Source organism: Cesiribacter andamanensis AMV16, assembly GCF_000348925.1.
In the GTDB taxonomy this organism is placed as follows: domain Bacteria; phylum Bacteroidota; class Bacteroidia; order Cytophagales; family Cyclobacteriaceae; genus Cesiribacter; species Cesiribacter andamanensis.
The window spans coordinates 1-55,525 of sequence record NZ_AODQ01000006.1 but is presented as its reverse complement, the minus strand read 5'-3'; the positions used below and the strand labels follow the sequence as shown (position 1 = coordinate 55,525).

Sequence of the window (55,525 nt, the reverse complement as noted above, 5' to 3'; positions counted from 1 at the left end):
CTGGGTTTGTCCATAGCCTTTGGCTTTCAGGCGGCCAGCCGGTATGCCCTGATCGGCCAGCCACTGGTACACCGCCTGGGCTCTTTTCTCGGATAATTGTTGATTATAGGCAGCATTTCCTACATCATCGGTATGTCCGCTGATCTCGATGCGTAGGTCAGGATTCTGCCTCAAAAAATCAGCAACGCGCTGCAGCTCAGTTTCGCTGCGGGCCTGTATGGCATACTTGTCGGTTTCAAAAAATATATTGTTAAGCCGGGTGATCATGCCCGCCCGGATGGGATCAAGGTACACATCCAATGTTACAGGATTGAAATTCTGCCCCCGGCCAAAATCAAACGACAGGCTCTTGAACAGATAGCCCTGCCGGTTTACGTAGAGGGCATACGGAGCCCCCTCGGTCAGTACCATATAATAGAGGCCCGTCTCCGGATCGGCTGATACCTCCTGCTCCATTTTCTGACTGGCAAGGTTGTAGAGCTGTACGGTAGCTCCAAGGGGCTTTTTGGTTTGGGCATCAAAAATACGACCTGTTACATAGCTGCTGCGGTTGCGCACCCGGGCACTTTCGGGCAGGCCAAACTGGTACAGCGTGCTGCTCTGGAGCTGGCCACCCCGCATTACCTCCTGCGAATAAAAGCCCTGACTGCCATCGGCCGTTACAAAGAGCGATACCTGGTCTTCATGGGTGTTGATGGGGTAGCCCAGGTTGCGGGGCTGCTGCCAGCTACCATCCTGCTGCTGCTCGCTCAAAAACAGGTCGTAGCCGCCCATGCCCACATGCCCGTTGGAGGAAAAATAGAGCGTTTGCCCGTTGGCATGAATCTGGGGCGAGATCTCTTCCCCGGGGGTATTGATGGGAGCACCCAGGTTGCGAGCCTCGCTCCACTCCCCCTGCTCGTTGCGGCTGCTGACCCAGATATCCCGCGATCCCTGGCCACCTGGGCGGTCAGAGACAAAATAAAGGGTGCGTCCATCTGCAGAAAGGGAGGGCTGGCTTTCCCAGTGCCGGGTATTGATGGCGGATCCTATGTTGCGGGGCTCACTCCAGCTGGCGCCTGTCTTTTGGGAAATGTACAGATCGCAGCGCCCGTAGCTGCGGCGCCCCTGGCAGGAGGTAAAGATCAGGGTGCGCCCATCGGCCGAGATGGTCGCCGTGCCCTCGTTATAAGCGGTGTTGATCACATCGGATAGCGACTCAGGCGCCGACCACTCTCCCCCCTCCCCCTTCCGGCTTATGTAGAGGTCTTCCATATCCTGCGTGCTGCTGCTTTCCCGGGCGGTAAAGATCAGGGTGCGGGCATCTACGGTCAGAACCGGGAAATACTGCTGCGGAAATTTATTGACCTGCTGCGGCATGGGCTTCGGGTCAAAGGGCAGCGGGTTCTGCAGCTGCTTCAGCGCAAACTCGGTTCCGGCCAGCATTTGGTGGGTTGCGGCAAGGAGGGGCTTCTGCCGGGGATTGGTGGCCTGGTAGGCCTGCAGCTTTTCCTGCGCCTGCTGGTAGCGGCCGGTTTGCCAGTACAGTTCACCAAGGGCAAAGAGGGCTTCGGGGGCAGCCGCTCCCTTTTTTGGGTTGGCAGCAGCTTCCAGCTGCGCAATGGCCGCATCCTGCATGCCAACCGTGCGGTAGGCCGTTGCCAGGCGCACCCGTGCCTCTACAAACTCACCATCGCGCTTAACGGCTTCTTCCAGCAAGCTGATCACCTCCCGCCACTGGCGGCGCATCATGTAGTTTTCAGAGGCCTCATAGGCTTTAATGGCCTTTTTGTTAGAGGTAGAGTAGGTAGCCGGGCGCTGTGCCAGGGCACTTCCGGCCGTAGCCAGCCAGATAAGGGTTACGAGCAGGTAGAGGAGTTTGTGCATGGAATGCCGTTGGAGTATATTTAAATGTAAGAAAGCCTGCTGACAATTACCAGCAGGCCCCCGGATTAGCCCAATCGTACAGGCTCAGGAATAAACGTATTTAGCTCAGTTTTTGGTATACTATATATAGTCTGGGATAGTAATCCATCATGATACTCCAGGCATGCTCCCATTGGGTACGCCCCCCTTGGGGAAGAGCCAATGCCTGCCCGGCATCAGTAGACCAACACCCACCAATCAATACTACACCCATCCCCCTCAAAACGCCTTGGCTGGTCTGATCCTCTTACTTACCGTACACAGCTCCTTTGGCTGCCAGCAGGGTATTTTTCAGCAGGGAGGCAATGGTCATGGGCCCAACACCACCCGGCACCGGGGTAATAAAGGCGGCCTTTGGCTTTACTCCTTCAAAGTCCACATCTCCCTTCAGGCTGAAGCCGCTTTTTTTGCTCTCATCCGCCACGCGGGTTATGCCTACGTCAATTACCGTAGCCCCTTCTTTGATCATATCGGCGGTAACGAAGCCGGGAATGCCTACGGCCACAATCAGGATATCGGCCGTACGGGTGTAGTTGGCCAGCCCCTCGGTATAGCGGTGGCAGAGGGTTACGGTGGCATCGCCGGGATAGCCCTCGCGGCTCAGCAGCAGGCTGATGGGGGTACCCACAATCAGGCTACGCCCAATCACCACCACATGCCGCCCACGGGTAGGAATGTTAAAGCGGTTGATCATTTCCACAATGCCGTCGGGCGTGGCGGGCTTGTAGGCGGGCAGGTTGGCCACCATGCGGCCGGTGTTCATGGGATGAAAGCCATCTACATCTTTGGCCGGGCTTATCCGTTCCAGCACTTTATCCACCCGAATGTGCCTGGGCAGGGGCAGCTGCACAATAAAACCGTCAATCTGCGGATCGTTGTTCAGCTCATCAATGGCCTCCAGCAGCTCCTGCTCGGTGGTGGTGTCGGGAAAGCGCCTGAGGGTGCTGGCAAAGCCTACCCGCTCGCAGGCTTTTACCTTGTGGCTTACGTAGGTTTCGCTGGCGCCATCGCTGCCGACCAGTACAGCGGCCAGGTGGGGTACCTTGCGACCCTTTTTCTTCATCTCGTTTACCTGTTCGGCTATCTCTGCCTGAATGGTTTCGCTCAGGGCCTTGCCATCAAGCAAAAAACCGCGTGGATGTGGTGTCATATGGGCTATGGGTGGTATACCTCCTTCTCTCTGCAGACAGAAGGGCTGTGTTTGGTTGAATACTACTATTTATCACCGGTACCCAAGGGGGTATGCCGTAAAAAAAGTGCAGCTCCGGCGGTTAGGCCGAAGCTGCAGGGGGTATTAGTCCAGTTTTAGTACGGCCATAAAGGCCTCTTGTGGTATCTCTACGTTGCCTACCTGGCGCATGCGTTTCTTACCCTTCTTTTGCTTTTCCAATAGCTTGCGCTTGCGGCTGATGTCACCGCCGTAGCACTTGGCCAGTACGTTCTTGCGCAGGGCTTTTACGGTTTCCCGGGCAATTACCTTAGTACCAATCGCCGCCTGTATGGCAATCTCGAATTGCTGGCGCGGCAGCAGTTCCTTGAGCTTTTCGCAGAGGCGCTTGCCCCAGTCATAGGCTTTATCGCGGTGCACAATGGCCGAGAGGGCATCCACCTTTTCGCCATTGAGCATAATGTCCAGCTTTACCATGGTGGATTCGCGGAAGCCCAGCAGCTCATAATCGAGCGAGGCATAGCCGCGGCTAATGGTCTTGAGCTTATCGAAAAAGTCGAACACCATTTCGCTCAGCGGCATATCAAAGGTAAGCTCTACCCGGTCGGAGGTCAGGTACACCTGGTTCTTAAGGATACCCCTTTTCTCCATGCAAAGCGTCATGATGGAGCCCACATATTCCGATTTGGAGATGATCTGCGCCTTGATGAAGGGCTCCTCGATATGGTCTACATAGTTGGGCTCGGGCAACTCGGAGGGGGCGTTTACAATTACCTTTTCGCCGCTTTTGAGGTAGGTATGGAACTGCACGCTGGGTACGGTGGTGATCACCGTCATGTCAAACTCGCGCTCCAGGCGCTCCTGCACGATCTCCATGTGCAGCATGCCCAAAAAGCCGCAGCGGAAGCCGAAGCCAAGGGCAGCCGAGGTTTCGGGCTCCCACACCAGCGAGGCGTCGTTTAGCTGCAATTTTTCCATGCTGTAGCGCAGCTCTTCGTAATCGGTGGTCTCAACCGGATAAATACCGGCAAATACCATCGGCTTTACTTCTTCAAATCCCTTAATGGGCTTGGTGGCCGGCCGGTGCACATGGGTAATGGTGTCACCCACCTTTACCTCTTTGGCCACTTTAATGCCGGAGATCAGGTAGCCTACATCGCCTGCCTTAATCTCTTTCTTGGCTACCTGGGTCATTTTGAGGGTACCAATCTCATCGGCGCCATATTCTTTGCCCGTAGCCAGAAATTTTACCTTATCGCCCTGGCGGATGGTGCCGTTCAGTACCCGGAAGATTACCTCCACGCCCCGGTAGGAGTTGAACTGCGAGTCGAAGATCATGGCCTGCAGGGGCGCCTCGGGGTCGCCGGTGGGGGCAGGTACACGCTCCACAATGGCATCCAGAATATCCTTGATTCCGATCCCCTCCTTGCCGCTGGCCAGAATAATATCTTCCCGATCGCAGCCCAGCAACTCAATGACCTGATCGGCCATTTCTTCGGGCTGGGCACCAGGCAGGTCTATTTTATTCAGTACGGGGATGATCTCCAGGTCCTGGCCCAGGGCCATGTACAGGTTGGAGATGGTCTGGGCTTCTACCCCCTGGGAGGCATCTACGATCAGCAGCGCCCCCTCACAGGCGGCAATGGAGCGCGATACTTCGTAGCTGAAGTCTACGTGGCCCGGGGTATCAATCAGGTTCAGGATGTACTCCTGCCCGTCTTTGGTATAGTTCATCTGGATGGCGTGGCTTTTGATGGTAATGCCACGCTCCCGCTCCAGGTCCATATTATCAAGCAATTGTGCCTTCATGTCCCGGTCACTCACCGTTTGGGTAAACTCCAGCAGGCGATCTGCCAGGGTGCTTTTCCCGTGGTCGATGTGGGCAATGATGCAGAAGTTGCGAATATTTTTCATAGTCTGAAATAGAAGCACAAAAGTAGTAAAAGGGCCGCATTTTCCCTAACAGCGATAAAAGGCCGGAAAGTGCCCCTGACAAAAGCCAAATAGCGCCTTTATTGTAATCCTAGAAGATTATGCACATATTTGAGGATCATTTTTTAACGCCTGCCATGTTAGTAGCCGACAGAAAACGCAAAGAAAATATAGCGGAGTACATCATTCATATGTACCAGACCGAGGATCTTCTACGGGCCTATCATTTTGACATTGAAGATCTTCGCAAAAATGTGATCGATCATTTACCGGCCGAAGACCGGCAGGCTGCCCTGCAGTGGTACAGCGATCTGGCCCGCCACATGCAGGAGCAGGGACTGGAAAAAGGGGGGCATCTGGCCGAAACGCAGGAGCAGGTAAAGAAGCTTTACGGGCTGCATGAGCAGCTGCTCAAATCCGATCAGCAGTACCGCCAGACCTACAGCAAAACAGCCGTACACATCCGCAACAGCATGGATGCTTCCGGAGGTACCATTACCAATCCCGTACAGGCCGCCCTCAATGGGGTATATGGCTACCTACTGCTGAAGCTCAATGGCAAAACCATCGATCAGGAGATCATGCCGGCGGTAAATGCCTTTGGTGACCTGCTCTCTTACCTGAGCTTCCGCTGGCGAGAGCGGGAGCATTAAGGATGGAGCTGGCAGGGCCACCCCTGGCCGGGCCACTCCTGGCGGGGCCACTCCTGGCCGGGCCACTCCTGGCTGGACTGATCCTGGCAGGCCTGGGTCTGCTTGGGCTTGTGCTGGTTGGCGTTCGGAGTACAGCCCCTGCTCCGGGCCTGAAACAAAGCCGGGGTATTTTGCTGGAGGTAATCCGGGGCCGGAAACATGAAAAGAGTAGTGCCACCGTTCGTTATACAGCCGGCCTGAAAACGTATACCAGCACGGCTCCCCTTACCAGTGCCGCCGACTTCTTTCCGGGACAGCAGGTGCTGGTGACCTATGCCGTGAGGCAGCCCCAGCAGATCCTGGAACTCCAGTCGCTTTCCGCCGCTATGGGACGGAGGTTTCTGCTGCTGCTTGTAGCTTCCCTGTTTATTGTGGCCGGCCTGCTGCTGATTCGCCTGGCCTGATCGAAATGTACCCTTTTAGGGCTGCGCTTCGGTCAAGCGGGCCAGGTACTGGTCCTGCTCCGGGCCATAGAGCACATCAAAGTAAAAGCCCATATCACCGGCAATGACCGACATCACCTCGGTATCCAGGTACAGCCAGCTGAACTCTTCGCCCCGCTCCCCTTTGTACTCATACTGGTAGAGAATCTCGCCCCAGTAGCGATCCTGTGGCACGGGCACATCACCCCCATCATAGAGGTAGCGGATATCGGAGCTATCGAAGAGAATCTGACCGCCGGGTGCCAGCAGCCCCCGCAGGTGCTGCAGCAGGCCGGGCAGCTCGGGCAGCGTACCGGCCAGGCCCAGGCCGTTCATCATCAGCAGCAGGGTATCGTACTGTACCCCCTCCAGCTCCCAGAGATCGCCCAGGAGCACGTCCTTCACCCCCCGCAGGCGCATCACCTCGCAGCTGAGGGGAGAATTTTCCAGGGCCGTAACGGCCAGCCCCTGTTCCTGCAACACCAGGGGGAAAGCCCCGGCGCCGGCGCCCACATCCAGCACCCGCCCCCGGCAGTGGCCAAGGGCCTGCCGCTCCAGCTCAGAATACTTGCGCGGATCCCGGAAAAATACCTGAACCGGCATGCGCTCCGGGGGGCCGTAGCTGGTATGCAGCTTCAGTTTCAGCTTTTTGTCTTTGTGCTGCCAATACTCCATCAGGGCCAGGCCCTGCACATCTGCTGCCATAGGTGAATGGGTGTGGGGCTTTTTCCGCTAGGCAGCCTGCTTGTTTTCAGCAGGTTTTAAGTGAAAGCACCCCCTTGTTTGTGCTATTTTCCCGAAATTTGCAGAAAAATACATCAGTACCCAAACCTGATATTTATCATGTTGGCGGGTCAGCAGACTCCTTATCTTTGAAAGATGAAAAATGATATACGCAGTCCGGCAGATGTGAAGTTGATGGTTGATACTTTTTACCTAAAGGTACAGGCCGATGCGCTGCTGGGACCGGTTTTTAACGACATTGCCCAGACTGACTGGGACACGCACCTGCCCATTATGTACACCTTCTGGGAAAACCTGCTGCTGGGCACTGCCCGCTACAACGGACGCCCCTTTCCCAAACACGCCCCCCTGCCTATAGATCCCAACCATTTTATGCAGTGGATCAATCTCTTTGAAGCTACCATCGACGAGCTGTTTGTGGGAGAGAAGGCTGAAGAAGCCAAGGGACGGGCCCGCGCCATTGCGCTGGTGTTTATGGGCAAAATGGGCTTGCTGAAAGACGGGGAATGGGCCGCTCCGGAAAACCGGATTCAATAAAAAGTATTCTCTTCAATAGGCTAAAATGAAGCATGAGTCATCCCAAATTTTATTAAAGGCTAAATCATACTCAGATTCTAGATTTTTAGCCCAAAAACAAAAAGAAACGACGTCATCTCGACCAGCGGGAGAGATCTTGGAAAGTTCTAGACAAGAGCTGTCCTTACCCAGATCTCTCCCGCTGGTCGAGATGACAGCACACCTTATAAAAAAGGCGTCTAATCATCTTTAGAGGCCTTTGTTAGTAGTGTTTCCGCTGAAAATTCGGGATGACTCATGTTTTTATGTGAGAAATAATAGCGCTTAGGAAAACCTGACAGGCCTGCGCGGCCCGGCACCCAAGACCTGTAAAGGTGTAATGACTTCTCCTTACCCCCTGAACGGGCGGGCCAGCAAAAGGGCAAGCTTTTTCTCTTTCTCCCAGAAAAAGCGGAATTGCCCCAGCAGACTGCCATAGGCCAGGATCAGCAGCTGGTAGGCCGGAAACATGAAGAGCACATAGGCCAGGGCCTTCACCCAGAAGGCGGTCTGCTCATCAAAGCCCAGGGCGCCAAAATACCACTGCCGCAGCACCACTACCGAGGATCCGGCCAGTGAAAAGGTTAGCAGTACCAGCAACACCTGCAGGCTGCTTTTGAGTCCCCATTTATGTTTTAGTCGTTCCATATGAGTATTGGGTAGTGAGTAGTTAGTATTGAGAAAGCAGTTTCTTGCGGCTCCAGTTGATATTTTGGTTTACCGTATTTCTGATCCGCTATGGTGCTTTGAGCAGTGTGGCATTGAGCAAGGCATGGGATGAACCAGACGTGCTGTCTCAATACCTATTACTCGATAGGTATATCAAATCGTTTTGCTGAAAATCTGGGTAGTAGGTTTGTTGCGCCACAGGCGGGCATCCAGGGCCATGCAGACGTTGCGCACAAAAGGCTTGGCATGCTCCAGTACCTGTACTGAATCGCCTTCGATGCGGATCAGGCCATCTTCGGCCAGCTCGCTCAGGCGGGCTTTGGCATCCAGCAGGGAAAAGGTCTTTTGCTCGCTACCCTCCCATTTGGTTTGCAGGCGGCACATCAGGTTCAGGATATGCTGGCGCAGCACCAGGTCTTCCCGGTTCAGCAGGTGGCCTTTAAAGATGGGGAAACGCCCCTCTTTTACGGCATCCTGATAGTCCTCTACTTTTTTCAGGTTTTGGCCAAAGGCGGTCCAGGTATCGCTGATGGAGGAGCAGCCCAACCCTACCATTAATCTGGTTTGGGAGGTGCTGTAGCCCATAAAATTGCGGTGCAGGTTGCCCTGGCGGGAGGCGATGCTCAGGGCATCATCGGCCAGCGCAAAGTGGTCCATGCCAATTTCGGTATAGCCCTGCTGCTCAAACATTTCCTTGCCCATTTCATAGAGGCCCCGCTTCACTTCATCTGAAGGCAGGTCGGCTTCGGTATAGCGGCGCTGGCCGGGGCTGGTCCAGGGTACATGCGCATAGCTGTAAAAGGCAATCCGGTCGGGGCGCAGGGTGTTGACCATGGCAATGGTTTTGCCTACGCTTTTGGCCGTTTGCAGGGGCAGTCCGTAGATCAGGTCGTAGTTGATGGAGGTGTAGCCGATGCGGCGTGCCTGCTCGGTTACCCGCAGTACATTCTCATAGGGTTGTATGCGGTTGATGATGGCCTGCACCTGCGGATCGAAATCCTGTATGCCAAAGCTCACCCGCCGAAAACCAAGGTCGTAGAGGGTCTGCAGGTGCTGCTCGGTAGTATTGTTGGGGTGCCCCTCAAAGCTAAACTCGGCCCCTTCGGCTACTGTGGCTCCGGCGGTGATCCCTTTAATGAGGCGCCTGAGGTTATGCGGACTAAAGAAGGTGGGGGTGCCGCCGCCCAGGTGCAGTTCCCGGATCAGGGGTTTCCTGCCAAACAGGGCCAGGTACAGCGCCCACTCCTGCAGCAGGGCGGTGATGTAGGGGTCTTCTACGGTATGATTAATAGTAATGCGCTTGTTGCAGCCGCAGTAGGTACACAGCTTTTCGCAAAAGGGCAGGTGCAGGTACAGGCTGATGCCCTGCTCCTGGCTATCGTCAAATGCGCCTTTTACCTCCCTTTTCCATTCTTCTTCGGTAGGGGGTACCTCATTCCAGTAGGGCACCGTAGGGTAGCTGGTATAGCGCGGACCCGGAACGTTGTATTTACGGATGAGTTGAATATTCATAACGTCTATTTTTATAACACCTAAACCCGGGTGCCGACCATCGTATCGTGTGTACCTCAACTGCGGTTCGTCAACCCTCTAACTTCTATCTTCTAACTTCTAACTTCTTTCTTCTATCTTCTCACTACCCCTTCTACTGCCCGCACATCGGGATTCCCTTTTCTACAAAGGCCAGCACCGGGCTCAGGTAGGGAATGCCCAGCTCAAGGCCCCGTACAATCAGGGTCAGGCCCATGACAAAGGCAGCGGCAGGCGCCAGTTTGCGCAGCTGAAAACCACCTATGGTCTTGATCCAGTTGCCGGCAAATACCACCAGCAGCATGGCCGGCAGGGTGCCTGCCCCAAAGGTGGCCATGTACAGGGCGCCATCCAGCGCAGAACCGGTTACCAGCGCACCCGCCAGCCCCAGATAGACCAGGCCGCAGGGCAGTAGCCCATTAAGCAGGCCCATCAGAAAGCCGGTAAGTCCGTAGCGCCTGCGCAACACCTGGGCCATGGCATTTTTTACCCGCACTACCGGCCGGCCCAGCGGACCCGCCATGCCAACAATTCGCTCGGCCTGTGAGGGGGCCAGTGCCAGCACCAGCAGCAGCAGCCCGCCGCCGATGGATAGTCCTTTTTGCCAGCCGGCCATCATCACTCCCTGGGCCAGCAGCCCCACGATAGCCCCCAGCAGAGCATAGGTAAGGATGCGCCCCCCCTGATAGAGCAGGCGGCTCCTAAACCAGGCGCTTTTTCCTTTGCCCCCGGGTACAGCCAGCGCCAGCGGACCACACATGGCCACACAGTGGAAACTTCCCAGAAAACCAAGCAAGAGGGCAGATATGAGCATCTTAGAAGAGAATGGTGGGCGTATGGGTAAATAAACTGATCATGACTAAGCTACACCCCCTATTTCAGGTGAATGGCTTCTTCGGTGTAGTAGGCGGTAGGGCCCGCTTGCCACTCGATCTTGAGGCGGTACATGCCGGCGGGCAGGCTGCTCAGGTCCAGCTGCTGCTGTCCCTGCGCATTGAGCTGCAGCTCGGCCAGCCGGTCGTGCTGCGAATCAGAGGGGCGGAAAATCTGGATCTGGCCGGTAATGGCTTCTGCCAGACGGGGAAAGTTCAACTGTACCCCTTTGCCGCTTACCTGTACCCGCACGGGCTCGGCCAGCGCCTGGGCATTGCGCATTTTATCCATCTGGGACTGGTAAGCCAGCTCCTGCCGGTAGTAATCGTCCGTTACCAGGTCAATGTTTTCCTGGCTGCTGCGAAAAGCCAGATAGCCCATGAAGCTGATAAAGCAGATGAAGAAAACAATGATGCCGTGTCCCCAGTGAAATTTATGCATGGTAGTTGGTATTGAGTAATGAGTATTGAGACCTGGGGCAAGGTTACGCCTGTCCTCTAGGCTCATTGATACAAATTTCGCCAGGAAAGGGGGGGGTCAGTATGAGGTGAGTCAGGCCAAAAACTGATCTTAGTCAGTTTTTAAAAGAAAGTGCCGACCCAGAGAGCCGGCAATTTGAATATGAATAGGTGTTATGATCGTTAAAAAAAGCTATTTGGAGCCATTGGAGCCGCTAATCGGGCCCATAAATTTGGTCTTGAGGGTTTCCAGCTGCTGATCGCCCTGAAACACCCCGATCTTCAATTTTTGAGAAGCCTTACGTATGTCAGTTTTTGGGATCAGGATAAACAGGGCGCCTTCGGCCGTGCCACCCTCCGGAACCTGTATCTGGCCCTGGTTGCCGATGAGTTTGATCTCCCCCTCACCCTCCAGCAGGCGAAAGGTAACAGGCACCCCCTCATGCGTCTTGTTAATGATCTTATAGTTATAGAGGTTGCTGATAAGCCCCCCCTCCTGCTCCTGGTACAGCATGCCGGGCGTACGCAGCAGGCTGGTCTCTACCTGGCTGCGCATAAAGAGCAGGCCAAAGAAGGCTACCATCAGCACGGCCAGCACGGCTGTATAAGCAATGCTGCGTTTGGTCCAGTGCATGCCGGTGCGGCCGGCCTGCAGGTTGGCTTCCGATTCGTAGCGGATCAGGCCGCGGGGCAGGCCCACATTGTCCATAATGCTATCGCAGGCATCGATGCAGGCGGTGCAGTTGATGCACTCCAGCTGGGTGCCGTTGCGAATATCAATACCGGTGGGGCATACGCTTACGCACAGCTTGCAGTCCACACAATCGCCCTTATCGGCTGCCTTGCGGTCTTCGCCCTTGCGGTACTTGGCCCGGCTTTCGCCTCGTGTGTAATCATAGCTGATCACCACGGAATCCTTGTCCAGCATAACCCCCTGCAGACGTCCGTAAGGGCAAACGGTGGTGCATACCTGCTCCCTGAAGCGGGCAAACACCCAGTAGAATACGGCGGTAAAAATCAGGATGGAAATGAGGCCGGCCAGGTGCTCCTGCGGCGGATCGGTCACAATGTCCAGCAGCTCCTCACTGCCGATGATGTAGGCCAGAAAGGTGTTGGCGATCAGGAAGGAAATGGCAAAGAACACCAGGTGCTTGCTGCTCTTCTTGAGTACTTTTTCCCGGTTCCAGGCCTGCTTGTCCAGCTTTTTCTGGGCGGTATAATCGCCTTCTATCCAGTACTCGATCTTGCGGAATACCCCTTCCATAAAGATGGTCTGCGGGCAGATCCAGCCGCAGAACACCCGGCCATAGACCACGGTAAAGAGTACAATAAAGATCAGCCCGATAAGGGAGGCCAGTACAAAAAGGTAGAAATCCTGCGGCCAGAACACCTGCCCAAAGATGATGAACTTGCGCTCCAGGATATTGAGCAGCAGCAGGGGTTGTCCGCCCACCCGCACAAAGGGCCCGGCAAAGAGTATGGCCAGCAGCGCCAGGCTTACCCAGTTGCGGTAGGTGGTGAATTTTCCCTTTGGTTTCTTGGGATAGACCCACACCCGCTTTCCTTCCCGGTCTACCGTAGAGATGCTGTCCCGGTAGCTTTCCGGCTGAAGGCCTCTTCCTTTATATACCCAGGTTTCATGTTCCATTTTAAAGGATGATGGCAGGATGGGATCAACAGCTCCCATCCTGCCGTCATTTATTAGTCTCTTTTATATTCTTCGCCCTGAGGCTCTTTGGCATTGGCAGGGTTGCTGCCTTCTTTGCTGATGATAAAGCTGGCCACCTGCTGGATCTGCTCGGGGCTTAGCTGGGTTTGCCAGCTGATCATGCCCTTTTGCGGCACCCCTACCTTTATCACTTTAAAGACATCCTTGATATCACCACCATGCAGCCAGTAGCTGTCGGCCAGGTTGGGTCCCACACCCCCCTGCAGCTCGGCGCCATGGCAGGCGCCGCAGTAGGAGTTATAGACTGCAGCTCCTTCGGCCAGAGCAGTCTCATCCATGAGCAGCTCTACATTGGTCTCATCAAGGGCGCCCCCTTTGGCGGCCAGGTAGGCTTCTACTTCCAGCTTGGCGGCCAGCACTTCCTGCTCATACTCCTGGTCCTGCAGCGGCGCCCAGCCAAATACGTGATAGGCGGCCAGGTATACGACCGAAAACACAATGGTGGCATAGAACATGGCCACCCACCAGGGCGGCAGGTTGTTATCCAGCTCCCGGATGCCATCGTACTCGTGGTCGGTCATTACTTCTGCTTCCCGCTCCACCGGCACCGCATCGGTCAGTTTAGACCAGATGCTAAGCTTGGCAGCTGCCTGAACCCCTTCAGCAGCCGTTGCGGCGGCTTCCTGCGGGGCCAGCATCACTTTTTTCATGACGATAACCGCATAGAGCAGCACCAGGGTGCAGAGAAAGATCAGGCCGGCCAGGAACATGGCAAAGCCAAGCATAAGATCCAGCTCACTGATGCCGCCGGTGGCAGCGGGGGCACTTCCCTGTGCCGACGCAAAGAGGGGCATTAGACCCAGTGCGGCCGCAGCCATCAGGCGGGTGTATAGGTGTGATGACTTCTTCATGAGTGTAGCGTTTTTGAGGCGGTGATCACCATTTCTTCCTCATCCAGGGGCATGGCCGCCAGTTCATTGATGCGTTCCTTGCGGGTTTTCATCACCACCACCAGCAGTACCGTAAAGAAAATGAAGAAGATCAGCAGGGAGATGATGGGGTAGAGTTCTATCCCCATGATCGTATCCATATGATGTTTAATGAACTTTAGCATGATTACTGTTTCGTTTGAGGCCTTACTTCATAGGGCTTGGTTTCCTTGTTGGGATCGGCCTTGATATCGGTACCCAGGCGTTGCAGGTAAGCGATCAGGGCAATGATCTCCGTATCGCTGCTTACTTCAATGCCGCTTTCTTTCAGGCGTCCGGCTATTTCTTCGGCCTGCAGCTTCAGGTCGGCCACGGCTCGCTCCTCATAGCCTTCAGGATAGGGAACCCCCAGGGTGCGCATGGCCTTGATCTTACCCTCGGTAGCGCTGATGTCCAGCGGCTTCTCGGCCATCCAGGGGTAGGCTGGCATGATGGAGCCCGGCGACATGCTTTCCGGATCCACCATGTGGTTGTAGTGCCAGCTATCGGGGTACTTGCCCCCTTCCCGCAACAGGTCGGGTCCGGTACGCTTAGATCCCCACAGGAAGGGGTGGTCGTACACAAACTCGCCAGCCTTGGCATACTCGCCATAGCGCTCGGTCTCGGAGCGGAAGGGGCGCACCATCTGGCTGTGGCAGTTATTACATCCCTCTTTGATGTAGATATCGCGGCCCTCAAGCTCCAGCGAGGTGTAAGGGGCTACTGAGGCAATGGTGGGTACGTTGGATTCGATCAGGAAGGTCGGCATCATTTCTACCAGACCACCGATCAGGATCACCACCAGGCTACCCACCATCAGCTGCACAGGGCGGCGCTCGATCCAGCGGTGCCAGTGCTCACCCTCATGCTTTTCGTAGGTATCGGTCAGCGGTGCAGCCTCGGCCTCTTCGTTGGCAGTAAAGCTGCCGGCCTGGGCAGTTTTGATCAGGTTATAGGCCATGATGAACACACCACCAATAAAGAGCGCACCACCAAAGGCCCGCAGGGCGTACATGGGTTTCAGCTGAGTAACCGTTTCCAGGAAGTTGGGATAGGCCAGCATACCTTCCTGGGTAAACTCTTTCCACATCAGGCTTTGGGTAAAGCCGGCCCAGTACATGGGAATGGCATAGAAGAGAATGCCCAGTGTAGCGATCCAGAAGTGCCAGTTGGCCAGCTTGGCAGAGTATAGCTTGGTGTTCCACATGCGGGGGAACAGGAAGTAGAGCATACCAAAGGTAAGCATGCCGTTCCAGCCAAGGCCACCTACGTGTACGTGGGCAATGGTCCAGTCGGTAAAGTGGCTAATGGCGTTGATGTTTTTCAGCGACAGCAGCGGCCCTTCAAAAGTGGCCATACCGTAGGCGGTAAGGGCTACCACCATAAATTTCAGCACCACATCCTCGCGCACTTTGTCCCACACACCGCGCAGGGTTAGCAGGCCGTTGAGCATACCGCCCCAGCTGGGTGCGATCAGCATTACCGAGAATACTACCCCCAGCGACTGCGCCCAGTCGGGCAGCGCATTGTATAACAAGTGGTGCGGACCCGCCCAGATATAGAGGAAGATCAGCGCCCAGAAGTGGATAATGGACAGGCGATAGGAATACACCGGCCGGTTGGCCGCCTTGGGCACAAAGTAGTACATCAGGCCCAGGTAGGGGGTAGTCAGAAAGAAGGCTACCGCATTGTGGCCATACCACCACTGCACCAGCGCATCCTGTACGCCGGCATACCAGCTGTAGCTCTTCATGAAGGTTACGGGAATCTCAAACGAGTTCACCAGGTGCAGCACGGCTACCGTTACAAAGGTGGCAATGTAGAACCAGATGGCCACATACAGGTGGCGGGTACGGCGTTGCAGAATGGTGGCAAACATGTTGTAGCCAAACACCACCCACATCACCGTAATGGCAATATCAATGGGCCACTCCAGCTCGGCATACTCCTTGGAAGTAGTATAGCCAAGCGGCAGGGTAATGGCAGCGGCTACAATAATGGCCTGCCAGCCCCAGAAGTTAATACGGCTGAGCGTATCGCTGTACATGCGGGCCTTGCACAGGCGCTGCAGCGAATAGTACACCCCCGTAAAGATGCCATTGCCCACAAAGGCAAAGATCACTGCATTGGTGTGCAGCGGACGAATGCGGCCAAAAGTGCTGTATTCGCTGAAATTCAGGGCCGGGAATACCAGCTGCAGTGCTACGAATAGCCCCACCAGCATCCCAACCGCACCCCACAGCATGGTGGCGTAGGCAAACATCTTGACAATTTCATTGTCGTACGAGAAGCGCTCCAGCCCCAGTTTTGGCAACTTTGGGGCAGCAAGGGTTCCCGAATCTAATAAGCCAGTACTCATAGCTTCGCTTGGATTGATTATTTAGAGGTAGTTTGTTTTTGGGCAGGTTTATCATCAAAGAGGATGCGTACGGCAGGTCCGTAATTATCCTCGTATTGTCCGGAGCGGGTTGCCCACAGAAAAGCGCCCAGGAAGGCGCCGGCAACCACCAGACTTATACCGATCAACAGAAATAGTGCACTCATAGCATCAGGCTTTTCTACTCTACAAAGGTGCACAGATGCCTGCCGGCTGGGTATGACAGGCATCAGCCCAAAAACTGATTAATGTCAGCTTTTAAAAATGCCCAGCAGAACCTCTGCCGATGCTGCACCAGCAGATTCATTCATTTTTTCCTGGATATTCGCCTGAAATTGAGCGCCAATGGCAGAATAGGCGTCACTGCCGGTCAGGGCAGGGAGATGCAGAAAGCTACAGAATGGGGGAGGAATTATTTTTCAGGCCTTAAAGGTGCCCCATTGATAGTACGGCTGCTTTTTTGCTATTTTTGGATTCTAAACAGAGCAAAAGTCATGTTTGTACACCATGTGTTCTTCTGGATGAAGAATCCGGATTCTTCCCTGGAGCGGGAGCAGCTGGAGGAAGGATTGCTGAGCCTGGAAAAGATCGATCTGATCCGCAGCTTTCATGTGGGGGTGCTGGCAGAGACGAACCGCAAGACCATTGACCGCAGCTATGCCTTTTCGCTGCTGATGCTCTTCGACAACCCCGAAGATGAAGAAGCCTACCAGAGCCACCCCATTCATAAGAAATTTGTGGCCGACTGCTCCCCGCTCTGGTCTAAGGTACTGGTGTACGACTCGGTGGATGAGTAATCAGCAGCAGGTACTGACCTGCTTGGCTTAGCGCGGGATCTCCACCCAGCGCCCCTCCTTTGCTGCCCGGAAGATCGCTTCCAGCGCCCGGGTATTGGCCAGCGCATCTTCCAGGGGTACAGGTGCTTCCCCACCTTTCAGCACAGCTTTTGTAAACGCCTCGGCCTGCAGGCGGTATTGGTCAGAAAGGGGAGTTTCCAGTACCTCCTCCTTTTCCCGAAAAATATCCCCATCGTTAAGCCTGAGTAGGCATGGCCGGTCCTTGGGGGCATTAAAGGGGATGAGGATCTCCAGCGACTTTTGCTGCCCAAAGAACTGCATGCGCTGGTGGGGCACCAGCTGGGTGCTGACGGAGAATTGTAGCTGCGCAGAGGGGAATTGCAGCAGTACGCTGGAGAGCACATCAGTGCCAAATTCGGAATCAAAATCAAGTAGTGCCGCTACCCGCAGGGGTTCTTCGCCCAGCACAAAGCGCGTGGTGTTCAGGGGGTAGCAGCCAATGTCCCAGAGGGCGCCCCCGCCATAGGCCTCGATGTTGCGGATATTGTCGGGATTGGCATTAAAATAGCTGAACTGGCCCTGTACCAATGTTACCTTGCCCAGCACACCCCCCTGTACCATCTCCCGGGCTTTGATCCACTGCGGATGGCTGCGCACCATAAAAGCCTCCCCTACCACCACCCCCTTGCGGTTGCGCGCCTCAATCAGTTTCTCAACATCGGCGGCGGTTAGGGCAATAGGTTTTTCGCACAACACATGCTTGCCTGCCTCAATGCATTTTAGCGTATACTCCACATGCAGGTGGTTGGGCAGGGGGTTGTAAATGATGTGGATGTCCGGGTCGGCAATCAGCTCCTCATAAGAGCCATAGGCTTTGAGAATGCCCAGGGCTGCTGCTGTGGCCTTTGCCTTTTCCAGGCTACGGGAGGCCAGCCCCAGCACCTGAAAATCGGGATGGTGGGCCATGGAGGGGATTACTTTTTCCCGGGCAATTTTAGCGGCCCCCAGTACGCCCCAGTTGAGCTTCATGTAGAATTGGGTAAAGGGTGAGATTCTGATTTTATGCCAGCATACTTCTTAAAACTTCACCCTCACCAATGTGTTTGCAAATGATTTCCTGTTTGGGGACACCCTCTTTTACTAATTTCAACAATGCTTATACAAGCCGCCGGGATTGTTGGTGACAACACCAACAATTGGAGAGTGTGGGTTTATAGTTGAAATTCCGATTCTGCTCCCAGGATACTCTCACAAAACCCCGCTTATCCTAATGTGTTTGCAGAACCACTCTTCTAACAAAGACCTTTTTTTGCGGATTTCAGCGGTACTACCTGCCGCTGGAATTGTTGGTGAGAACACCAACAATTGGAAGCTTTTCTGGAAGCTGGCGCAATACCCCCGTTTCCCCTTGTTGGTGTTTTCACCAGCAACCCCCAACGATAGCCATTAAGCTGGGGCAAATAGCTGAGAATATTCTACATGCTGGCCGTATATTCTCCCCCTGTTGTTGGTGTTTTCACCAACAACTCATCTTGATAGAATGGCGCTTATTCTGCCAACAACCGCTCAAACGCCCCCTCCCACTTCGCAAATCCAAACTGCCCCAGCACCCCCTCAAACTTCTGGCGGATCAGGTCCAGCCCAAGATTACCAATGCTCCCTTCATGGGTATGCTCCACCTGGGTTTGCGGGCTGTAGCTTCCGTCGGCAATGGCATCGCCTACTTCTTTATAGGCCTGGCGGAAGGGCACCCCGGCCAATACCTTCTTATTCACTTCCTCTACGCTGTAGATGTAGGTGTACTTTTCATCCTGAATCGCATCCGGATTGATCTGCACCCGCTGAAGCATATAGCTGCACAGGCTCAGACTTTCTTTCAACTGCTGCAGGGCCGGGAAGAGGATTTCCTTCAGCAGCTGAAAATCGCGGTGGTAGCCGCTGGGCAGGTTGGAGGTAAGCAAATTGATCTCGTTGGGCAGGGCCAGCAGGCGATTGCTTTTGGCGCGCATCAGCTCAAACACATCGGGATTTTTCTTGTGCGGCATAATGCTGGAGCCGGTGGTAAGGGCATCCGGAAAGGTCAGGAAGCCAAAGTTCTGGCTGTTGTAGAGGCAGACATCCATGGCCAGCTTGCCCAGCGTCTGCCCCAGGCCGGCCAGGGCAAAGGCCAGTGCCTGCTCGGTTTTGCCGCGCGAGAGCTGGGCGTTGATCACATTCACATGCAGCCCGTCGAAGCCCAGCAGCTCGGTGGTAAGGCTGCGGTTAATGGGCAGGGAAGAGCCGTAGCCGGCACCCGAGCCCAGGGGATTTTGATTGATAAGGCCATAGGCAGCCAGCAGCAGGCGCAAATCGTCGGCCAGCGATTCGGCCCAGGCGGAAAACCAGAGGCCGAAGGAGGAGGGCATGGCGGCCTGCAGGTGCGTATAGCCGGGAATGAGCACCCCCCTGTACTGCTCACCGGCGGCTATAAGGGTCTCAAAAAGTTCACTCACCAGGGCTACGATTTCCTTCACCTCGGCCCGCAGGTACATCTTGATATCGACCAGCACCTGGTCGTTGCGGCTGCGGGCGCTGTGCACCTTTTTGCCGGCATCGCCCAGCGCCCTGGTCAGCAGCAGCTCTACTTGGGAGTGCACATCTTCTACCCCCTCGTCGATCTGAAACTGCCCTGCGGCTATTTGCCGGTAGATTTGTTTCAATTCCTGCTGCAAGCCCTTAAGTTCTTCTTCAGAAAGCAGGCCAACTGATTGGAGCATCTGCGCATGGGCCAGCGAGCCCAGCACGTCGTAGGGGGCCAGATGCACGTCTAGTTCCCGGTCCTGGCCTACCGTGTACTGTTCTATTTTCGATTCGATGGAATATCCTTTGTCCCAGAGTTTCATATGCGTCAGTTAAAGGTGCAAGTCCTGAAGTAAATCTATATAAAGCTGAATACCTGCCCGAATCTCCGATAGCCGGATGTACTCATCGGCGGTATGCGAGCGGGCCGAATCACCGGGGCCGATCTTTACGGATGGAAAGGGCATCAGCGCCTGGTCAGATAAGGTGGGCGAACCGAATAGCGAAAGACCCATCTCCCTTGCCCGCTGCAGCAGGGGGTGATCAGAGGCAATGCCGGAGGAGTTCAGGCGGGTGGAGCGGGGCGTAACTTCTGCGCTTACCCCCTGGCGGATCAGCGCCAGCAGCTCCTCGTTCTGGTAGCATTCGTTGGTGCGCACATCTACCACAAAGCGGCATTCGTCGGGCACCACATTGTGCTGCTGGCCCGCCTGGATTTGCGTAACCGACATTTTCACCGGTCCCAGCAGGGGAGATACCTTTGGGAACTGATGGGTTCTGAACCACTCAAGGAGGGGCAGCGCTTTGTAGAGGGCATTTTCGCCTTCATCCCGGGCGGCATGGCCGGCCTGGCCCCGTACCAGGCAATCCAGCACCATCAGCCCCTTTTCGGCAATGGCCAGCTGGCCCAGCGTGGGTTCCCCTACTATTGCCAGCGCAATATCGCCCAGTTGTGGCAGCAGGGAGGCAATACCCCCCTGGCCGGAAATTTCTTCCTCAGCTGTAATGGCTACCAGTAAGCGATAGGGTAGCTGCGGCAACTGGCTCAGGTAGCAAAAGGCAGCCAGCAGGGCCACGGCCGAGGCACCAGCATCGTTGCTGCCAAGTCCCCACAAAACATCCTCTTCCTGCAGGGGGGTAAAGGGATCTTTGGTCCAGCCGCTGGCCGGCCTTACCGTATCATGATGCGAGTTGAGCAGGAGCTGCGGTGCATCGGGCGGGCAGTTCTCGGCCCGGCACCAGACGTTGTTTCCCTGTCGCTGCGGAGAGAACCCCTTTCTCCGCAAAAACTGCTCGATCAGATCCGCCGCTGCTTCCTCTTCCCTGGAAAAGGAAGGGGTGCTGATGAGGCGTTTGAGCAGGGCAACGGCCTCGGCATGCAGCTGTTCCACGCTTTCTACAGGCATAGGGCGGTTCCGGTTTGGGGGTGGGCAATATCCAGCGCATGGCAGATGCGCACCTGCACCACCCCTGCCTGCAGGGCGGCAAAGGCGTTGTCAAGCTTGGGCAGCATGCCTTCCGCGATTACTCCCTGCACCTTGTACTGGCTGTAGTCTTCAGGGGTGATGCGGGAAATCACTGAGGCTTCATCTTCCACATCCAGCAATACCCCTTTCTTTTCAAAGCAGTAGGTTAAAGTGGTTGGATAAAAGGGGCTGAGCGCTACAGCCAGGCCCGAGGCAATTGTATCGGCATTGGTATTCAGGAGGCTGCCCTGCCCGTCGTGGGTAAGGGGAGCTACTACCGGTGTGATGCCGGCCGCAAAGAGGCTTTGCAGCAGACCTGTATTGATGCTTACAGGATCAAAATCGCCCACAAAACCCCAGTCCAGTGCTCCCTTCTGGCGTTTGTGAGCCGGAATCAGGTTGCCATCGGCGCCGGTGAGGCCCAGGGCATTGCAGCCCGCTGCCTGCAGCAGGGCCACAATGGTTTTGTTGATCTCGCCTCCATACACCATGGTGACCACCTGCAGCATGGCCGCATCGGTAAGGCGTCTGCCCCCGACCATCTGTGCCTGAAGGCCCAGCTTTTCGCCTAGCTGCGTCGCCAGCTTTCCACCCCCATGCACCAGCAGTTTGAGGCCCTGCAGCTTGATAAATTGGTGCAGCACCTGATCCAGCAGCTGTGCATTGTCTACCACATTGCCGCCAATTTTAACGATGGTGAGGGGGGTAAGGGTGGTATCTTTTTCGGTTATCTTCATGAACGTAGGCTTATCAATTCATATGGCAGAACCAGGCGTGTTGTTTCATAGGGTGGAGACACAGGTGCGGGCCACCAGGGGCATCAGGCGAAGGGCCGTTCACTATTGCCAAAAGGGTTGTTGGTGAAAACACCAACAACTGGATACGGCTGTGACGCTGTGAAAGAAGCGGATCTGTGCGCCTGTTTGGCCGCGCTACAGACTTGAGACACTCTTTTTTACACATCTTCCCGTTGTTGGTGTTTTCACCAACAACCATCCAGAGAGGGCTTGATCGCATGTAGAATCTTAGAACAAAGTTTCGTTTACTACAGGCCAGGCTCCTTTCTAACTAGCCTGCGCGGCCCGGCCGTCCGCCTTCATAGGAGAAGGGCGGGGGGCCCCCATGGAATGGATGAGGTCTCCTCCAGCAGCTTCTTCAATACCAGTTGCGCTGTCCAGAGGCGGTTTTCGGCCTGGGGAATAACAAGGCTGTTATCAACCACCCCATCGGTAGCGATCACATTACGGCGGATGGGCAGGCAGTGCATGAAACGGGCGCCATTGGTCAGGGCCATTTTGGCTTCGGTGATGGTCCAGTCGGGCGATTGGGAGAGAATCTTTCCGTACTCCCGGTAGCTGCTCCAGTTTTTGGCATAGATAAAGTCAGCTCCTTCAAAGGCCCTCTCCTGCTCATATATGACCGGCGTATCGCCGATGATCTGGGGGGCCAGCTCGTAGCCTTCCGGATGGGTCACTACCAGGTCTACTTCACCTGCCCGCATCCACTCCACAAAAGCATTGGGTACGGCCTGGGGCAGGGCTTTGGGGTGGGGCGCCCAGCTGAGCACTACTCTGGGTTTTGCTTTTTGCTTGTTTTCGTCAATGGTGAGCAGGTCGGCAAAGCCCTGCAGGGGGTGGCTAGTGGCGCTTTCCAGGCTGATGATGGGCACCGGGCTGTGCTGCAAAAATTTGTTCAGCACCCCTTCGGCATAGTCGGCTTCCCGGTCTTTGAGGCCTGGAAAGCTGCGCACTCCTATAATATCGCAGTACTGGGCCATCACCGGCACGGCTTCCTTTACATGCTCCTGGGCAGTGCCGTTCATGACGGTTCCCTCTTCCCACTCCAGCTGCCAGCTATCCTGGCCCACATTCAGCACCATTACCTGCATGCCCAGGTTGTACGCCGCTCGCTGCATGCTCATGCGGGTACGCAGGCTGGGGTTGAAGAACACCAGGCCCAGCACCTTGTTCTCGCCCAAGCTTTTGTGGGCAAAGGGATTGGCTTTGAGGGCTTTTGCCTCCTGCAGCCACTGGGGCAGGTTGGGGACATCCTGTACGGAGGTGAATTTTTTCATTGCTTTTCTTTTTCCTGGTCTTTGATGGAGTCCTGCCACGACTATGGGTCGGGGCAGGACTGCTGGTGATGGTTGAGGTTGGTAGTGGTGCTCCGACTCCCGGTCGTGGCACCACTTTCTGAGAGCTGGTGGGGAGTGATGCCACGACGTTGGAGTCGGGGCATCACAGAGCCGCCTTAGGCTTCTACGCCCGCCAATACTCCTTTCAGTTTGGAGATAAACACATCAATGGCGGTTTTGCCGATGGTCAGGGGCGGCAGCAGGCGAATTTGATTGGGCAGGGCCGAGCTGCCGGTAAGTACCCGCGCTTCTTCGGTAAGGGCCTGCTGAATCGGTTTTACGCTGCCAGCAAAGCTGATGCCCAGCATCAGGCCTTCTCCGGTGATATCAACAATCTCGGGAATTGTCTTGAGCTGTTCCTTCAGATAGTTGCCCATGGCAGCGGCATTGTTGATCAGGGCTTCTTTCTCCAGCACCTCCAGCACAGCCAAGGAAGCGGCACAGGCCAGGGGGTTGCCGCCAAAAGTGGTGCCCAGCAGCCCGTAGGAGGCTTTGAATTTTGGATGGATCAGCACCCCCCCTACCGGGAATCCATTGCCCATGCCCTTGGCAATAGTGATCAGATCCGGGGCTACACCGGCATGCTGGTGGGCAAAGAATTTGCCCGTACGTCCGTAACCGGACTGGATCTCATCGCAGATAAAAGCCACCTCCCATTTTCGGCAGAGCTCCTTAATGCTTTTCAGAAAGGCGGCGCTGGGCACATAGATTCCCCCTACGCCCCGAATACCCTCGATCACCACCGCACACACATCGCCTGCCGAGAGGGCTTCTTCCAGCAGCTCTTCCCGCTCGGGCTCCAGAAACACCACCCCGGCACCTTCGTTAATGGGCGCCTGGATGCTGGCATTGTCGGTAATGCTAACGGCGGCAGAAGTGCGGCCATGAAAGCCCCCCTTAAAGGCCACTACTTTTTTCTTGCCGGTATGGAAGGAAGCCAGCTTCAGGGCATTTTCCATGGCTTCGGCACCCGAGTTGCACAGAAACAGGCTGTAGCCTTCGTAACCCGCCAGCTCACCCAGTTTTTCGGCCAGCTGGTTGCGCAGCGGAAAATCAACGGCATTGGAATAATACCCTATGCTGTGCAGCTGCCGGGTTAGGGCGGCAATGTAGTGAGGGTGGCTATGGCCGATGGAAATAACGGCATGGCCGCCGTAAAAATCGAGGTATTCCCGCCCCTGCGTATCATACACATGGTAGCCCTTGGCATAGGCCAGGGCAATGGGCATCATTTTATAGACATCAAAAAGCTCCATAATTGAGAGGTTAGAAGGTAGAAGTTAGAAGAAAGACACTGGACCGCAGCGGCTAGGCGCCCCAGGCGAATTTTGGTTGTAGCTGGCGTTATCCATGGCACTACTGTTTCTTCATGTTTTGGATGCGCTCGTAGGAGGTGGCCAGTCCCCTGATGAAGGCCGGACTGAAACCCTGGTGCTCCATTTCGTTGAGGCCGGCAATGGTACAGCCGCGGGGGGTGGTTACCTTGTCGATCTCCTGCTCTGGATGTGAGCGGTTGGTTTCCAGCAGGCCAGACACACCCTTGCTCACCTGCACCGCTATTTTGAGGGCATCTGCTGCATCAAACCCCAGCTGAATCCCCCCTTGTGTGGCTGCCCGAATAAAGCGCATGTAAAAGGCAATGCCGCTGGCACAGAGTACGGTGGCGGCCGCCATCAGCTCCTCCTCAATCACCAGGGTGCTGCCCAGGCAATCAAAGAGCGCAACTACTTCTTTCTCTACCCCCCTGGACTTTTCATTAAAGGCCAGGCAGGTCATGGACTGGTGAATGGCAATGGCCGTATTGGGCATGCTGCGGATAATGGCGAAATCCTCCCCTACTGCCTGGGCAATGGTTTGAATGCTGATGCTGGTGATCACACTAATGAGCACATGCTGCCCCGGGTTCAGCCAGGGGCTGATCTCTTCCAGCAGGGCCGGTAGCTGGGCCGGTTGTACGCAGAGCAGGATGAGGCGGCTTTCTCTTACGGCCAGTTTGTTATCGGTCGTTACCTGTAGTCCTTTGTCCCGTAAGGCCTCAATGCTACGGATATTGCGGCGGGTGAGGTAGATGTTTGCCGCATCATAATTGCCTTTGGTTAAAAGACCTTCGGCAATGGCAACGCCCAGGTTTCCGCCGCCCAGAATGGCTATTTTTTCCTGTTTCATGCTCATTAGTAGCGTATGGGTTTTAGCTGCAGGCCGGTGCTTTCGTCCAGGCCCAGCATCAGGTTCATGTTCTGCACCGCCTGGCCCGAGGCCCCCTTCAGCAGGTTATCGATGGCCGAGAGAATGAGCAGCTTTTTTCCGTGCTTCTGTAGCTGCAGAAAACAACGGTTGGTGTTTACCACTTCCTTCAGGCTAATGTCATCCGTAGTAACCTGTACAAAAGGGGCATCTGCATAAAAGCTCTTATACAGCTGCATGGCTTGCTCCAGGCTCAGATCAATTTCTGTATACAGGCTGGCGAAAATACCCCGGGCAAAATTGCCCCGCAGGGGGATGAAGTTGATCTCCTGTGCAAAGTCGCTGTCCAGCTGCTGCAGGCTTTGCTTTATCTCGCCCAGGTGCTGGTGGCCAAAAGCTTTGTAGACCGAGAGGTTGTTGCTGCGCCAGCTGAAATGCGTGGTATCTGACAGGCCCGCCCCAGCGCCGGTAGCGCCGGTAATGGCCTGCACATGCACCTCCCCCTGCAGCCGCCGCTCCCTGGCCAGGGGCAGCAGGGCAAGCTGCAGCGCCGTGGCAAAACAGCCCGGATTGGCCACCTGTCTGCTATGCCGGATGGCTTCCTTATTCAGCTCAGGCAGGCCATAGACAAAGCCTGAGTTTCCTAACCGATGGTCGTGGCTCAGGTCGATAATGCGGGTGCCGGGGGCGATGGACTGCTCTGCCAGAAATTCCCGGGCCTTGCCATGGGGCAGGCACAGAAAGAGCACCTCTACCGCCGAAAGCTCGCTGCTAAACTGCAGATCCGTTTCACCCATCAGATCGGTATGAACGGAGCTAACGGCTTTGCCCGCCTGGCTGCGGCTGTGCACAAAGCGCAGCTCCACGGCAGGATGTTGCAGCAGCAGCCAGATGAGCTCGCCGGCCGTATAGCCTGTACCCCCTGCTATTCCTGCACTGACCATTCTTTTTCTTTATTTACAGCATGATAGATCTTCAGCGAATTGGCCAGGATCTTGGTAAATCCCTTTACATCCTCACCCGACCAGCCCTTATTTTCTTCGCCATAGCTGCCGAAGCTACTGCTCATCAGGTCATGGGCCGAAGAAATGCCCTGCACCTGGAAGCGATAGGGCATGAGCGCTACCGTTACGGTGCCGCTTACCGTTTGCTGGCTCTCTTGCAGAAAACCTTCGATGTTGCGCATCACCGGGTCCAGAAAGGTACCTTCGTGCACCATCATGCCGTACCAGTTGGCGAGCTGTTCTTTCCAGTACAGCTGCCATTTGGAGAGGGTGTGTTTTTCCAGCTGGTGGTGCGCCTTCATGATGATGTAGGAAGCCGCGGCCTCAAACCCGATCCTCCCCTTGATGCCGATAATGGTGTCGCCCACATGGTAGTCCCGCCCAATGGCATAGGGGGCGGCCAGTTCCTGCACCCGCTGAATGTTGCTCACCGGATCGCCAGCCTGCCCGTTTACGGCTACCAGCTCGCCCTTTTCAAACTGCAGCTCCAGCTCTGAGGGCTCGTGGGTCTGAAGCTGGCTGGGATAGGCTTCTTCGGGCAGGGGCAGGTGGGAGGTAAGGGTTTCCTTGCCCCCTACGCTGGTGCCCCATAGGCCTTGATTGATGGAGTATTGGGCCTTGGTCCAGTCCCTGTTTACCCCCTTGGCCATCAGGTAGTCGATCTCGGCCTGGCGGGAAAGCGACTGATCCCGGATAGGGGTGATCACCTGAATATCGGGGCAGAGGATGTGAAACACCAGATCGAAGCGCACCTGGTCATTGCCGGCACCGGTGCTGCCATGGGCAATGTAGCCGGCGCCTATTTTTTTGGCATAGCGGGCAATGGCCAGGGCCTGAAACATGCGCTCGGCGCTCACCGACAGGGGGTAGGTACCGTTGCGCAGCACGTTGCCGAAGATGAGGTATTTTACACACTGCTGATAGAAGGCCAGGGTTTCTTCCAGCGTTACATGCGAGGCGGCGCCCAGGGCAAGGGCTCCATCTTCAATGGCCTGGAGCTCCTGCGGGCTGAAGCCGCCGGTATTTACCGTGGCGGTGTGCACTTCCAGCCCCCGTTCGTCGGCCAGGTATTTCACACAATAGGAGGTATCCAGCCCGCCGCTGAAGGCGAGTACTACTTTATTGCTCATAGCTGTGGTTCGGGTTTTTGGGTGTTCTTGTTTTTGATGAGGCCCTTGAGCAGCGCCAGCTTCTGCCCTATTTTGGCCATTTTGCTTTCTTCCAGCGGATCGTAGAGCATGCCGGTGCACAGGCACATTTTATGGGCATTGCGCTCCAGAATATCATGGTTCTTGCAGCTGAGGCAGCCTTTCCAGAAATTTTCATCCTGGGTGAGCTCCGAGAAGGTAACCGGCTTGTAGCCCAGCTGTGAGTTGATCTTCATCACCGCCAGACTGGTGGTAATACCAAAGATCTTGGCCTCGGGGTATTTTTTTCTGGACAGCCGGAATACGGCGGCCTTGATTTTTTTGGCCAGCCCCTGCTGCCGGTATTCGGGCAGCACAATCAGGCCGGAGTTGGCAATGAATTTGCCATGGCTCCAGGTTTCGATGTAGCAGAAACCGGCCAGTTTAGGGCCTTCCAGGGCGATGACGGCTTTCCCTTCGGCGAGTTTGGTCCGGATGTACTCCGGATTTCGCCTGGCGATACCAGTCCCTCTCTGCGCGGCCGCCTGGGCGAGCGCTTCAACAATCTGCTCGGCATACGCAACATGCTGCATGCCCGCATCCACAATGCTAACTTTCATTGGGTATCGGAAATTAATAAATAGGAAAATGGGGGTTGTGAGAAGGCCGAACCAGGGATAATCGCCCTGCCACACGGCTAAAGTCTAGGCACGCACAAAGCGCGGTCGTCGTCGTCGCAACTCCTGAGCAGGGCGTACACTATCCATCACCAGCGCTACAAGCACCTGGTTTTCAACAGAAAGGATATGGTAATCAGCAGTTTGCAATTCCTGACAGGAAAAAGGATATAGAAAAAAGGACAAGCCTTTTGTAAAGGGTAAAATGCGGTTTCCGGGAGTTTGCAGGAATGCACGGTTCCTGCTATGTAGATGTAGTCGCCCTACGGGCGACGGGGAGAACGTCGTGACATACCAGCACCACGCAGCGCCAGAGAGGCTGCAGAAAGAAGGGCGGTATGGCTGTTAAAAAGTGACATTCGTGGTACAAATGTAGCGCAATCCTGAAATTTACAAATAGTCTCCGCTTTATATTTTCAGAAAAGAAAAGGGATCTATGGGGGAATACGTAAGCCGAGGTGTTTTAGTTCGATGAGTTGAGAAAGGGATAGTTGGAGTTGTTGGTGAAAACACCAACAAGAAGAAAGTGGGGGTAGAAAAGAAGCCTTTAAGTAGCAGCCTGAAAACACCAATAAGGGTGGGCAGCCCCATATGCCCAGCCCCTCTCCAACTGTTGGTGTTTTCACCAACAGTACTGCTGGTACGCAAGCCATTTCTTTCAACACAATTTTTTACCGTAAACAGCATCCTTAAAAAAGCAAGAAGAGCCAAAAAAACCAGCCCCTGAAGAGCTGGCCTTTTTTTTATCTGATGGTTGAGTTAGTGCAGGTTCATAAAAAGCAGGGCCATCAGGAAGCCCCGCTTTTTAGTCTGAATATGAAGAGGATTAAACAGTAATTCTAGTCTTTTTCCAGTCTGCTGCCCTTCCAAAGCACGGCGGCCGTCACAAACCCTACAATGGTCACCGAGCTTAGCGGCATCAGGATGGCGCAGACAATGGGCGCCAGGTTGGCCGTAACGGCAAAGCTCAGGCCAATGATGTTGTAGAGAAAGGATAGGATAAAGGCAATGTTAATGATGCGCATGCTGCTTTTGGCCAGCTGCATGCCGGTAAGGATCTTTTCAAAGCGCTTGGCATCCAGAATGGCATCGCAGGCAGGGGAGAAATGATACACATCATCACTAACGCTGATGCCCAGCTGGCTTTCCTTCAGGGCGCCGGCATCGTTGAGGCCATCGCCCACCATCATCACCTTTTTGCCCTGTGCCTTCAGCCGGCGAATGTACTGCAGCTTGTCCATGGGCTGCTGGTTAAAGTGCAGCGCATCAAAGGAGTTCTGCAGCACGGCGCGCTCCCGGTCATTATCGCCGCTGAGCAGGTGCAGCTCATAGCCCTGTTTGCGCAGCCTGCCCAGGAGTACATCCAAGCCCTCGCGGTACTGGCTCTGGAACTCGTAATGGCCAAGGGGCTGGCCGTTGCGGCTGATGTATACGCGGGTAGCCCGGCTGCCTTCTTCTTTAGGAAGGCCTACAAAGCTAGCCGATCCGAGCTTATATTCTTCATCGCCCACCCAGCCGCTGATGCCCCTACCCGCTTCTTCGGCATAGGCCTGCACCGGGCACAGAGGCACGGCATCACCCAGCTTCTGATAAATGCGTTGGCTCAGGGGGTGGGTAGAGGTGCGGGTTAGGGAGCGGATGGCTGATTGGGCAGCCTCATCCAGCTCCCCTACGAACGCCAGCCCTGCCCCCTTCTTGTGGGTGATGGTGCCGGTCTTGTCAAACACCAGCGTATCGGTAAGGGCCAGGTCTTCTACGGCTTCGGCATTTTTGAGGTAGAGGCCCCAGCGGCCCAGCACCCGTATGGTATTGCCAAAGGCAAAGGGAATCACCAGCGCCAGTGCACAGGGGCAGGCCACAATGAGCACCGCCGTTACGGTATTCCAGATCTCGGCCGGATTGGCCCAGTACCAGTAGGCAGCCGTAGCCAGGCTCAGCAGCAGAATAAACCAGGTAAAGCGGCTGCTCAGGCCCTGCACCAGGGCCGAGAGTTTATGGGTATTGCCCTTCTGAAACACTTCCTGGTTCCAGAGCTGGGTGAGGTAGCTGCTTTCTACCTTCTTTTTGATCTCCACCTCCAGCGTACCCCCGGTCTGGCGGCCACCGGCATAGAGCAGATCGCCACTTTGGCGGCTTTGCGGTGCCGATTCGCCCGTAACAAAGGCATAATCCACCTTACCTTCGCCCTTCATCAGAATGGCATCGGCGGGAATCAGCTCCTGGTTACGGATCAGGATGCGGTCACCCGGCTCCAGGTCTTTTAGCAGCACGGTATCTTCTTTACCCCCTTTGAGGCGGGTGGCGGCTACGGGAAAGTAGCTGTTGTAGTCCCGCTCAAAGCTCAGGGCCTCGTAGGTTTTGCTCTGGTACCATTTGCCAATGAGCAGGAAAAAGATCAGGCCGCAGAGGCTATCCATATAGCCGGCGCCGGTTACCGTCAGGATCTCCCACATGCTGCGGCCCCAGATGGTAAAGATGCCCAGCGTAATGGTCATGTCCAGGCTGATGTACTTATAGCGCAGGCCCCGCCAGGCCGAGGTGTAAAATTCGGTAGCGGAGTAAAAGACCACCGGCAGGGCCAGCAGCATGTTGAGCCAGGAGAAGAACTGCTGGTACTCGGGATCTACCAGCCCCTTGCCATCGAGGTACTCGGGCAGGCTCAGCATCATGATGTTGCCAAAGCAGAAGCCGGCAATGCCCAGCTTGAGGTAAAAGCTCCAGTCCCGCTTCTTCTTTTGTCCCTTTACACTTTCCAGGCTGATATCGGGCGCATAGCCCAGGCGGCTGAGCAATTCTACCAGCGCCCGCAGGGGGAGCTCGCCTTCGGCCCAGGTAATGCTTACCTCTTTCTTGCCGAAGTTCACCACCGAAGAGCGGATGCCGGGGCTAAGCTTGTGCAGGTTTTCCAGCAGCCAGATGCAGGAGCTGCAATGGATGGCGGGCAGGTAGAACGTTGCTTTGCTGATGCTGCCATCGGTAAAGCTTAGCAGCTTCTGGCGCACTTCTTCATGCTCCAGGTAGGCCCACTGTTCCTGCTTTTCTTCACCCCCCTTGCTGGTGCTGCGCTCGGGCAGGGAGTAAAATTCCTCCATGCCGCTTTCATGCAGCAGCTCATACACGGTCTGGCAGCCCTGGCAGCAAAAGCTGTGGCCAAAGCTCATCAGGGGGTTGATGGGTAGTTTGTCGCCACAGTGGTAACAGCTGGTGGCGCCTTTATTTTCTACAGCCAGCTTAAGGCCTTCTACCAACAGGTCTTTTTCCAACTTCTTAGGCATTTACAGCTTCTTCTTTGCGGTCGTTGGCGCCATGGGTAAATACCCGCAGGGGGGGTATGCAGCGTGGCGGCGCCATCCAGTAATTTTTTCAGGAGCGGGAGGTTTTGCGGAGAGGGGTTATTGACCACCACCAGCGAATTTTCATTCAGGCCCACGGCCGATAGCAGGGTGCGCTCCGAATTCTCGCAGATGCGGTGCAGGGCCACATTCCGGAAATGTTGCTTGAGGTATTCGATAAAGAGCTTTTCTTCCGAAGCGGTAAGCTCGTTGGTCTCTGAGTAGGTAGCCAGCACCGTTACGGGCAGCAACTGGGTAATGCCGGCCAGTACGTAAGCAAATTGCTTGATGCCGGCCATAGCCCGGGCCGAGCCATCAAAGGTAAGCACTACCTGCTCCAGATCGGCCGGATGGGGAGGCACTACCAGCACCGGGCAGTCGCAATTCTCCAGCACGCGGCTTACGGGCACCAGCTGGCCCCCACTGGTTGTGCTGGCCAGGTAGGTCTCCTGCGAAATTACCAGCAGATCGGCATAGCGGGTTTCGTGCATCAGCGCATCCAGGGTGGTGCCGCCATCCTGGTGCACCACGGCCCTGCAGCAGAGGGCTTCGCAGCGCTCGTGCAGGTAGGCATGCAGGCGCTGGCGGTCTTTGCCCACTTTTTTCTGCACGCAGGCCTGGGCACTGCCCTTGCATTTGGAATCTTCGCAGGGCTCATGCTGGGGCAGCCCCTGCAGATCGTTCAGCACGGCGCCTACCAGCAGCATCTTGGGCTGTGCCAGGTAGCGGATGGTGAAGTCTACCTCCAGCTCGCTGTATATGGTGCTACCAAAGCCTATGAGTATTTTCTTGCAGCGCATACCGTCCTAATCGTTTTGGGTGCAGGTGTTGGGAATAGAGGGATCGAAAAGCGGCCTTTGCCTGTTTATTTCTACCAGCCCGGGCAGGCAGCGTGCTGCTGATCAGGCTCCGTTTTCTCATGGTACAAAAATGGGAGCATACCAGCAGAAGGGCTATGACTGCCATCAAGGCAAAACATGATATTTGTCACTTTGGCCGGCAGCCCAGGCCAGAAGGCCAGTTGCATGGCAGCGCTTCCCCAGGCTGCTGGCCCCATCCCCCTGGCTCCCTAGAGCCGGCCTGCTTTGGCCAGTCCGCGGGCATTCTTTACCACTATCTTGCGGCCTTTGGTCTCTATGAGGTCTTCTTCCTTAAAATCGTGCAGCAGCCGGATAAGGGTTTCGGTGGCCGTGCCCACAATGTTGGCCAGGTCTTCCCGGGTCAGGTTGATCTCTACCTCCTCGCCGGGTCCGCCCTCGGTGCCATAGGTATCCTTGAGCATCAGCAGACTAATGGCCAGGCGCTCCCGCACCGACTTCTGGGCCAGGTTGGTAAGGCTGCTGGACATCAGGCCCAGCTCATGGCAGATGCTCTGCATCAGGCGCTTGTTAAAGGTGGGACTGTCCGACACCAGGTGCAAAAAATCATTTTTTGGAAGAAAGCAGATGGTGCAGTCTTCCAGCGTTTCGGCCGTTACGGTATATTCCTCCTCGCTGATCATGGCCTTATAGCCCAGGATATCGCTTTCCTTGGCAATGCGGATGATCTGCTCCTTGCCATCGGAGCCAAGCTTGTACACCTTGATTTTGCCCTCGTAAAGGCAGAAAACGCCCAGGGGGCGGGTTCCCTCATGGAAGAGCACCTGTCCTTTTTTTGTAAACCGTACAGGATTTAGCATCCGACACCTGGCTGAGCTCGTCCTGGCAAAGAACCCCAAAAAGGGAGTTCTTGCGGAACTGACAGTCCTCACAGCGGATATCCAGTGCTTTTTTTGTTGGCATAGCATCCCATATTTACGGCATCTCCTGACTACATCATGCCCTGACAATGAAGTGATTAACCCCCTTAAATCAAGACTCTTCAAAGCCTTCAGATCCCTATCCTTTTCTGCCCCTACAGGCAGAATTTTTTGTAAAGGTAGTATGCCCCCCTGCGGCCGGCAATGATCTTTTTGGCCTAAATACATGATTTATATCAGGTTTTGGAGAAGGGGAAAGAAGGGAAAATATGGCAGGTAGTCCCCCCAGTGTAAGCTGCCCTGTACAGAAGCAGCACCTTACCCGAGCAAAAGGGGGCAGGAGATTCAGGAAAGGGCAGGCTAAGCTGCAGGCACCCCTTGCTGCTACAGGGAGCGCTCCAGTTGTACCTCCATGAGGTGCAGGCCCCAGCGGTAGCGCTCCTGCCGGCGCCCGTTGGCAGAAAACTGATGATTGGCATAAAAGCTTCTGGCCCGCGCATTGGCGTCCAGCACCCACAGCACAGCCCGTTGATAGCCCCCCTCCTTCAGCTCCCCGAGTACCCGCTTCATGAGAGGCCCTGCTACCCCCCTGCCCCAGCTGGCCGGGTGCAGGTAAAAATGATAGATCTCCCCCTCTGCAGCGGAAGCCTGTTGCGCTTCTGCCGGTCCGAAGCCCGCAAAGCCCAACAGCTGCTTGTGCTGCCACAGGCCCAGGTAGTGGCGATCTGGAACGGCCAAACGCTCCTGCCAGAGTGCTTCAAAGGCAGGCAGGCTAAATTGTTGCAGGGCTTCGGCACCAAAAATAGGGCTATAGGCCTGCTGCCAGCCCAGCAGGTGCAGGGCTGCTACTGCCGGGTAATCCTGCTGCTTGAGGGGGGAGAGTATCAGGTTTTCAGGCAGGCTATTCATCGGCAGGCTTAGTCGTACATCCACTCAAACACCGAGCGATACGCGCCGATCTCCTGCACATAGTCCAAAAAGCGGCTATAGAAGGGGTTGTTGCCAAAGGTTGCGCTATCGCCCAGCACCACCAGCTTCTTTTTGGCGCGGGTAAGGGCTACGTTCATGCGGCGCACATCTGCCAGAAAGCCGATCTCTCCGCGCTCGTTGCTGCGCACCAGGCTGATGTACATAATGTCGCGCTCCTGCCCCTGAAAGGCATCTACGGTATTGATGTCCAGGTTGGGCAGCGCTTCCCGGAGCTGGGGCTGGTTGGGCAACTGCTCGGTTAACAGCTTTACCTGGGCCCGGTAGGGGGCAATGATGCCGGCTTCCAGGGCTTCCGTAACAACACCCGCAGCGTTTAGGCGCTCCAGCAGGCTGCTGAGGTGCTTGTAGAGGGCGCGGGCCTCTTCCTGATTATATAGGCTTACGGTTTCTGGATCGAGCGTTTCGGCAAAGCCACTGCCGGCCGTATCTACAAACTCCAGGGGCGCCTCATCGGGCAGCAGCTGCCAGCCGGCTACTGAAGGGGCTGCCTGCAGGCGACCGCCGTAGAACTCCCGGCTGCTAAACTCCATAATGTGCCGGTGCATGCGGTACTGCACCTCCAGCATGCGGGCAGCCCCGGTGCGGGTAATGCACTTTTCAAACAGGGTTTCGGAGAGGCCCTCCCGGGCGGCATCGTAGCTTTTGATAGTGGGGGGCAGCTGCCAGTGGTCGCCGGCAAAGATCACCCGCTCAGCCATCTGGATGGGGATCCAGCAGGCAGGTTCCAGCGCCTGCCCGGCCTCGTCGATAAAGAGGGTCTTAAAGCGCATCTCCTGCAGCAGGGGGTGGCCATTGGCGCCTACCAGCGTGGCGCAGAACACCTGCGTTTTTTCGAAGATGTCGTACATCAGGTAATACTCCAGCTGCTCGGCCTGGGCCTTTAGGCTGGAAGATTCGCGCAGGAGCATTTTGCGCTGCTCCCGCTCCGAGCGGCCAAAGCTGCGCTTGTACTTAAAGGCCATGTTGCGCATCTCTTCGGCCTTTTTGCGCAGGCGCTTCAGTTCTTTATAGCTGGGGTGGCTGGCCATGCGGCCATCGACGGTATAGGGCAGGTTGTCTTCGTTTACCCGGGCGGGGTGGCCCATGCGCAGCACGCTCAGCTCCTGCTCGCTGAGCTTATCGGCCAGCAGGTCTACGGCGGCATTGCTGGGGGCGCACACCAGCACCTGTCCCTCCTGCTGCACCACCTGGCGGATCACCTGCACCAGGGTGGTGGTTTTGCCGGTGCCGGGAGGCCCGTGGATGATGGCCACATCTTTGGCTGCCAGGGCATGGCGCAGCGCTTCAACCTGGGGCTCGTTTAGCGTCAGGCCCTCAGGAGCAGGGGGCAGGGGGTTAAAGGAAGGTTTGTGATGGCCCAGCAGGGTATCGCGCAACTCCAGGGTACGGCCTTTGGCCAATAGAATGCTCTGCATGGCGGCATCCATGGCCTTGTAGCTGGCCTCGTCAAAGAGCAGGTCAATGCCCAGCTTGCCATCGTAGAGCCAGTCGGGCAGGTCATCCCCATTGAGGGTAAAGCGCATGCGGTTGCCCTTTACCCAGTTCACCACGGCCGCCGCCCTACTATTGCTGTCATCATTTACAAAGAGGCTGATAGCCTTGCCGGCTGTAAAGACATGGGGTTCGTTAGGCCTGCCAATGCGCTCAACGTCCATTACATAGCGCTCGCCGGTGCTGATCTTGTGGCTAAGCAGCTCAATGGGGTACCAGCACACCCCTTCCTTGCGGCGGTCTTCCAGCGAGGTGTTGAGTACCTTATTGCGGTAGTACTCAAATTCGGCTTTTTTTTCCTGCTTCAGCAGCTGGCGGGTAAGCTCCAGTTCATCGTCGGGCCGGGGTAGGGGTTTGTGCGTAGCCAATCGTATGGGGGTTGATATGCAAGAATAACACGTTTGGGCGAAAAAGGTAACGCCCGCCAGCAGATAATTGCACCCCAGCCAGGGGAGCTTTAGCGGGAAATACCCCAGCAAAGTCCGCCGCTTATGTAGCCCCGATCTCCCTGGGCCGATAGCCTGAGGGCTGCCGATGCATCCAGTTGCAGGTTATGAAGCAGCAGGTAGGCAAGTCCGCTGCCCGCCGACAGCACCCCCTCCTGGTTCGCTTCTTTTTCACCAAACAGCTCGGCATAGACCCCAAGTTTGTCGGTGAGCTCGTAGGTAAGCGCCACAGCAGCCGGCTGCCTGTTTCCAGCTGTACCATACCACTGGGCACTACATAGGCCGATATGGTACGGTCGGGCCGGTCGCTGATCAGTTCAGGGGGTCTTCCCGTCTGTTTTGCTGGGCATTACCTGCAAGGGGCAGAAGAAAAAGCAGGGCCAGAATAAGACGATGCATGCAAAAAAAGGGTTAGAGTAGGCAGGATATTCCACTAGGCTGTGTCTGACGAATACCCTTTGGCCCAAAAAAGCAAATTATTTACTTAAGGCAGCAGGTCTTTTTTTCACCGTAGCTGCGGCTATGCCTCAAAAAAGAACCTTTGCCTTAAGCAAAAATTTATCTTTTTTAGACTCAAAAGCATTCATCAGACACAGCCTAGCATAAAGTGCTAGTTGTTCTGATTGTTTGCTTATTTCGTCTGCTGGTGGCAGGCTGTGCAGTCCCAGGGCCCTGCCCCCTTGCGCTGGCCCTACCTGCCTATTTACCCTGATTGTATGAATTTTCTAGCCCATGTATACCTATCCGGCACTGAGCAGCCTGCCCTGCTTACGGGGAATTTTATTGGTGATTTTGTGAAGGGAAAAGAGCTGGAGCAGTACCCTGCTGGCATGCAACAGGGCATACGCCTGCACCGGGCTATTGATAGCTATACCGATAGCCACCCGCTGGTGGTGCAGGGCAAAAAAAGACTGTTTCCCAAGTACCGCCACTACGGACGGGTGCTGGTAGATCTTTATTATGATCATCTGCTGGCCGCCAATTTTGAGCGGTATGCCAACCAGCCCCTGCTTCCCTATACCCTATGGGTGTACGAGCTCCTGCAGCAGCAGCGCCCCCAGATTCCCGCCTCGGCCTACCCCCTGCTGGATCATATGCAGGCGGGCAACTGGCTCTACCACTACCGTAGCCTGGAAGGGATTGGGCAGGCCTGTAAGGGCATGGCCCGCCGCACCCGCTTTCGCTCGGGCATGGAAGAAGGGGCCCTGGACCTGGAGCGGCAGTATGCGCTTTTTGAGCAGGAGTTTTTTCAATTTTTTGATGAGCTGAGAGCCTTTGTAGAGGACTGGCTCCGGCAGGATGGAGTAGCCCCTCTCTAATGGCCCGGCTCCCAGATTAGGCGGGTAAACATGCTAAAGCGCTGGTTTTCCCGGTATACCGGTATACCGCCCACAATGCCCAGCATAAAATGCTTGTTGATCTCCAGGCGCATCTGCGGACGAATGATCATGTCGAAATCGTGCTTGTGAAACTCCTTATTCACCTCAATGCCCACAAAGTTGCGCGTGCCTGTAATCATGTAGTGGACGTTGCTGTGCAGCTCGTAGCGGCTCTCCCAGCCGTTGGAGCGGAACGACTGCTCAATGGCCGGTCCGGTATAAAGCAGGGTGTGAAAGTTATTGCCCCAGCGTTTGGCCGCCACAAAGAAGGGGTTGTACACATTGCCTTTGAAGACAGGATTGCCAAAGCTCCCAAAGTCAGAAAACTCCAGCTCGTTGATGTAGCCAAGCGCCAGGGAGGTGCTGTTTTTTTCCGACACCAAAAACGACCATTGCAGGGCGGTTTTTAAGCTTTCCATGCTGCTGGAAGGCCTTTTCTCTCCATTGTAGCTCCGGCTGTTGGCGCCAATGATGCTAAACGGCACCTCTATTTCCAGGCCCAGTCGGTTTATGGGCGCCCATTCGTATTCGATGAGCATTTCATAGACATCATACGTAAGATTATCGGTAATGCCCATGCCAAGGTTCCATTCCTTTTCGCCCTTCCGGGCCCCTAAATCGCGGATCAGGTCAATGTAAAGGGGTTCGGCATGCAGCACCTTTGAGGGCTGCTTTTTTTCTTCTATTTCCTGGATGTACTTTTCATCCAGCTGCTGATTGGTAAGGGCGGTAGTATCAGGGGTTTGGCTGTAGAGGGGGAGAATACTTCCAATAAATAAAAAAATGAGTACACAACTTCTGATCATCTTGGTGGCTACGCTTGAACGTGTATTTTAGTGAGAGATGGGAATTGCCTGCAGGCACTGCCCCGGAATGGCGCAAATTTACAAAATGGCGCTGCAGGCCGACAGCCAGAATTCTTAATTTTCAGTTAAAATATGCTGTAGGATCAGCTGAAATTCTGAGGACCCCTCCAGAAACAGCAAGAGCACTGAGCGGGGCTTTTTCTCCCCCCTCAGTGCTCCTGTAGTAAATGGCATGGGCTTATTCCTCGCCCATTTCCAGCAGTTGTTTCTGGTGTTGCTTCAGTACTTCTTCTTTGCGAAGAATTACGGCTTCCAGGTCTTTTACCTTTTTGCGGGCTTCGGTGATGCGCTCCCGCTGGCGGGTTACCTCTTCGGTGCTGATGCTTTTGTCTTTCTGACGCTGCCTGATGCGCTCTTCGGCTTCCCGAATTTTGGCTTCAGATTCCTGAGCGGCCTTGCGGGAAGCGGTAATTTCTTCTTCCTGCTTGCGGATATCTTCTCTTAGCTGGGCCCGGGCCTCGGCAGAGCGGGTCTGGCCAAACTCCCGGCCGCTGGTTTCACCTTTGTCCCGGCCATAGGCATGTCCTCTGCCGGGATGATCTTCCCGGTCTCTGCCTTTGCCCTTATCTTTCTCCTTGTCTTTGCCTTTCTCTTTATCTTTCTCCTGCTCCTGCTCTTTGGCCTCTTTGCGGCTCTCAGGGCGTGGGGCAGGCGCCGGGGCTGGCTTAGTAGTAGTAGTAGTAGTAGTAGTAGTAGTAGTAGTAGGGGTGGTTTTGTCTGCTTTAGGGGCAGGCTTGCCCGCCGTAGGGCTTTCTTTTTCCTTTGGGGCCGGAGCTGCAGGCTGCTCGGCTTCTCGGGTTTTTTCTACTTCGGCACGTTTGCGTTTCAGTTCATCTGCCGGGCTGCTGGTCTGTGCCTGGGCAAAGGTGCCCTGCAGCATAAGGCCGGAGAATAGCAGGGCGGGGAGTAGGATACACTTTTTCATACGGGTCATATCTGGGGAGTAGGGATTAAATTCCGTCTAGCAGGCTATCGATCTCCTGCGTGGTTTTAAGGGTGGTTGCTTCCAGGCTCTGGGGAGCTGATGCTGCCTGCTCCAGGCTATCGGCCGGCAGCTGGGCCTCAGGGGCGGGGCTGGCAGGGGTGGTGCTTTCTTTTGGTTCGCCGGCACAGGCCGTACACAAGGCTGCCAGTACAAGCAGCGAGAGGAGGTTTTTCATAGGAACTGGTTTGTTGATTAGCTCTGGGTTCGGTTGATTCTCTAATGCGATTATGCGATAGCGGGGCAGCTGTGGCATCAGGACCTGGCAGGCTGCAGGGCCGCTAGTACTTCCTGCAGCAGCAGCTGGGGTGCCAGCTGCTCTATGGGGTGCCCCTGCCCCTGCAACAGCCGAAAGCTGGCATTGGGCAGCTGGCTGGCGGCCTGCCGGCTTTCGGCTTCGCTCACCATGCGATCTTCGGAGCCCAGCAGAATGGTGGTGGGCAGGCCGATCTCGCCCAGCTCTTTTTCGGTAAGCAAAGGGGTATGCCCCAGGGCAAGCAGCAGCTGAGCGGTTCGCTCCATGACCAGCTTCCAGTCATGGGGATGGTGGCGGCGGGCCAGGGCCAGGGCAAACTGGGGCAGTTTTGCTTCAAGCGCCTCGGGCTGCAGCCGTTTGCTTTCCTGCAGCGCAGCCTCTGGCGACCAGGCAAATTTGGTGCCGTATGTAAGAATATGGGTGAAATACTGTTTTGGTTGGCGGGCCAGCCACAGCGCCACATAGCCTCCCATGCTGTAGCCAAAGACCGGCATCGGGGGCAGGGCCTGGGCCTCCAGCCAGGCGGCCAGTTCCCGGCCAAAGCCAGAAATGGTAAAGGGCTTGCCAATATCGCCCATGCCCCCATGGCCCGAAAAGGTGAAGCTGTGCACCCGGAAGTGCTGCTCCAGCGCATCGGCATGGGCCTGTAGCTGAACCGCACTACCCAGGGCACCATGCAGCAGCAGTATGGCAGGTTTTTGGCTCATGTTTATTAGTGGCTTCCGCTAGTGGCCCGCTCAGGCATGATTGCCAGGGGGGAGCTAGCCTGTCAAATGTGGACAAAAGCAGCCAAAAAACCAAAAGGCCGGACGAGCCGGCCTTTTAGATGCATGTAAGGATGGATGTGCTACAGGAGCCTTACCCCGGCAATTTTATAGGGGGCCGCAGGCTGAAAGTAGATGTCCAGCACCTTATTCTGCTCGGCATCGCTATCGAGCAGTTCTATGCGGTACTCATGCTGCAGGCTGCTAACGCTGCCGATCTGGCTGTGGCGGATGTGCTGCTGCAGCTGCCGGAGCAGGGCCTTGTGGTCATTCTGAGGCACCTGTACCAGAAAATCCGGATCGTAGTGTTCCTCCAGAAACGGCTGCAGCTGCTCGTCATCATCAGCCATCAGGGCATCCAGCATGGCCTGTGCCCGGTAGCCCTGAGGGGTATCGGGCAGGCGCAGCAAGGGGCGCTCGTCTTCAAGCGCAGTATTCACCATGGGTTCCATTCCGGGGGGTTCTGCCCCGCTATCGTCCACCATGCGCACCAGCTCCAGTTCCTCGTCTGCCTCCAGTGCGGGGGGATCGCCCCCCTGAACACTACAGGACGCCAGGGTGAGCATGGCTAGTCCATATACCAGTATAGGTAATTTCATATACTCTATCTCCAATTTGTTAACCAGCTCTATATACTGCTCGTTGGGCGATAGAGTTGCGTTTATCAGCACTTCCTTTTTTGAGCTAACTCGCTATCAATCAAAAACTTTGGCCAGTCAGCAGCCGCTTTAGCATGGAGATTTGTCCGTTGTGCCACATCTGATGGTGGGTGCACCAGACCAGCACCTCGCGCTTGGTAGTGGCCAGGGGGTGCCGCACGGCCACCGGCTCATTGAGCTGGGCGGGCTGCATGGCCTGCAGCGTTTCGCTTACGGCGTCGGCTCCGGCCTGCAGGGCTTGCAGCAGCAGGGCTTTGCCCGGCTTCTGCGCAAGGCCCTCTTCGGGCTGGGTACCCCGGCGGTAGTACTCAATGTACTCGGCCAGGGGGTACTGCGCCTTCAGGCCCTCCCGCTTACCCCCGGTGCACACCAGGGCCTGAAAGTAGAGGCTGGTGAGGATATGCCCCACCTGCCAGTTGATGTTGGTCCCCAGCCCCTGGGGCGAGGGGGTCCAGTGGGCTTCGTCCAGCTCCTGCACCAGGCGCAGGGTCCAGGCATGGGCCAGCTCAAATTGGGTCTGCAACAATGCCAGCTCACTCATAGGCTTACTTTACGGTTAGGGTGGTTTCAGCCTTTTTGCCTCCCTGGCTCAGGCGCACGGTATACGCATCCTTGGGCAGGTAGCCGCCGTCCACCGCCTTGTTTTTGCGTCCCGGCAGGCCGTTGCGGTTTTGCTTCAGATTCCAGCGCCACTGGCCAAAGCCCTTATCGCCGCTGAGGGTAGTGGTATAGAGCAGCCCCCCCTCTTTAGAGAGCACCTCCAGCTGGGCAGTGCCCGCCTGGGGCAGGTGGTAGAGCAGGCTGGTGCGGGGCTCGCTTAGGGGTGAATAGGGGTACTGCTTCTGCCCCCAGCGCTCGGAATAGCGCAGGCTGGGCTCACCCACCAGCAGCAGCTGATCCTGCGGGCCGGCTGCCAGCGTTTGCAGCGGTTTTACATCCATAATGTATACACTGCGGCCGTGGGTGGCCAGCACCAGCTCATTTTCGCGCGGATGCACGATCAGATCGTAGGTAGCCACATTGGGTAGCTCATTGATGGGCTGCCAGATGCGGCCGCCCTCCAGGCTCAGGTAAGCGCCATGATCGGTACCGGCATAGAGCAGCTGGGGCTGCACAGGATCTTCAAGCACAATGTTGACAGCCTCTTCGGGCAGGTTGCCCTTGATGGACTGCCAGGTCTTTCCAAAATCATCAGAGCGGTAGAGGTAGGCCCGGAAATCATCGAAGCGGTAGCCGGTAAGGGTGGCATACACCCTGCCCTCCTGGTGGCGGGAAGCCTGCAGGCTGCTGATCCATAGATTCTGGGGCAGGCCGGCCCCTATCAGTTCCCAGCTGGCGCCTCCGTTGCGGCTCAGTTGTATATTGCCATCATCGGTGCCTACGTACAGCAGCCCAAAGCGCAGGGGGCTCTCGCTGATGCTCACAATAGTGCTGAAGGGTACGTTGCCCTGGGGCAGATTTTTGGTAAGGTCGGGGCTGATGGGCTCCCAGCTTTCTCCTCCATTCAGCGTACGGTACACCCGCTGGGCCCCCATGTAGAGAATATCGGCATTGTGGGAGCTCATCACCAGCGGGCTGCGCCAGTTAAAGCGCAGAGAAGCCTCGCCGATATCGGCCCGGGGGCTAATGTAGGTTTGCTTCTTTTTGTCCAGCTCCAGCCTAAAGTAGTTGCCAAACTGGTAGCCGGTGTACACCAGATTGCTGTTGCGCGGATCTACCTGCACAAACATGCCATCGCCGCCCATCAGGTGCTCCCAGTCTTCGGTCTGGTTGGGAATGCTCTGGCTGCTGCCCTTCAGCACCCCATTGTCCTGCAGGCCGCCGTACACATTATAGGGAGTTTCCATATCGACCGCCACGGTATAGAACTGGCCGGTGCTCATGTTATTGACATGCCGCCAGTGGGCGCCGCCATCGTAGCTGATGTAGAGGCCGCCATCGTTGCCCAGCATCAGGTGCTCGGGGTCCTGCGGGTTGATCCACAGGGCCTGATGGTCCACATGCACATTGCCGGTAGAATCTACCCGGTACCAGCTGCGGCCGCCATCGTTACTGCTCAGCATGGGTACGCCCAGGATGTAGAGCTTATCGGGATTGGTGGGGGCGGTACGGATCTCGCCAAAGTAGTAGCCATAGGTAAAGTATACTCCCTCCAGGGGGTAGCTATTCTGCTTCTGCCAGCTGGCGCCGGCATCGTTGGAGCGGTACACCTCGGCGCCGCTTACTTTAGTATTGAACAGGGCCTGGTTGGCATCGCCCAAATACTCGGCCAGGGCGCGGGGCTCGTACTTCCCATCCCGCACCTCCTGCTTTACACGCTCGGGGGTATACTTTTCGGGAAAGCGGTTGTCTTTCAGGAATTGCTGCAGCTGCTCGTTGGGCAGGGCCAGCAGCTGCTCCTGGCTCATGCTCAGAAAGCTGGCTGCAGTCAGTTTTCCCTTTTCGGCCTTTAGTTCTTCTTTGGTTTCTTCCAGATTGTCCAGCAGGGCATAGAGGGTGTTGGGCTGAGAGGGGGCCACGCTAAGGCCAATGCGGCCTACCCCCTGTCCTGCGGGGAATCCCCCTTCCAGTTTTTTCCAGCTGGTACCGCCATCGGTACTCTTGTACATAGCACTGTTGGCGCCGCTGCCCTTGAAGTTCCAGCTCAGGCGGGTACGCTCCCAGGCAGCGGCATACAGCACATTAGGGTTGGCGGGATCAATCTCCAGGTCGATAATACCGGTGCTGTCGTTGATATACAGGGTTTTCTGCCAGTTTTTTCCACCATCGGTACTTTTGTAGACCCCTCTGTCGGCATTGTTGGTATAGAGGGCGCCCATGGCTGCTACCCATACCGTTTGGGGCTGTTGAGGGTGTACCACAATGCGGCTGATGTGCTGGGTGCCCTCCAGGCCCAGGTGCTGCCAGCTGGCGCCGGCATCGGTGCTTTTGTACACCCCGGCGCCGGCATAGCTGCTGCGGCTGCTGTTCTTTTCGCCGGTGCCTACATAGAGTATGCTCTCATCCGAGGGAGCCAGGGCAATATCGCCAATGCCCAGGGCGCCCTGATTATCAAAAATGGGCACAAAGGTATCGCCGGCATTTTCGGTCTTGAATACGCCCCCTGAGGCATAGGCCACATAAAAGGTTTTGGGATTGGCCGCCACGGCCAGATCGGTAATGCGGGCTCCCTGCACCACAGGGCCAATGCTGCGCAGGGCGTAGTTGCGAAGAATGGAGGTTTGCTGCAGGGCGCTCTTTTGCTGCCAGGAGGCGCGGATATCCTGCGGGCTGCTGGGGGCAGAGGGCTGCAGGGGCTGCTGGGCCAGAGCAGTGGCTCCGGCAAGTAGTAGACTCAGGAACAGGAATGATTTTTTCATAGAAAGGCAGATTGGCACCAAAATAACGCCTTTTGCTAAATATTACCTGAGCCGGAAGCTACTTTTCCGGTAGAAAGGCATCCCCAGGGAGGCACAGGAGCGAAGTAAGAGATGGAAAAAAAATGAAAAAACGGCTCCCCTGAATCTCCCTTAAGTATTGCTTTAAGTAGGGGGCATAAGCTCCTGACTGTGGGGCATTATTCAGAACTTATAGACAGACCGTATCCTGGAATAAGACTATACTACCCCCATAACACAGCATAAGCAAGGCCTTTTGGGCAGGTTACCTTTCTATTCTGTGCTGGTATTAAGCTGTATGCAGACGAAATATTTTACAGTATCTTGCACGCATAATCCAAAATATTCGCCTAATATTGCATGTAAGTTTTCTCCAGCGGTAGCAACTAATACCTCTACCGTTCGTATATAAAACTCAACTCTTTAAACCAAAGCCATCATGTTTATTACGCAAATACTTCTGCTGGCCGTTATCCTGATGATCGCTTTTGGCGCTGGCCGCATGCTGTTTTGGGTGCTGTTCATGAAAGATGCCCCCAGTCTTGAGGAGCAGGATAGCCACCTGGGGTACAACAGCCAGCTCTAACCCCTGTAGGGGTACCCTTGCCGGGCATTTTCTTCAGCCATCCCTTTGCCCAGCCTGCCGCAGCAGAAACCCTGTTCCCTGCTGTCCGCTGCCCAACATCCCCCTCAGTTCCATCCCTGTGCTGATCATCACTCGGCAGGGGTTACTTCCTTACTAGTTTTTACAGCCGGAACAGCCAAGCGGTGTACAATGCCCGGGCCAGCCCCCGGATCTCTTCTTTTTTCCATCCGTCTCTGCGTACACTGAAGCAAGCCAGACGCCTCCCGGGGGCGCAGCCCTGTCGGCTATCCCCTCAGCCCTGTCGGGCAATACTCCTTTTACTGATCATCAGCCTCGGGCCTATCCTGGCGGGGCCTATCCTGGCGGGGCACTTCGCGGATCTCATCATCGGCCGGAAAGCCCTGAAGGCGGTTTAGGGCAGCAGGATCGAAGCGGCCCTCCCGCCAGTCCCGGATAAAGGAGCGCCAGCGTTCCGGGTGCAAAAAGTTATTGGGGGCGCCACGCTCGGGCAGCACATACAGTTGCTGGTAGCGCATATAATCATCGATATACTCCTGCATGCGGGTTGGGTCATTGGTGAGGCGCTGCAGCTGCAGGTCAAGGTTGGTGGTGCGCTCGGTCAGCCCGTCGGCAGGATCGAGCTGCAGGAGCGCCTGCTCAAACTGCTGCTGGCTGGGAAAGCTAAAGATGGTAACGGGCTCCATTACGTGCTCCCGCTGCAGCACCTGCACAAAAGCAAAGCTGGAGCCCTGCAGGTTCTGGGGCAGCACATAAAAGGCCGGCTGGTGGGTCATGTGCTGGATAAGCAGCGTATCACCGGGCTGGGCCCGCATCTGAAAAAGCCCCTCTTCATCGGCCTGCAGATCCAGGCCCGAGTTGGTGTTTTTTACAGTTGCGCCGCCAAGGGGCTTGAGGCTATCGGCATCCATGATGGCCCCGTTAATATACAGGGCAGCTCCCTGCTGCTGCTGGGCCAGGGCTGGTGCCGCCACCAGCAGCGCCAGTATATACACAAAAAAAGCTGTTTTTCGAATGAAGGTATCCATGACTAAAAATTGGTGTACCTATATATTCGAAAAACAGCTCCATTAAGTTGTTACCTGCGCAGCGCATACGATCAGCTGCAGCGGCCCAGGCCGGGCTGCTCAGGCTGGGCTCAACGAGAGGATGAGTATGCTCAGCCCCCCGCACTCCTCCTGATCAGCGGTGCGCCCAGTTGTAGGTGTCCAGGGTGCTAAGGGCCGCCTGCAGCAGGTCTATGCAGGCGGCAATGTCTTCCTTATGCGCCATTTCAATTACCTGGTGCAGGTGGCGGGTGGGTACCGAGATGGCCCCGGCTATGGAGCCCCGCTTGCCCATACGCTGCAGGCCGGCTGTATCGGTGCCGCCGGCGGTCAGGATTTCGGGCTGCCACTTGATGTTGCTCTTTTCGGCCGTGGTCTGCAGAAAGTCTACCATGCGCGGATCGCAGATGGTAGAGCCATCCATGATCTTAACGGCAGCGCCCTTGCCCAGCTCGGTGATCTTCTCATGGGTAGGGGCTCCGGGTACATCAAAGGCAATGGTAGTATCCAGACCCAGGCCAAAATCGGGGTCGATCTGGTGGGCAGCCACATTGGCGCCCCGCAGGCCAACCTCTTCCTGTACGGTAAAGGCAGCGTACACATCATAAGGCGGGTTTTTGAGACGGCGCATCACCTCCAGCAGAATAAAGACCGATACACGGTTGTCCAGCGATTTGCCGTTTACACAATCACCTATGTCTATAAGATCCCGCTCCCGGGTGATGGGGTCGCCCACGCGCACCCATTTTTGAACCTCTTCCTTGGACAGGCCCAGGTCGATGAAGTAGTCGGTGGTTTTTGGCAGCTTCTGGCGCTCTTCAGGCGACAGCACATGGATGGGCTTGCTGCCCATGACACCCAGCAGGTCTTTTTTGCCATGGATGATCACCCGCTGGGCGGTAAGCGTTTTGGGATCAAAGCCCCCAAGGGTATGGAAGCGCACAAAGCCGGCATCGTCAATGTGGGTGACCACAAAAGCAATCTCGTCCATGTGGGCGGCCACCATTACTTTTTTACCTTCGGGATTGTTCACACCCTTTTTCATGGCAAGTACGGTGCCCATGTTGTCTATGCGTACTTCGTCGGCCAGGCCCTCCAGTTCGCTCATCACCAGGCGGCGAATGGGGCCCTCATAGCCGGGTGCGCCCGGTGCTTTGCAGATACGGGCCAGTAATTCTGTATTAATGCTCATAAGTAGGATATCTGTAAAAAAGAAGGACCGAAGCGGTGGCTGCTTCGGTCCTTTAAAGGTACAATAATTATTGCTTAAGGATGGCATTTCGGTGCACAACCCCCTGCTGAAAATCGCCCTGATCATTGAAGTAAGTAAAGACGATGTACTGGTGTTTGCTCCAGTTGGTATCGGTTTTATCTTCAAACTCCTGCCGGTAGCCTGCCACTATGTAGGTCTTATCCGGGTTTCCGCCCACAAACACAATGCGCTGGCCCAGCTCAAGATGCGGCTCGGGCTGTTGCTCCTGTGTGGATGAATTACAGGCGGCAACTAGCAACAGGCTTAGAAGGCAATACAGGAAGTATTTCATAATTTCTATAAATGATACCGCAAGGTACACATTGCAGAAATGCTGTCAAATTCTGGCTGGCGGCAAGCCAGCAGGCTGCATGTAATAAATATGGGGCAGACGAGCCAGTTTGTAATGTTAGCAGCACAGATAGGGACTTTGCTGCGTACCCGGAGTGGGTGCAGCCAGCTGCCGGGCTGCCGCTGCGGGGCAGCACAAATAGGGGGAAAGCTATATCGGTCCGGAAACTTGGTATTGGCCCAATTTTTTGGTAAATTTCTGATTAAACCAAAAACTGCGCTTCATGGGCAAAACAACCGGGTTACATCCGGCCATTTTCTGCATCCGGCGGCCGGGAATTTTACAGCAATTAAAATAGTATGGGCAAATCGCAAGAGACGTTTAGTAAGAAAGAAAAAGAAAAGAACCGACAAAAGAAGAAGAAAGAAAAGGAGCTGAAAAAGGAAGAGCGCAAGGCCAATGCCGGCAGCAGCAAAAGCTTTGACGACATGATTGCCTATGTAGATGAAAACGGCAATTTTTCTTCAACTCCCCCCGATCCCACACAGAAAAAGGTTATCAAGCAGGAAAACATTTCCATCAGCACCCCCAAGCAGGAGGCGCCTTCACCTGAAGACCTGATCCGTACCGGTATTGTAACTTTCTTTAACGAATCGAAGAGTTATGGCTTTATTCGGGACCAGCAAACGCAGGAGAGCATCTTTGTACATGCCAATGGCCTGCTGGAACCCATAAAGGAAAACAATAAGGTATCGTTTGAAGTAGAAATGGGGCACAAAGGCCCTGTAGCGGTTAACGTTAAGACGGTCAAATAAGCGCCCGTTCTCTTTCAGGTAACGCTAGTAACAGCCTCTGCTGTGCTGTAGGGGACCAGTAGGCGCCAGTGCGCCTCAGTCCATTTTTTCCCGCAGCCACGCTGGCCTGTTGGTGGTAATAGCACGCACCCCCTTTTCCGCAGCCTGGCGGCTTTGCCCGGATCATCCACTGTATAAACCCACACCTCCAGCCCGGCCTCCTGCATGCGCTGCATAAATGCCTTGGTTGCAAGCTTGTAGTGGACATCCAGCCCTTTCAGCCCTTTCTCCTGTGCAAATGCTACGGCCTCTGCCAGACGATGCTGCCGGTAGTTGTGCAACAACCAATAGGCCGGAATAGCAGGCAGCAGTTCCCTTGCCCCCGCTATGGCCTCCCGGCTAAAACTGATCAGCACCAGGCGGTCCTGTATACCGCTGTGCTGTAGGGTTTCCACCAGGTAGGGCAGGATCTCGGGACCTGTCTTTAGCTCTATGACCAGCTGGCGACCCTCGGGCACTTCGGCCAGCACCTCTTCCAGCAGGGGAATTTTCTCGCCCCTGTACTGCTCGGCTTTCCAGCTTCCTACCTCCAGCTGCTGCAGATTGGCGTAGTCGGTTTCCCGGATCAGGAGTTTCTTCCCCCCTGCCGTGCGGCGGGTGTCGGCATCGTGATGCACCACCAGGCGCCCATCCCGGCTCAGGTGTACATCAATCTCCACAGCATCTGCGCCCAACTCGTACCCCAGCCTGACGGCGGCCAGCGTATTTTCCGGCGCCAGGTAGGAAGCGCCCCTGTGGGCAATGATGAGCTGAGCGGCCAGGGACATAGGCAGTAGTAATAACAGTACAAGCAGCGGGGCTTTTATAGTGCAGGTGGTTATTCTTCATCTCCAGTGCAAAGACAGCAACCCCCCCCATCAGACCATTTCCCTGGGGCATGTGGATCTGCCTTGTAAGGATAAGCACCCTCAGGGGGGCTATGTTTTCCATTGTGCGGGCAAATTACTACTTTAGCAGCCATAGGCAATGGTGTCTGCCTTGAACCGCCTGGATACAGCTCAGGATGATGGCGCCTGCTCCCAGCCCTTGCCGGGCATGCGATGCCCGGCATGCGCCTGCTTAACGCCCTGTATCCATGAAAAAACTTCGCACGTACTTCCGTTCTGTAGAGCAGCTGCCCGCCCTGCTGTTTACCCTTAAATGGCTTGCCATAGCCGGCCTCATTGGCATTACGGTAGGCTCTGCCTCTGCCCTTTTCCTGCTGTTGCTGCAGGGGGTCACCGACTACCGGGAGGCCCAGCCCTGGATCATTGCCCTGCTGCCCCTGGCCGGCCTGCTCATTGGGCTCTCCTACCACTACCTGGGGCAGGAGGTGGTTGGGGGCAATAACCAGATCATCGACGAAATCCTGATCCCCCAGAATATTATCAGCCTGCGCATGACCCCTCTGGTACTGGGGGCACCCTGCTTACCCACCTCTTTGGCGGCTCGGCCGGGCGCGAGGGCACGGCCGTGCAAATGGGCAGCTCCATTGCCGACCAGTTTACCCGCTTGTTTGGCTTTAAGGTGCGGGATCGCCGCATTCTGCTCATCATGGGCATCAGCGCGGGCTTTGCCTCGGTCTTTGGTACTCCCCTGGCCGGAGCGGTCTTTGCCCTGGAAGTACTGGTGCTGGGCCGCATGCGGTACGAGGCCCTGTTGCCCAGCTTTCTGGCTGCCGTGCTGGCCGACTGGATGTGCCATGCCGTATGGGGGTAGGCCATAGTGTGTACCACATCCCGCTGGTTCCGGCCATGACTCCCCTTACGCTACTCTGGGCCCTGATTGCCGGCCTGATCTTTGGGCTGGCCGGCATGTTCTTTGCCAAAGCCACGCACTTCTGGGGCCAGCTGTTTACCCGCCTGATTGCCTGGGCTCCGCTGCGGCCGGTGCTGGGTGGGGCGGTCATTGCCCTGTCCGTCTGGGCGCTGGGCACTACCCGCTATAGTGGGCTGGGCCTTCCCACCATTGCTGCGGCTTTTCAGGAAGAGCTGCCGTTCTACGACTTTGCCGCTAAGATCCTCTATACTTCCTTTACACTGGGAGCCGGCTTTAAAGGGGGCGAGGTAACCCCCCTCTTTTTTACGGGCGCCACCCTGGGCAATGCCCTTTCGGGGGTGATTCCGCTGCCCCTTGCGCTGCTGGCGGGCATGGGCTTTGTAGGCGTTTTCTCCGGCGCCACCAACACCCCCCTGGCCTGTACCTTTATGGGCATTGAACTGTTTGGCCTTGAGCCCGGGCTGTACATAGCAGTTGCCTGCGTAAGCGCCTATCTCTTTTCGGGACATTCGGGCATCTACGGATCACAGGTGGTGGGTACACCCAAGCACCTGCTGTTTGGGCTGGAAAAGGGTAAAAAACTGGTGGATATCGGGCAGCTGCGCAGGAAGAACCGGCAGGGTACCGACAGCCCTCCTAAGCCCATGTAGGCTAGTGCGTTAGGGCTTAAAAATAATTTTGCTTCTTTTGGAATAAGCAGGCTTAAATAGCTGTTACTTTGTAGCATGAGAAGTTTCTCCCGGCTACATGTGCTGCTGCTCTCGCTGCTACTCTCCCTTGCGGGGCTGGGCCGGGATGCGCATGCCCTGCTGGTGGCCCCGGCCGATACGGCTCTGGAAGACAGCCTCTCCGGCGAACTACAGATAAAACGGCTGGCCGATTCCTTTGGCCTGCACCAGCAGAGCGAACAGGCCGTTAGCCCCCTGCAACACCTGCCGGCTCCTGCCTCCAAACTTCAGTCCGCGGGTTTTGGCGGCTGGATGGCCGCCCTGGAGCACCGCCTGCATGCGCTTGGCTCAGCCTACTTGGCCCAGGCGGCAGGCATACGCCCGGGCCTGGACCGCAGTACCCTTATCTTCCCCTTTCACTACTTCTGGTAGATTCTTGGTGTGTGTATGAGGCTCCCCTGAGCCGCTTCTCCCCCTCGTGGCCGATGTGTTCCATCTGCCGGCAGGCATCTGTGTATGTCTGTGGGGAACCTACTACTATCTAAAAAAACAAATACCACCATGGATCTGACAACCACCTTTATAGGATTGGGTCTGGTAGTACTTTCTGCCCTTCCCTTCATCTACTTTTACTATGCCGGACAGGCAAAAACCAAGGCTTTTATAGCCGACTTTATGGCCCTGGCCAGGCAACAATCCGCCACCATCAGCCAGTATGAGGTATGGGGCTATTATACCGCACTGGGCATTGACGCCCGCACCAACCAGCTGTTTTACTACAGAAAGCGAGAGGGCAGGGAGAAGAAAAGCCTGATCAATCTTTCTGAGGTAGAAAAATGCCGGGTAGTGATCAGCAAAAAAGCCCTTAATGAAGACCAGGTCATTGACCGCATTGAGCTGGCCCTGAGCCTGCGCAACGGCCGGCAGGCCGATGAAACCCTGCTTTTCTACAGCCGGGAGGATTCCATGAGCCTGAGCGATGAGCTGATGCTGGTAGAAAAATGGAAAGTGCTCATCAGTGCCCAGCTGGACAGCCGGCGCAAGCTGGCTGCCGCCAGCTAAGCGCCAGCATACCCCCTCAGGCCCTGTGGATACCCTTCCACAGGGCTTTTTTATGCTAAAGCAAGCATTGCTGCTGCCCCTGCAACAGCCAAACGCCCCTTCTCTATTTGCTACACCTGCCGTGCAATTTTCAAAACGAGCCCGCAACCAAATGAGTAACAGGTAGTTTATCCTCTATACCAATTATTCACTAACTGTTTTTTTAAGTATGAAAAAGACCACACTCCATACCCCCCGGAAGCCCGTAACGCTCGGCAGCCTGCTGGCAGCGGGCCTGTTACTTTTTGGCCTTGCTGCCTGCAATCAGGAGGGCGAAACGCGTGATACAACCACAACCGATCCGGGCTATACGCAGGATCAGGGAACTACTACCCTGCCGGACAACCAGCCGGTTACCAATACCGATGCAGAAACCTTTAGCCAGTATGACCGCAATACCGACCAGCAGTGGGACAGAGAGGAGTTTAATACCCAAATGAGCGAATCTGCAGCCTTTGATGAATGGGATACCGACAGAAACGGCAGCCTCAATGAGGAGGAGTATACCTCGGGCGTACGCAGCTGGCAAGACCGTACTGCAGGCAGCCAGGGCAGCTCCAGCAACACGGACAACACATCTGGCACTACCAGCCGCCCTGCCGGCACAGCGGCTTCTCCATCTGCCAGCATGGGGACCTTTAGCGACTGGGACCGAGACCGCAACGGCACCATTGACCGGGACGAGTTTAACCAGGGCACCTTTGATGCCTGGGATACCAACCGCAACGGCAGCCTGGACAATGATGAGTACAGCAGAGGAATGGGCAGAGGAATCCGGAGCGGTACCGGAGTAGAAACTGGCACAGGCACGGGTAGCGGCACTTCTGGCAACGGAAGCGATGCAGGCACCCGCACTGGCACTTCCGGCACCGGAAGCGGCGCTTCCGGTACAGGCAGCGGCGCAGGTACAGGCTCAGATGATGGTGGTATACAATAAGAAGACCCCCTACCCCAAAAAGACCTCCGGGAGCCCCCCCGCCATCGGAGGTCTTTTGCCGCGCATTTAGCGGGTGATGGCCAGGCGTCAGGGAAAACGCATAGGGGTACCCCCCCTGGCCTATATCCCAATTTTTACTGAAACATTATTTTTACCAATACACACTACCTATGAGCACATTAGGGATATCTAAAGACACCCAATACAAAGCACTGGATAAGTTAACCACAATAGGCGTAGCCGTAGGCACCCGCAGTTTACTAAAGAAAGGATGGGAGACCCTCTATCATGATGCACCGCCGGAAAATCCCAATGATCCGGGAGTAATCTGGAGAGAAGCCTTTATGTGGGGCGCTGCCGTAGGCCTTGGCGTAGGACTCAGCAAGGTGATGATGAAAATTGTGCTGGATAAATCCTGGCACAAATACGTTGGCGCCAAGCCGGCTGATGAATAAGCCCAAGGTGCCAGCCCACTACTGTGCGCCCGGAGCACTTCAGCAAAATGCCTGTCCTATTGCAATTTGATCCACTAGCATACGTCAGCAACAGCCTTGGAAGCCAATCTAAGGCTGTTTTTTTGCTTGTCTGGACGTGCACCTACTCTAAAGAATACCTGCTGCTGCTGCTGGCGTATACCTTGCGTGCTTTGTTATAGGGGCAGCTGGCTTTTCCTGTAATGCTGACAAAAGCCGGGATGGTGACAATTTCTTAAAACTGGCGTTACATACACATCTTATTGCAGGCCTACATTTAATGATAGAAGCTCCCATTGGCTTTATCAACGAAGGGGTATGCAATTTCTTCCGACGCTTAGCAGGCAGTCTACGTCTACCATCCATCCCCAGTACTACTGGCAGGCTGTATATAGGAACGGTCAGCAGCTTTTCAGGCTGTACCAGGAAGAGCAGCCGGTAGCCAGCCTTAGCCTGCCTGAACCCGGGCAGGATGAGGCAGCGCTGGTAACGCTTGGAAAGAGCCGCCTTGTTTTTAAAGATAACAGCTCCTTTTTTGGCGGCCAGTTGCTGTTGCTGAACAAGGCTTCCGGAGAACGCCTGGCCCGAATCGAAAAGAGGGGCTACCGGCCCGGCGAAGGCACCATCCGGCTGCAGGAACATACCCTTGGCTGGAAGCTTACCCATCACCTGAACCAACGGCTGCAGTGCCTCGACCAAAGCCGCACGGGCCTTTTCAGTTACCAGTACTCTCACAGCATGGTGCGCCTGCTGATTACCAAATCGGGCCGGGCGCACCCCCAGCTACCCCTGCTGCTCTGCATTGGGCTGTACCTGCTGCCCCTCTGGCACCAGCAGGAGCCACGGCAGCCAGCCTGAGCCGGAATAGCCAGAAGGGGGCAGGCCTCAGAGCGGTTCTGCTGCAAACCGCTTTGCCACCTGCAGCACCTGCGCTATCACATTTCGGATAACCGAGCTGCTATCTTCCTTTCGCCAGACGGCATAGAGGCTCACCTGCTGGGGCAGCTTAATGAAGCGCAGCTGGGGCCAGATGCCATAGGCGTAGGAACTGGGAAGCACCGTAACCCCCAGCCCCCTGGCTACCAGACTCAGGATCATGGAGCCGAAGTCACTCTCTATGTACACATTTGGCGAAAAGTGCGCCTCCTGAAAAAGCTGCCGCAGGCTACTGACATAAAAGGTGGTATGGTGCAGGCCCGATAAAATAAAGCGCTCGTCTTTGACATCCTGCAGCCCCCTGAACGCTTCTTCGGTCAGCCAGTGACCCTGGGGCACCACCAACGAAAAGGGCTCGGAATAGAGGCAGATGGACTGCAGGGCTGGATTAATGGCCGGATCCCGCCGAAAGGCAAGATCCATCTGGTAGCTAAGCAGCAGCTGCTCAAAGCTGATATCGGTGGGCTCTACCAGCTCTACCCGAAGCTCTGGCAGTGCCTGCGCAATGCTGCTGATGAGCTCCGGCAGAAACCCCCAGGCAATAGAACCCGGGTAGCCAATGGTAAGCGAGCCCTGCTCCCCCTGGTGTATTTTGCGGGCCTGCCGGTGCAGGCGGCTGATCTCATCCAACAGCGGCAGCCAGCGGTCCCGCAAAAAGAGGCCGGCTTCCGTAAGCTGTACCTTGCGCTTGCTACGCTCAAAGAGCTGTACCCCCAGCTCCTCTTCCAGTGCTTTGATCTGCCGGCTCAGGGCCGATTGGGTGATGAACATTTTCTCGGCCGTATGCCAGAAATGCAGCTCCTCTGCCAGTGCCAGAAAATAGGATATTTGCTTAAGCTCCATGCACACTAATCTGTTTTTCGCATTAGTTAAGCTAATATTAGCATTTTTTAGCCCATTTTCATCAACGTACTTTGCATTCCTATACCCCTTAGAGAGAGAAATGGACCGTATGAGAACCTATATCTGGGAAGGCATTGGCTGGATAGGCGCCCTTTTTTCACTACTGGCTTTTAGCCTCAATAGTCTGAATGTGATCGGCAGCCAGTCTGTCCAGTACCTGGGCATGAACATCATTGGCTGCTTTTGTCTGATACTATATGCTGTTTTTAAAAAGGCCCATGCCAGCTGGGTGCTCAACAGTATTTTTTTGCTCATGGCCGTAGTAGCCCTGCTCAAGGCGAATGGTTACTTCTGAGCTCTTTCAACGGCTTGTTTTAACATGAGTTATCCCGAATTTTTAAAATGGCTAAAACGGTTTCAGATTGATGTTTTATTAGCCTGAAAGCACAAAAAATCGCCGTCATACTAAGTTAGCGGAGAGATCTTGGAGAAGACAGTTCATAAAAAGTTAACTTACCAAGATTCCTCTCTTTGGCGGGGCGCGCTGCCTCGGGATGACCGCCACCTTACT

Annotated in this window: 56 protein-coding genes and 1 riboswitch (1 of these 57 cut by a window edge); of the genes, 15 read left to right on the top strand and 41 right to left on the bottom strand. The window is 55.7% G+C overall.

Annotated features, from left to right (window positions below; genetic code table 11):
- The 3 genes from ADICEAN_RS02185 to lepA all read right to left on the bottom strand — a co-directional run.
- A protein-coding gene (locus tag ADICEAN_RS02185; RefSeq protein ID WP_009193872.1) for an OmpA family protein crosses the window boundary here: on the bottom strand, positions 1-1,866 show its 5' portion. It extends 69 nt beyond the left edge of the window; only the first 1,866 of its 1,935 coding nucleotides appear in the window; the start codon lies at positions 1,864-1,866; the stop codon falls past the left edge of the window.
- A 286-nt stretch (positions 1,867-2,152) separates the two neighbouring features.
- Positions 2,153-3,055 carry a bifunctional 5,10-methylenetetrahydrofolate dehydrogenase/5,10-methenyltetrahydrofolate cyclohydrolase gene (locus tag ADICEAN_RS02180; RefSeq protein ID WP_009193871.1) on the bottom strand — a complete coding sequence of 301 codons (903 nt, stop codon included), beginning with the start codon at positions 3,053-3,055 and terminating at the stop codon, positions 2,153-2,155.
- Positions 3,056-3,199: 144 nt separating this feature from the next.
- Positions 3,200-4,987, bottom strand: a complete 1,788-nt coding sequence (gene lepA / locus ADICEAN_RS02175; RefSeq protein WP_009193870.1) for a translation elongation factor 4 — start codon at positions 4,985-4,987, stop codon at positions 3,200-3,202.
- A gap of 119 nt (positions 4,988-5,106) precedes the next feature.
- On the opposite strand from lepA, the gene ADICEAN_RS02170 reads away from it, so the two are divergent.
- Entirely contained in the window at positions 5,107-5,658 is a 552-nt protein-coding gene (locus ADICEAN_RS02170) for a DUF4924 family protein (protein ID WP_152426277.1), read from the top strand.
- Positions 5,659-5,660: 2 nt separating this feature from the next.
- Positions 5,661-6,101 (top strand): hypothetical protein, encoded by a 441-nt coding sequence (locus ADICEAN_RS22510; protein ID WP_009193868.1) that lies wholly within the window; start codon positions 5,661-5,663, stop codon positions 6,099-6,101.
- Positions 6,102-6,116: 15 nt separating this feature from the next.
- Here ADICEAN_RS22510 and ADICEAN_RS02160 read toward each other — a convergent pair whose 3' ends face one another.
- Entirely contained in the window at positions 6,117-6,824 is a 708-nt protein-coding gene (locus tag ADICEAN_RS02160) for a class I SAM-dependent methyltransferase (protein WP_009193867.1), read from the bottom strand.
- Positions 6,825-6,998: 174 nt separating this feature from the next.
- Between ADICEAN_RS02160 and ADICEAN_RS02155 the strand changes: the two genes are divergently transcribed.
- Positions 6,999-7,400: a group III truncated hemoglobin gene (locus ADICEAN_RS02155; protein WP_009193866.1), complete on the top strand. Its 402-nt coding sequence runs from the start codon at positions 6,999-7,001 to the stop codon at positions 7,398-7,400.
- Between the two features lie 369 nt (positions 7,401-7,769).
- Here the strand turns inward: ADICEAN_RS02155 and ADICEAN_RS02150 are convergent, their stop codons facing one another.
- The 9 genes from ADICEAN_RS02150 to ccoS form a co-directional block, all read right to left on the bottom strand.
- Complete coding sequence (locus ADICEAN_RS02150; protein WP_009193865.1) at positions 7,770-8,066, bottom strand: DUF6787 family protein; 297 nt, start codon at positions 8,064-8,066, stop codon at positions 7,770-7,772.
- A 174-nt stretch (positions 8,067-8,240) separates the two neighbouring features.
- Positions 8,241-9,599 carry an oxygen-independent coproporphyrinogen III oxidase gene (hemN, locus tag ADICEAN_RS02145; protein WP_009193864.1) on the bottom strand — a complete coding sequence of 453 codons (1,359 nt, stop codon included), beginning with the start codon at positions 9,597-9,599 and terminating at the stop codon, positions 8,241-8,243.
- A gap of 133 nt (positions 9,600-9,732) precedes the next feature.
- A complete protein-coding gene (locus ADICEAN_RS02140) occupies positions 9,733-10,431 on the bottom strand; it encodes a sulfite exporter TauE/SafE family protein (protein WP_009193863.1) in 699 nt (232 codons plus the stop codon).
- A 59-nt stretch (positions 10,432-10,490) separates the two neighbouring features.
- The gene (locus tag ADICEAN_RS02135; RefSeq protein WP_009193862.1) at positions 10,491-10,931 is read right to left on the bottom strand and encodes a FixH family protein; all 441 of its coding nucleotides are present in this window, start codon (positions 10,929-10,931) and stop codon (positions 10,491-10,493) included.
- Positions 10,932-11,141: 210 nt separating this feature from the next.
- A complete protein-coding gene (gene ccoG / locus ADICEAN_RS02130) occupies positions 11,142-12,596 on the bottom strand; it encodes a cytochrome c oxidase accessory protein CcoG (RefSeq protein WP_040395996.1) in 1,455 nt (484 codons plus the stop codon).
- 53 nt (positions 12,597-12,649) lie between these two features.
- Positions 12,650-13,528: a cbb3-type cytochrome c oxidase N-terminal domain-containing protein gene (locus tag ADICEAN_RS02125; RefSeq protein ID WP_009193860.1), complete on the bottom strand. Its 879-nt coding sequence runs from the start codon at positions 13,526-13,528 to the stop codon at positions 12,650-12,652.
- A complete protein-coding gene (locus tag ADICEAN_RS02120; RefSeq protein ID WP_009193859.1) occupies positions 13,525-13,731 on the bottom strand; it encodes a hypothetical protein in 207 nt (68 codons plus the stop codon). Before ADICEAN_RS02120 ends, ADICEAN_RS02125 begins: the two co-directional genes overlap by 4 nt.
- A 2-nt stretch (positions 13,732-13,733) precedes the next feature.
- Positions 13,734-15,944: a cytochrome-c oxidase, cbb3-type subunit I gene (gene ccoN, locus ADICEAN_RS02115; RefSeq protein WP_009193858.1), complete on the bottom strand. Its 2,211-nt coding sequence runs from the start codon at positions 15,942-15,944 to the stop codon at positions 13,734-13,736.
- Between the two features lie 17 nt (positions 15,945-15,961).
- The gene (ccoS, locus tag ADICEAN_RS02110; RefSeq protein WP_040395981.1) at positions 15,962-16,129 is read right to left on the bottom strand and encodes a cbb3-type cytochrome oxidase assembly protein CcoS; all 168 of its coding nucleotides are present in this window, start codon (positions 16,127-16,129) and stop codon (positions 15,962-15,964) included.
- Between the two features lie 327 nt (positions 16,130-16,456).
- On the opposite strand from ccoS, the gene ADICEAN_RS22505 reads away from it, so the two are divergent.
- The gene (locus ADICEAN_RS22505; protein WP_009193856.1) at positions 16,457-16,759 is read left to right on the top strand and encodes a Dabb family protein; all 303 of its coding nucleotides are present in this window, start codon (positions 16,457-16,459) and stop codon (positions 16,757-16,759) included.
- Positions 16,760-16,786: 27 nt separating this feature from the next.
- On the opposite strand, the gene ADICEAN_RS02100 is transcribed toward ADICEAN_RS22505, so the two are convergent.
- The 16 genes from ADICEAN_RS02100 to ADICEAN_RS02025 all read right to left on the bottom strand — a co-directional run bounded on the left by ADICEAN_RS02100 (position 16,787) and on the right by ADICEAN_RS02025 (position 36,194).
- Positions 16,787-17,788, bottom strand: a complete 1,002-nt coding sequence (locus ADICEAN_RS02100; RefSeq protein ID WP_009193855.1) for a Gfo/Idh/MocA family protein — start codon at positions 17,786-17,788, stop codon at positions 16,787-16,789.
- A gap of 518 nt (positions 17,789-18,306) precedes the next feature.
- Positions 18,307-19,641 (bottom strand): argininosuccinate lyase, encoded by a 1,335-nt coding sequence (argH, locus tag ADICEAN_RS02095; protein WP_009193854.1) that lies wholly within the window; start codon positions 19,639-19,641, stop codon positions 18,307-18,309.
- A gap of 9 nt (positions 19,642-19,650) precedes the next feature.
- Positions 19,651-20,724 carry a M20 family metallo-hydrolase gene (locus tag ADICEAN_RS02090; protein ID WP_009193853.1) on the bottom strand — a complete coding sequence of 358 codons (1,074 nt, stop codon included), beginning with the start codon at positions 20,722-20,724 and terminating at the stop codon, positions 19,651-19,653.
- Entirely contained in the window at positions 20,715-21,521 is an 807-nt protein-coding gene (argB, locus tag ADICEAN_RS02085) for an acetylglutamate kinase (RefSeq protein WP_009193852.1), read from the bottom strand. The genes ADICEAN_RS02090 and argB overlap by 10 nt, the downstream gene beginning before the upstream one ends.
- Before the next feature lie 359 nt (positions 21,522-21,880).
- The gene (locus tag ADICEAN_RS02080; RefSeq protein ID WP_009193851.1) at positions 21,881-22,858 is read right to left on the bottom strand and encodes an N-acetylornithine carbamoyltransferase; all 978 of its coding nucleotides are present in this window, start codon (positions 22,856-22,858) and stop codon (positions 21,881-21,883) included.
- Between the two features lie 176 nt (positions 22,859-23,034).
- Positions 23,035-24,174: an aspartate aminotransferase family protein gene (locus tag ADICEAN_RS02075; RefSeq protein ID WP_009193850.1), complete on the bottom strand. Its 1,140-nt coding sequence runs from the start codon at positions 24,172-24,174 to the stop codon at positions 23,035-23,037.
- A gap of 100 nt (positions 24,175-24,274) precedes the next feature.
- Positions 24,275-25,084: a pyrroline-5-carboxylate reductase gene (proC, locus tag ADICEAN_RS02070; RefSeq protein WP_040395991.1), complete on the bottom strand. Its 810-nt coding sequence runs from the start codon at positions 25,082-25,084 to the stop codon at positions 24,275-24,277.
- A 5-nt stretch (positions 25,085-25,089) separates the two neighbouring features.
- The gene (gene argC, locus ADICEAN_RS02065; RefSeq protein ID WP_009193848.1) at positions 25,090-26,046 is read right to left on the bottom strand and encodes an N-acetyl-gamma-glutamyl-phosphate reductase; all 957 of its coding nucleotides are present in this window, start codon (positions 26,044-26,046) and stop codon (positions 25,090-25,092) included.
- Positions 26,028-27,236 carry an argininosuccinate synthase gene (locus ADICEAN_RS02060; protein WP_009193847.1) on the bottom strand — a complete coding sequence of 403 codons (1,209 nt, stop codon included), beginning with the start codon at positions 27,234-27,236 and terminating at the stop codon, positions 26,028-26,030. The genes argC and ADICEAN_RS02060 overlap by 19 nt, the downstream gene beginning before the upstream one ends.
- Positions 27,233-27,853: a GNAT family N-acetyltransferase gene (locus tag ADICEAN_RS02055; RefSeq protein ID WP_009193846.1), complete on the bottom strand. Its 621-nt coding sequence runs from the start codon at positions 27,851-27,853 to the stop codon at positions 27,233-27,235. Before ADICEAN_RS02055 ends, ADICEAN_RS02060 begins: the two co-directional genes overlap by 4 nt.
- 896 nt (positions 27,854-28,749) lie before the next feature.
- A complete protein-coding gene (locus tag ADICEAN_RS02050; protein ID WP_009193845.1) occupies positions 28,750-31,185 on the bottom strand; it encodes a heavy metal translocating P-type ATPase in 2,436 nt (811 codons plus the stop codon).
- Positions 31,152-32,042, bottom strand: coding sequence for a hypothetical protein (locus ADICEAN_RS22230; protein ID WP_009193844.1), 891 nt, complete (start codon positions 32,040-32,042; stop codon positions 31,152-31,154). The genes ADICEAN_RS02050 and ADICEAN_RS22230 overlap by 34 nt, the downstream gene beginning before the upstream one ends.
- A 269-nt stretch (positions 32,043-32,311) precedes the next feature.
- Positions 32,312-32,920, bottom strand: a complete 609-nt coding sequence (locus ADICEAN_RS02040) for a Crp/Fnr family transcriptional regulator (protein ID WP_009193843.1) — start codon at positions 32,918-32,920, stop codon at positions 32,312-32,314.
- A gap of 444 nt (positions 32,921-33,364) precedes the next feature.
- Positions 33,365-33,889, bottom strand: coding sequence for a GNAT family N-acetyltransferase (locus ADICEAN_RS20835; RefSeq protein ID WP_009193842.1), 525 nt, complete (start codon positions 33,887-33,889; stop codon positions 33,365-33,367).
- Between the two features lie 8 nt (positions 33,890-33,897).
- Entirely contained in the window at positions 33,898-35,829 is a 1,932-nt protein-coding gene (locus ADICEAN_RS02030) for an AAA domain-containing protein (RefSeq protein ID WP_009193841.1), read from the bottom strand.
- Between the two features lie 89 nt (positions 35,830-35,918).
- The gene (locus ADICEAN_RS02025) at positions 35,919-36,194 is read right to left on the bottom strand and encodes a transporter (protein WP_152426273.1); all 276 of its coding nucleotides are present in this window, start codon (positions 36,192-36,194) and stop codon (positions 35,919-35,921) included.
- 429 nt (positions 36,195-36,623) lie between these two features.
- Here ADICEAN_RS02025 and ADICEAN_RS02020 point away from each other — a divergent pair, with 429 nt between their 5' ends.
- On the top strand, positions 36,624-37,226 hold the full coding sequence (locus tag ADICEAN_RS02020) for an acyl carrier protein phosphodiesterase (RefSeq protein ID WP_009193839.1): 603 nt from the start codon (positions 36,624-36,626) through the stop codon (positions 37,224-37,226).
- Here ADICEAN_RS02020 and ADICEAN_RS02015 read toward each other — a convergent pair.
- The 7 genes from ADICEAN_RS02015 to ADICEAN_RS01985 form a co-directional block, all read right to left on the bottom strand.
- Positions 37,223-38,092 carry an HAEPLYID family protein gene (locus ADICEAN_RS02015; RefSeq protein ID WP_009193838.1) on the bottom strand — a complete coding sequence of 290 codons (870 nt, stop codon included), beginning with the start codon at positions 38,090-38,092 and terminating at the stop codon, positions 37,223-37,225. The genes ADICEAN_RS02020 and ADICEAN_RS02015 overlap by 4 nt on opposite strands.
- 238 nt (positions 38,093-38,330) lie before the next feature.
- Positions 38,331-39,077, bottom strand: coding sequence for a hypothetical protein (locus tag ADICEAN_RS02010; RefSeq protein WP_040395978.1), 747 nt, complete (start codon positions 39,075-39,077; stop codon positions 38,331-38,333).
- A 25-nt stretch (positions 39,078-39,102) separates the two neighbouring features.
- Positions 39,103-39,312, bottom strand: coding sequence for a hypothetical protein (locus ADICEAN_RS02005; protein WP_009193836.1), 210 nt, complete (start codon positions 39,310-39,312; stop codon positions 39,103-39,105).
- A 77-nt stretch (positions 39,313-39,389) separates the two neighbouring features.
- On the bottom strand, positions 39,390-40,097 hold the full coding sequence (locus tag ADICEAN_RS02000; RefSeq protein WP_009193835.1) for an alpha/beta fold hydrolase: 708 nt from the start codon (positions 40,095-40,097) through the stop codon (positions 39,390-39,392).
- Between the two features lie 140 nt (positions 40,098-40,237).
- The gene (locus ADICEAN_RS01995; protein WP_040395975.1) at positions 40,238-40,753 is read right to left on the bottom strand and encodes a hypothetical protein; all 516 of its coding nucleotides are present in this window, start codon (positions 40,751-40,753) and stop codon (positions 40,238-40,240) included.
- Positions 40,754-40,853: 100 nt separating this feature from the next.
- A complete protein-coding gene (locus ADICEAN_RS01990) occupies positions 40,854-41,354 on the bottom strand; it encodes a DinB family protein (protein WP_009193833.1) in 501 nt (166 codons plus the stop codon).
- A 4-nt stretch (positions 41,355-41,358) separates the two neighbouring features.
- Entirely contained in the window at positions 41,359-44,172 is a 2,814-nt protein-coding gene (locus ADICEAN_RS01985; protein ID WP_009193832.1) for a WD40/YVTN/BNR-like repeat-containing protein, read from the bottom strand.
- Between the two features lie 457 nt (positions 44,173-44,629).
- Between ADICEAN_RS01985 and ADICEAN_RS22885 the strand changes: the two genes are divergently transcribed.
- Positions 44,630-44,776: a hypothetical protein gene (locus tag ADICEAN_RS22885; RefSeq protein WP_009193831.1), complete on the top strand. Its 147-nt coding sequence runs from the start codon at positions 44,630-44,632 to the stop codon at positions 44,774-44,776.
- Positions 44,777-45,093: 317 nt separating this feature from the next.
- Here the strand turns inward: ADICEAN_RS22885 and ADICEAN_RS01980 are convergent, their stop codons facing one another.
- The 3 genes from ADICEAN_RS01980 to ADICEAN_RS01970 all read right to left on the bottom strand — a co-directional run bounded on the left by ADICEAN_RS01980 (position 45,094) and on the right by ADICEAN_RS01970 (position 47,384).
- Positions 45,094-45,822: a peptidase associated/transthyretin-like domain-containing protein gene (locus ADICEAN_RS01980; RefSeq protein WP_009193830.1), complete on the bottom strand. Its 729-nt coding sequence runs from the start codon at positions 45,820-45,822 to the stop codon at positions 45,094-45,096.
- Between the two features lie 154 nt (positions 45,823-45,976).
- The gene (locus tag ADICEAN_RS01975) at positions 45,977-47,032 is read right to left on the bottom strand and encodes a M42 family metallopeptidase (protein ID WP_009193829.1); all 1,056 of its coding nucleotides are present in this window, start codon (positions 47,030-47,032) and stop codon (positions 45,977-45,979) included.
- 67 nt (positions 47,033-47,099) lie between these two features.
- Entirely contained in the window at positions 47,100-47,384 is a 285-nt protein-coding gene (locus ADICEAN_RS01970; protein ID WP_009193828.1) for a hypothetical protein, read from the bottom strand.
- Positions 47,385-47,743: 359 nt separating this feature from the next.
- Between ADICEAN_RS01970 and ADICEAN_RS01965 the strand changes: the two genes are divergently transcribed.
- A complete protein-coding gene (locus tag ADICEAN_RS01965; protein WP_009193827.1) occupies positions 47,744-48,199 on the top strand; it encodes a cold-shock protein in 456 nt (151 codons plus the stop codon).
- A gap of 14 nt (positions 48,200-48,213) precedes the next feature.
- On the opposite strand, the gene ADICEAN_RS01960 is transcribed toward ADICEAN_RS01965, so the two are convergent.
- Positions 48,214-49,005, bottom strand: a complete 792-nt coding sequence (locus ADICEAN_RS01960) for a glycerophosphodiester phosphodiesterase (protein WP_009193826.1) — start codon at positions 49,003-49,005, stop codon at positions 48,214-48,216.
- Positions 49,006-49,191: 186 nt separating this feature from the next.
- A riboswitch (Fluoride riboswitch) is annotated at positions 49,192-49,261 on the top strand.
- Positions 49,262-49,690: 429 nt separating this feature from the next.
- On the opposite strand from ADICEAN_RS01960, the gene ADICEAN_RS23675 reads away from it, so the two are divergent.
- The 7 genes from ADICEAN_RS23675 to ADICEAN_RS01930 all read left to right on the top strand — a co-directional run bounded on the left by ADICEAN_RS23675 (position 49,691) and on the right by ADICEAN_RS01930 (position 54,033).
- Complete coding sequence (locus tag ADICEAN_RS23675; protein ID WP_316928498.1) at positions 49,691-49,936, top strand: chloride channel protein; 246 nt, start codon at positions 49,691-49,693, stop codon at positions 49,934-49,936.
- Entirely contained in the window at positions 49,927-50,646 is a 720-nt protein-coding gene (locus ADICEAN_RS23670) for a chloride channel protein (RefSeq protein WP_009193823.1), read from the top strand. Before ADICEAN_RS23675 ends, ADICEAN_RS23670 begins: the two co-directional genes overlap by 10 nt.
- Before the next feature lie 75 nt (positions 50,647-50,721).
- Positions 50,722-51,096, top strand: a complete 375-nt coding sequence (locus tag ADICEAN_RS01950; RefSeq protein WP_009193822.1) for a hypothetical protein — start codon at positions 50,722-50,724, stop codon at positions 51,094-51,096.
- 129 nt (positions 51,097-51,225) lie between these two features.
- Entirely contained in the window at positions 51,226-51,726 is a 501-nt protein-coding gene (locus ADICEAN_RS01945; RefSeq protein WP_009193821.1) for a hypothetical protein, read from the top strand.
- Positions 51,727-51,934: 208 nt separating this feature from the next.
- Positions 51,935-52,702, top strand: a complete 768-nt coding sequence (locus tag ADICEAN_RS01940) for an EF-hand domain-containing protein (RefSeq protein WP_009193820.1) — start codon at positions 51,935-51,937, stop codon at positions 52,700-52,702.
- A gap of 170 nt (positions 52,703-52,872) precedes the next feature.
- Positions 52,873-53,157 (top strand): DUF4235 domain-containing protein, encoded by a 285-nt coding sequence (locus ADICEAN_RS01935; RefSeq protein ID WP_009193819.1) that lies wholly within the window; start codon positions 52,873-52,875, stop codon positions 53,155-53,157.
- Positions 53,158-53,493: 336 nt separating this feature from the next.
- On the top strand, positions 53,494-54,033 hold the full coding sequence (locus tag ADICEAN_RS01930) for a hypothetical protein (protein ID WP_009193818.1): 540 nt from the start codon (positions 53,494-53,496) through the stop codon (positions 54,031-54,033).
- A 27-nt stretch (positions 54,034-54,060) separates the two neighbouring features.
- Here ADICEAN_RS01930 and ADICEAN_RS01925 read toward each other — a convergent pair whose 3' ends face one another.
- Positions 54,061-54,954, bottom strand: coding sequence for a LysR family transcriptional regulator (locus tag ADICEAN_RS01925; RefSeq protein ID WP_009193817.1), 894 nt, complete (start codon positions 54,952-54,954; stop codon positions 54,061-54,063).
- A gap of 109 nt (positions 54,955-55,063) precedes the next feature.
- Here ADICEAN_RS01925 and ADICEAN_RS01920 point away from each other — a divergent pair, with 109 nt between their 5' ends.
- A complete protein-coding gene (locus ADICEAN_RS01920; RefSeq protein WP_236612851.1) occupies positions 55,064-55,309 on the top strand; it encodes a CBU_0592 family membrane protein in 246 nt (81 codons plus the stop codon).
- Positions 55,310-55,525: the final 216 nt, after the last annotated feature.

Coding starts and splice junctions, on each gene's coding strand:
- ADICEAN_RS02050 (WP_009193845.1), bottom strand. CDS start 31,185: ATGCCTAAGAAGTTGGAAAAAGACCTGTTGGTAGAAGGCCTTAAGCTG.
- argB (WP_009193852.1), bottom strand. CDS start 21,521: ATGAAGATAACCGAAAAAGATACCACCCTTACCCCCCTCACCATCGTT.
- ADICEAN_RS01995 (WP_040395975.1), bottom strand. CDS start 40,753: ATGAAATTACCTATACTGGTATATGGACTAGCCATGCTCACCCTGGCG.
- ADICEAN_RS02040 (WP_009193843.1), bottom strand. CDS start 32,920: ATGCTAAATCCTGTACGGTTTACAAAAAAAGGACAGGTGCTCTTCCAT.
- ADICEAN_RS01930 (WP_009193818.1), top strand. CDS start 53,494: ATGCAATTTCTTCCGACGCTTAGCAGGCAGTCTACGTCTACCATCCAT.
- ADICEAN_RS02180 (WP_009193871.1), bottom strand. CDS start 3,055: ATGACACCACATCCACGCGGTTTTTTGCTTGATGGCAAGGCCCTGAGC.
- ADICEAN_RS22230 (WP_009193844.1), bottom strand. CDS start 32,042: ATGCGCTGCAAGAAAATACTCATAGGCTTTGGTAGCACCATATACAGC.
- hemN (WP_009193864.1), bottom strand. CDS start 9,599: ATGAATATTCAACTCATCCGTAAATACAACGTTCCGGGTCCGCGCTAT.
- ADICEAN_RS02100 (WP_009193855.1), bottom strand. CDS start 17,788: ATGAAGCTCAACTGGGGCGTACTGGGGGCCGCTAAAATTGCCCGGGAA.
- ADICEAN_RS22885 (WP_009193831.1), top strand. CDS start 44,630: ATGTTTATTACGCAAATACTTCTGCTGGCCGTTATCCTGATGATCGCT.
- ADICEAN_RS02075 (WP_009193850.1), bottom strand. CDS start 24,174: ATGGAGCTTTTTGATGTCTATAAAATGATGCCCATTGCCCTGGCCTAT.
- ADICEAN_RS23670 (WP_009193823.1), top strand. CDS start 49,927: ATGGGGGTAGGCCATAGTGTGTACCACATCCCGCTGGTTCCGGCCATG.
- ADICEAN_RS02060 (WP_009193847.1), bottom strand. CDS start 27,236: ATGAGCAATAAAGTAGTACTCGCCTTCAGCGGCGGGCTGGATACCTCC.
- ADICEAN_RS01975 (WP_009193829.1), bottom strand. CDS start 47,032: ATGAGCATTAATACAGAATTACTGGCCCGTATCTGCAAAGCACCGGGC.
- ccoG (WP_040395996.1), bottom strand. CDS start 12,596: ATGGAACATGAAACCTGGGTATATAAAGGAAGAGGCCTTCAGCCGGAA.
- ADICEAN_RS02150 (WP_009193865.1), bottom strand. CDS start 8,066: ATGGAACGACTAAAACATAAATGGGGACTCAAAAGCAGCCTGCAGGTG.
- ADICEAN_RS02005 (WP_009193836.1), bottom strand. CDS start 39,312: ATGAAAAACCTCCTCTCGCTGCTTGTACTGGCAGCCTTGTGTACGGCC.
- ADICEAN_RS02135 (WP_009193862.1), bottom strand. CDS start 10,931: ATGCATAAATTTCACTGGGGACACGGCATCATTGTTTTCTTCATCTGC.
- ADICEAN_RS02125 (WP_009193860.1), bottom strand. CDS start 13,528: ATGAAGAAGTCATCACACCTATACACCCGCCTGATGGCTGCGGCCGCA.
- ccoN (WP_009193858.1), bottom strand. CDS start 15,944: ATGAGTACTGGCTTATTAGATTCGGGAACCCTTGCTGCCCCAAAGTTG.
- ADICEAN_RS01970 (WP_009193828.1), bottom strand. CDS start 47,384: ATGAAATACTTCCTGTATTGCCTTCTAAGCCTGTTGCTAGTTGCCGCC.
- ADICEAN_RS02140 (WP_009193863.1), bottom strand. CDS start 10,431: ATGCTCATATCTGCCCTCTTGCTTGGTTTTCTGGGAAGTTTCCACTGT.
- ADICEAN_RS01945 (WP_009193821.1), top strand. CDS start 51,226: ATGGATCTGACAACCACCTTTATAGGATTGGGTCTGGTAGTACTTTCT.
- ADICEAN_RS02000 (WP_009193835.1), bottom strand. CDS start 40,097: ATGAGCCAAAAACCTGCCATACTGCTGCTGCATGGTGCCCTGGGTAGT.
- ADICEAN_RS01950 (WP_009193822.1), top strand. CDS start 50,722: ATGAGAAGTTTCTCCCGGCTACATGTGCTGCTGCTCTCGCTGCTACTC.
- ADICEAN_RS01990 (WP_009193833.1), bottom strand. CDS start 41,354: ATGAGTGAGCTGGCATTGTTGCAGACCCAATTTGAGCTGGCCCATGCC.
- ADICEAN_RS02020 (WP_009193839.1), top strand. CDS start 36,624: ATGAATTTTCTAGCCCATGTATACCTATCCGGCACTGAGCAGCCTGCC.
- ADICEAN_RS02120 (WP_009193859.1), bottom strand. CDS start 13,731: ATGCTAAAGTTCATTAAACATCATATGGATACGATCATGGGGATAGAA.
- ADICEAN_RS01965 (WP_009193827.1), top strand. CDS start 47,744: ATGGGCAAATCGCAAGAGACGTTTAGTAAGAAAGAAAAAGAAAAGAAC.
- ADICEAN_RS01980 (WP_009193830.1), bottom strand. CDS start 45,822: ATGGATACCTTCATTCGAAAAACAGCTTTTTTTGTGTATATACTGGCG.
- ADICEAN_RS01940 (WP_009193820.1), top strand. CDS start 51,935: ATGAAAAAGACCACACTCCATACCCCCCGGAAGCCCGTAACGCTCGGC.
- ADICEAN_RS02010 (WP_040395978.1), bottom strand. CDS start 39,077: ATGAAAAAGTGTATCCTACTCCCCGCCCTGCTATTCTCCGGCCTTATG.
- proC (WP_040395991.1), bottom strand. CDS start 25,084: ATGAAACAGGAAAAAATAGCCATTCTGGGCGGCGGAAACCTGGGCGTT.
- ADICEAN_RS02160 (WP_009193867.1), bottom strand. CDS start 6,824: ATGGCAGCAGATGTGCAGGGCCTGGCCCTGATGGAGTATTGGCAGCAC.
- ADICEAN_RS01960 (WP_009193826.1), bottom strand. CDS start 49,005: ATGTCCCTGGCCGCTCAGCTCATCATTGCCCACAGGGGCGCTTCCTAC.
- ADICEAN_RS22510 (WP_009193868.1), top strand. CDS start 5,661: ATGGAGCTGGCAGGGCCACCCCTGGCCGGGCCACTCCTGGCGGGGCCA.
- lepA (WP_009193870.1), bottom strand. CDS start 4,987: ATGAAAAATATTCGCAACTTCTGCATCATTGCCCACATCGACCACGGG.
- ADICEAN_RS02080 (WP_009193851.1), bottom strand. CDS start 22,858: ATGAAAAAATTCACCTCCGTACAGGATGTCCCCAACCTGCCCCAGTGG.
- argH (WP_009193854.1), bottom strand. CDS start 19,641: ATGAAACTCTGGGACAAAGGATATTCCATCGAATCGAAAATAGAACAG.
- ADICEAN_RS02170 (WP_152426277.1), top strand. CDS start 5,107: ATGCACATATTTGAGGATCATTTTTTAACGCCTGCCATGTTAGTAGCC.
- ADICEAN_RS01925 (WP_009193817.1), bottom strand. CDS start 54,954: ATGGAGCTTAAGCAAATATCCTATTTTCTGGCACTGGCAGAGGAGCTG.
- ADICEAN_RS22505 (WP_009193856.1), top strand. CDS start 16,457: ATGTTTGTACACCATGTGTTCTTCTGGATGAAGAATCCGGATTCTTCC.
- argC (WP_009193848.1), bottom strand. CDS start 26,046: ATGGTCAGTGCAGGAATAGCAGGGGGTACAGGCTATACGGCCGGCGAG.
- ADICEAN_RS02090 (WP_009193853.1), bottom strand. CDS start 20,724: ATGCCTGTAGAAAGCGTGGAACAGCTGCATGCCGAGGCCGTTGCCCTG.
- ADICEAN_RS01985 (WP_009193832.1), bottom strand. CDS start 44,172: ATGAAAAAATCATTCCTGTTCCTGAGTCTACTACTTGCCGGAGCCACT.
- ADICEAN_RS02015 (WP_009193838.1), bottom strand. CDS start 38,092: ATGATCAGAAGTTGTGTACTCATTTTTTTATTTATTGGAAGTATTCTC.
- ccoS (WP_040395981.1), bottom strand. CDS start 16,129: ATGAGTGCACTATTTCTGTTGATCGGTATAAGTCTGGTGGTTGCCGGC.
- ADICEAN_RS20835 (WP_009193842.1), bottom strand. CDS start 33,889: ATGAATAGCCTGCCTGAAAACCTGATACTCTCCCCCCTCAAGCAGCAG.
- ADICEAN_RS02155 (WP_009193866.1), top strand. CDS start 6,999: ATGAAAAATGATATACGCAGTCCGGCAGATGTGAAGTTGATGGTTGAT.
- ADICEAN_RS01920 (WP_236612851.1), top strand. CDS start 55,064: ATGAGAACCTATATCTGGGAAGGCATTGGCTGGATAGGCGCCCTTTTT.
- ADICEAN_RS02055 (WP_009193846.1), bottom strand. CDS start 27,853: ATGAAAGTTAGCATTGTGGATGCGGGCATGCAGCATGTTGCGTATGCC.
- ADICEAN_RS01935 (WP_009193819.1), top strand. CDS start 52,873: ATGAGCACATTAGGGATATCTAAAGACACCCAATACAAAGCACTGGAT.